This is a genomic window from Pseudoalteromonas sp. SG44-17 (genome assembly GCF_014164235.1).
Taxonomy (GTDB): Bacteria; Pseudomonadota; Gammaproteobacteria; order Enterobacterales; family Alteromonadaceae; genus Pseudoalteromonas; species Pseudoalteromonas rhizosphaerae.
Genome location: NZ_JACJEV010000007.1, coordinates 1 through 57671, shown reverse-complemented (window position 1 = coordinate 57671; position 57671 = coordinate 1). Strand labels below are relative to the sequence as shown.

Genomic DNA, 57671 nt, shown 5'->3' with positions numbered 1-57671 from the left:
TCATTATGATCAACGAACGCTTCATTTAAGTCATAGCCTGAATAGTATTCATTGCTATCGAATAGGCCATTACCATTAATATCAATAAAAGACTCTTGCCCTTTAGCTGTAACTAAAACTGTAGCACGTGCCCCAAGCGGTACACCTAATTCATTCGTGTTAGCATTCAAAATCCCATCAATACAAGGCGCAGGGTTATTCTTATATAAATCGCAGTTACGTGTTTCTTCAACCAATCCTGCAAAATTTGCATTTGCATTTAACTGAGTAAGTGTGACGGCATTACTTTGTACAAATGTAGGATTAGTAATGCCAACTATATCCTCCAAATATTTTGCTTTAACACGTAGCAACTTTTTAGGGTTGTAATCAGATAATTTATTTCCCCATTTATTTTCAGTAAATGGTCTAGGGTTCTGGCTTCGCCATTGCACTGTACATGCACCATCAACAGAGAGACACTCTAGTTGTGGATTGCCCTCTTCACCATCTAAAGTACCAATAGCGCCCCCCTCTGTTGTTAAATACACTGAGGTACCATCTGGAACCGGGTTATTAAAATGGTCTGCAATGAGCACTGTTATATCAAACGTTTCATTATCGTATTGCAAAGTCTCTGTAGCATAGTTAGTAATCGAAGCGGTAAAACTATTATTATCAGGAAGCCCTGTACTAATAGAGAGTAAATCAGACACGGTGATAATTTGCTGATCCAATGACACCAACGACAAGTTACCTGTTGGACAGCTTACTCCTTGGTCACGGTCTGCCTCTGCTTTTTGGCATTGCGTATATACATCTTGCCAGCAAGTTACATTATCATTTTGATCGGCTGGTATTTGCTCATCAGGAATAAAACATGCTTGCACTCGCACTGCCATCGGCACAAAACCTGAATTCACTTGAACTCGGGCCAAGCCAGCAGCATCAGTGTCAACACTATGATGCGATAAACTGATCCCACCATTAGTAGAAGTAAGACGGAAATCTAAGCGTTTACTCGTAACATCTTGGCCAATTTTGTCGATTAATTTAAATGTTAGTTCACTATTTTCTTTACGACCAACACCACCAGTACCCTTTAACGCAATTACATTTTGAGTCGCTGAAATAAATTCAATCGACGCCACATCAGCTTCAGAAACAGGAATATTAACTGACGCTATTTCGGGCGTGCCCCCTGTTAATACTGTTGCAATAACAGTATCACCTTGTGCACTTTTACAGCCATTTGTTCTATATGTTGACGTAGCAATACCACCAATACTGATCACTTTTTCATCAACAATTGATTTACCACTCTCAACACAACTTGATGTAAACTGAACATCAAAAGGCGTTACGATTAAATCATCATTAGTATCTCTAATTTCAACAGTTATAACGGTTGTTGCACCTGCAGCTAGAGGCTGATATTGACCCTCAATTGGATTACCTAAGCTATCTAATAAATTAGGCAAGCCATTATCTATTGATACTTTTAATTCTGCCGTACTAATTGAAAATGCTTTATTTAAGTTTGTATCTTTTGCTGTAGCAGTTAGAGTACCGGCTCCACTACTTGCTCCTGGTTGTAGTTTTAATAGCGCAAATCCAAAGTTATCAGTTAAGGCTTTTCCTGAATCAGGAAGTAATTGACCTAAATCTGTAGATAACTCAGCAATAATCCCTGAAATACCATCACCACTACTGGTGTCTACAACCTTAATGAGTACGTCAATAAGTGAATCGGATGAAAATGTATTGGTCACTGTACAACCACTAGAAGGGTCTAGCGGATTTAATGCGACAGTATTGCGATTTGTATCCCAATTAGCATTACACCCTTGGAGAAGTTTAATATCTAATTCTGCTTGAGCACTTTCAACCGGAGCATCGTCACCATTTGAAACAAAGCCAGCTGTTTTTGTTATTATCTCGTTACTTTCAGATTCATAGCTTGCAACAACTTGACCAGCTCCTTTGAAGTTGCCACTGCTTAGTGTTACTACGGCTACACCATTCTGATCAGTTAATGCAGTACCTAACTCTGGGGTGATTTTACCCGTGAATTTAGATGTAAAACTAATTAATTGAGAAGCAAGTGGCACACCATCATCTCTTAATGTAGCAGAAACAACACCTTTATTATCTTTACTAACCGGATTTAGCTCTGTAAATACTGCTCCATTTTGATCTAAGATATTTAGCTCTAGAGTTATAGTACCCGAGACCCCTGTATCACTACCCTGGCCACCCGTAGTCTGAAAATCAAAAGTTCCAGAATAAGACTCCCCACCGACATTATAAGTGGCAGTCACTTTACCTGCTCCCGCATCTTTACCTGCAGTAAGTTCGATTGTCGCAATACCATCATTTTGAGTTAATGCTGAGCCTGTTGTGGGCTGTAATAGGCCAATCCCATCTGTCAGCGTGAACAAAATACGCTTGCCAGCGACTATTTCGCCATTTTGCTTTAAAGTTGCTCTTAAGTCTAAAGGCGCTTGACTTGTTACACTATTTGAAATTGCTCCGGTATCTTGGCTATAGCCTTGAAGAGTAACTGTATAAGTGTCTTGGGCTGTACTGTCTTGATCACCTGTCGACGTAAAAGTAAAAGGCTCTGTGGTGTTAAACGTTTCACCATTAATTGTGACCGACGCATTAACGGTACCGGCTCCAGCTGTATTACCCACGGAAAGGTATATTTTAGCGCTACCATCAGTTCCAGTCTTGACAGTGCCTGATTCAGGATCAAGCTCACCATATCCGCCATCAGTAGTAAAAGTGACAATTACATTAGGTGCTGCTACACCATCTTTCAATAACTTAGCCACGAGCACTAAACGTTGTTCAGAAGAAACGTCGTTAGCAGCTTCACCAGTGGTTTCTGACAAACCATTAATACTTAGTGTATATGAAGGAGAATCAGTGCCCCCTCCATCAAGGCCTCCACCGTCCTTTTCAAGTGTTCCACCGCCACCACACGCAGTGATAAAAAAACTTAACAGTATGACACTGAGCCATCGCATTAAAGGCATTGCCCTCTCCCTAGCTTTGTTATTAATTATTTAAATAATACATTTACTCAATATTAACCTATAACACGCTTGGAAATCACAACTTTTATTTGTTTTTTGTTGTTTTTTTGATCCATATTTTTTTTTCATATTTATCGATTTTTTCTGTATAAAAATCTGCATGCTGGTAGGCTATGGCAAATTTATAAAAAATAGATTGTTACTATGTCAAAAATCCGTTCAATGAGTTTAACCACCCGTATCATGATAGGTATGTTTCTGGGGGTTGCTGTAGGCTTCATATTCCAAGCAATATTAGCTGGCGAAGACGATTATCTAATCCCACTTGGATTATTCTCTTTGCCAATTAAAGGCTTTTTTGTTGATGGTTTATTTCATATTGGTGGACAAATTTTTATCGCCAGTTTGAAAATGTTAGTTGTACCACTGGTATTTGTTTCACTTGTTTGTGGTACATGTAGCTTAAGTGATCCGAAAAAATTAGGCCGTTTAGGCGGTAAATCAATCGCTCTTTATCTTATTACTACCGCAATTGCAATTACGGTTGCGATTACCTTGGCATTATTAGTTAATCCAGGGGAAGGGATTAACTTACCTTCTGAAGCGACGTATAGCGCAAAAGAAGCACCAACTCTTGCACAAGTAATCATTGGCATGTTCCCAACCAATCCAATTGATGCCATGGCCAGTGGAAACATGTTACAAGTTATTGTATTTGCATTACTATTTGGTATTGCCATGGCACTTGGCGGCAGTGCAGGTAAACGAGTAGCGGTTGTTTTTGAAGATTTAAATACCGTGATTTTAAAATTAGTTACCTTATTAATGAACGTAGCTCCTTATGGGGTATTCTGTTTAATGGCAAAGCTCTTCACTACTATCGAGTTGAACTTGATAGTCAGCTTAGCTAAATATTTTGGTGTTGTTGTGGCTGCATTATTTTTCCATGCATTTATTAATTACAGTTTATTACTGAAATTTTTAACTGGATTAAACCCTGTTATCTTTTTGAAAAAAATGAAGCATGCCTGTTTATTTGCATTTAGCACTTCAAGTTCAAGTGCAACAATGCCTATTACACTTGAAACAGCCACTAAAAAATTAGGGGCAAAAAATTCAGTTGCGTCATTTACAATTCCACTCGGTGCCACTATTAACATGGACGGTACAGCAATCATGCAAGGTGTGGCTACGGTATTTATTGCACAAGTCTTCAGTGTTGATCTAACAATTTCAGATTACTTAATGGTAGTTTTAACCGCCACTTTAGCGTCTGTAGGCACCGCTGGTGTTCCTGGCGTAGGATTAATCATGCTTGCCATGGTCCTGAATCAAGTTGGTTTACCTGTTGAGGGCATTGCCATAATTATTGGCGTTGATAGGTTACTTGATATGACCCGCACAGCGGTCAATGTAACGGGCGATTGCATGGTGACATGTGTAGTGGCTAAATCTGAAGGTGAACTAGATGAGGCCGTATTTAACGACCCTAATGCAGCAAAAGACTTAGAGGATTATCACAAATCAACTGACTAAAGTTGTGCGTGTAATAATGAAAAAAACCCGCGAATTTGCGGGTTTTTTTATCATTTAATAACGGAAACCTTTATGGGTTTAACCCTTTTAAACGAGACAATAATGATATACCGGTTTTGTTAACAGTGTTACTCAACCCGATAGCAAGCTTGTCGCTTAAGCTCTTTTTAACTTTATATTTAATTTTATATATTTGTCGCTCATCTTGATACTTAAGCAATGTGTCATCACTGGTTTCTATGGTATCGACTAGACCTTTTTCAAGCGCTTGAGTCGCAAACCAGTGCTCACCTGTTGCCACTAAGTTAATATCTAAACTTGGCCGTTGACTGCTAACAAACTGTTTGAATAAGTCATGAGTTTGCTCTATTTCTTCTTTAAACTTCTCCCGTGCTTTATCTGTATTTTCACCAAATAAAGTTAGGGTACGTTTAAACTCACCCGCAGTGATTTGTTCAAAATCAACATCGTTTTTCTTCAGAATTTTATTAAAATTTGGAATTTGTGCTATCACACCAATAGAGCCAACGATAGCAAACGGTGCGGCAACAATTTCATCAGCGACACAGGCCATCATGTAACCACCACTGGCAGCAACTTTATCAATCGCAACCGTAAGGTGAATACCTCTATTTTTAATGCGTTGTAGCTGGGAAGCAGCAAGTCCATAGCCATGAACCACCCCGCCACCACTTTCTAGCCTAACCAACACTTTGTCTTGCTTAGGATCGGCAATTGCAACAATTGCGGTAATTTCTTCACGTAAGCTATCGACTTCATGAGCATCCATACTACCATTAAAATCAAGTACATATAATCGTGGTTTCGACTGTTCATCAGTGGTTTTTTTAGCATCATTCTTTTGTGCTTTATGGTGTGCTTTTAATGCTTTTTTAGATAAGGTGCTTTCAATAAAATCATTTTTCAAATCATCTAACTGCTCAGAAATATCATCAATCTCAATCTCACCTTTTTTACTTTTAGGCTTTATCGCTGCAGCGACACTAATTAATATTACCGCAGCGGCGGCAATCACAAATGTCGCCGTTTTAGCTAGAAACAGCCCGTACTCATATAGAAATTCCAATCGTATTCTCCAAACAAAAATTTGACCTAATTTACCATTCAAACAAAAAAAAGCCACTTTTCAGTGGCTTTTCATTTATTTTAATACTCTAAAAAGTTAATCAGTGACAATCTCGGTATTTTGAATAGATAACGCACGACCTCGAGTTACTAAGTAAGTTGCAATCTGTAATTGCATTTCACTTGTCGCGGCAGCGCTTCCTTCAGCCGTCGCGCCTGCGGCTGCATTCGGTGCAGGTGTAAGTACTGAGCTGTGATGCCCTTTGGTAAATTTAACTAAATAACTCATACCATCGTCAGTAGGCGCTTGCGACTGGGTTACTGTCGTTAAACCCATTAAGTTAGCAAGTGGCAGTGAGCCTGCAATTGGATTGTTTACAGTCATTGGTGGAATCACTTGGTCTGGTTTATTTCCATTAACTTCTCCATCTCCAACTACCACATTCATATAAACAGGTGTGCCAAGCGCTTTTATAGCAGATGCATAGTTTGTAGGATCCCCGCTATCAAGTGCCGTCTGTGCTGCAAATGAGAACTGACTCATTACACCTTGAATGTTAGCTAGCTTAGTCATTTCACCAGCTGCATTTAACGAAGTGTAATATTCTCCATACCCACATGAAATACTCTCGCTCGTAGAAACTGCTTCACCACAATTTGATACAGCAGAGCTCTCTCTATAAGCTTGGAACTCAGCAGATTCAGATGTCCCAGCTGATAGCAATACTGAGCCTTGAACAAATGGGCCAAAACTCGCCGATTCTAGTAAGAAGCTGGCTATCCCACCACCACCGCTAGCAAGTGCGACGCTATTGACTTTGAACAGACCATCAACTTGGCTATCTAAAGGTGTATTTGCTTGAGTAACAAAAGCGGGAGCAACTACTGAGCCTAATGAATGTCCAATAAACACTACATCAGAAGTGTTAAGTGATGTATCGTTTGTAAAGTTTAGACCAAGACGTAAAGCAAGTAAATCAGCTGCAGACTGTCTTAAATTGTCACGTGCTACTAGTAATGATTGCAAATTCATATACGCCAGGACAGAGCCTGTTGATGCATTAAAATCATCATTACCATCGTCATCCACGTCAATACCACGTTCACCATGCACTGGATGGTCTATTGAGGCCGTTGCAAAGCCTTGAATCGCTAAACTAGCCGTTAATGCCAGCATATCTTCTTTTTTAGAAGTAATACCATGTTGCATTATCACCACCGGCCAACCACCTGCTGGCATTTCAAGTGCCGACATACCAAGACTTTGTGTTCTGATAAAATTTATTACAGGCAAAATAGGTTTTGTTATCTGAACAGTTACTTCTTGCTGGCTTTGCACTTTTGGGATCGGATTGTATTTTGTTAAGTGGCGAGTAATATCAATTTTCGGGTAATCATGTAATCTCCCCTCACTTAAACCTTGGCAAAGCGGCTCATATGGACCAACATCAAACATTGTAGGATCAATTTCATCTTCTTTTCCTGCTTCGCGCAGCGCTTGATCAGCTGCTTGCTGATTAAGAACGGCAACTGGGCTTGAACACATGCCTTGCCAATATGTGTCAGCCAAATTTGAAATTTCTTTTCCTTCAGGCTGAGATAAATACATAGGTAGTGTCACACTACCTTTTTGATATTGAACACCTGCAAATGCTGGCGAAAGTCCAGTAACACCTTGTGAAGCAAAGACTTGCTCAACCGTTAGCAGTGGTTGCTCTGGGATTTGAACCATTGGTGTTGGCAAGGCTGGGTTTTGCAGGCTTGCTGCTAGTAACTTTTTAATAGTACCAAGTACCGGACCAACAGACTGAATCGTCATCGCCCCACTAAAAATAATATCATCTTTACTAATAGTGCCACCTGACGTGACCACATTTTCATAACTGTTTACCACGCCTTGAAGCGCTAATTGGCTCTCGGTGATCAGTGGTGTCTCTTCACTAACCAAACCATAAGTTGATGAAGGCTCGATAGAACGCCCTAATGAGTCTTTAAGCTCAGTCGTCAGCACATTAATATACGAGCTGCCAGCTTTAAACGGTTTTAATGGAATAATAGCAACCGCATTGCCACTTGCTTTAGTGATGAAATCAACGCCAAAGGTTAATTCACCTAATAGTTTACATCCGGCTCCAGCGGGTACCGCTGCGCAATCTGCATCTGTTAAACTAGCGCCCATAACAACTTCAAAAATACGCACAGATCCCGGCGCACCAGCCGAACTTTCATCAAGGCTAACATTCGCAGGAAAGGTAAGATCTATTTTATAAGGAACTTGGCTAGACCAGCCATCAAGTGCACCTAGTGCCAGGGACGGGTTAGCATAGGCGCTTCTTGGCACTGATACACCATTAGCACTCAACTCACCGGGGATATTAATAGTGCCATCTTTTGTACCACTCATTAATAAATCATTTGGTACTGAAATAACCCCATTTGCGGGATCAAACTTAACTGTAGCTGATGGAATAACTGGTGGTGTATCATTTTTAACATCTTCTAACGTTTCACCGCCGCCACAACCAGCTAGAGCAGCTGTAATTGCAAGTGAGAGTAGCATTTTTTTCATATTGTTTGCTCCGCACGTAATCTTTTTTTTATGTGTGTTGATAAATAAGTGTAGCTAATTTTGTTACTAATTCTTTTAAGTTTTCGCGTAATATTTAGTTAAAATAATGTAATTAGGTTATTAATAAGACATTAGACCAGTTAAAGTTAACGTAAAGTTTCAAATTTCGCCACCTTATTTTGCAATAAATTCGATAACTTGGTGTTTTGCTATGTTAAAATCAATCAAATTGATTTTTTGGACCTTTATTATGCAAACCTATAAAGCGGCTGATAATGCCCTACAAGACAAAGTGATCTTAGTAACTGGTGCAGGTGACGGCATTGGCCGAGTGGCTGCAATAACTTATGCCAAACATGGCGCAACGGTTATATTATTGGGTAAAACCACCAGCAAACTGGAAGCCGTGTACGATGAAATCATTGCCGTTGGCGGGCCAAAGCCTGCGATTGTACCGATGGATTTAAAAGGTGCAAGTAAACAAAACTTTCGTGATTTAGGCGCTACCATTGAACAGCAATTTGGTAAACTAGATGGCTTGCTCAATAATGCAGGAATAATTGGCTCACTGGGTCCACTTGAGCATTTTTGTTCATCAACGTTTGATAACATCATGAAAGTGAATGTTACCGCTCAAGCGATGATTACAAAATATATGTTTCCAGTTTTACGTAAATCTCCAAGTGCTTCAATTATTTTCACCTCTTCTGGGGTTGGTCGCCAAGGTCGTGAGTTTTGGGGCGCGTATGCCATTTCAAAATTTGCAGTTGAAGGAATGATGCAAACATGGGCATGTGAAGTTGGTAAAACGAATATCCGGATAAATTGTATTAATCCCGGCGCCACCCACACAGCTATGCGTGCCAGTGTCTATCCAGGCGAAGATCGCGATAAACTAGCCTGCCCTGAAGACTTAATGCCAACTTATTTATACTTAATGAGTGATGATTCAAAAGACGTCAATGGTCAATCATTAGACGCGCAAACAAAGAAATAATACCAGTCGTGTTAAGTTACTGACCATTTATAGCGACAGATAAATACAGTGATAACAAGGCAGGAATTTTGACATGTAGTTGTTCTACATAAAAAATCCCTAACGCAGTTAGCACTTTATTTAGCCCGCTAGAATGGTTAAATATTTAAGTCGATTGGTATAAACCAAGTACTAAACATAAAAAAGCCGCTAATTAGCGGCTTTTTTAATGCAAGGCAGATATTAACGGCGTTTAGTTTGTTTAACGCGATTATTATGTTTTTTGACTGCTTTACGAATTTGATTAATTTTAGCGCGCTTATCTTTGCGTTTTTCAGGCATAACAGATAATTTTGTTTGCGTTTCACGGCCAAGCTTAACTGTTTTACGTAAGTAATTTACAGTCTCTAAATCTAGCTCAGCCCAACCACCTTGTGGTAGACGTTTATCGAGCTCTAATTTACCATAACGAATACGAATAAGGCGAGAAACCTCAACGTCTTGAGACTGCCATAAACGACGAACTTCACGGTTACGCCCTTCAGTCAGCGTTACATTATACCAGCGGTTAATACCTTCGCCGCCCAGTGGTTTAATAGTAAGAAATTTTGCCATACCATCTTCAAGCTCAACCCCTTTGGTTAAATTTTTGATAGTCTCTGCTGTTACTTCACCAAATACACGTGCTGAATATTCACGCTCTACTTCGTAACTTGGGTGCATTAAGCGGTTAGCAAGCTCACCATCATTGGTGAACAACATTAAACCTGCTGTATTTATATCTAAACGACCAACAGCAATCCAACGTTCACCATCAACGCGCGGCAGGCGGTCAAATACCGTTCTACGTCCTTCAGGATCTTTACGTGTACATAACTCACCTTCAGGTTTGTTATACATAACAACGCGACAGATACGTTCAGCTTTTTCTTCAATTTTTACCGTATGGCCATCAACACGGATCTGGTCGGTTTCTTCAACACGATCACCCTGCTTTGCTACTTTACCATTAACACTGACACGATTTGCATCAATGTATTTTTCCATCTCACGTCGCGAACCTACGCCAGCTCTTGCTAAGACTTTTTGTAACTTTTCACCTTGTATACTCATTCGGATAGTTCTCTCACAGAAGGATCACTCAATAACTGGTCAATTTTACTTTGCTGCTGTTTTGGCAGTGGCGGTAAGTTATCTAAACCTGTTAACGAAAAATAATCTAAAAATTGTTTGGTTGTGGCATATAAAGCGGGCCTACCTGGCACCTCTTTATGACCAACAACATGTATCCACTCACGCTCGAGCAGACTTTTAATAATAGTTGAGCCTACGGTCACTCCACGTACTTGCTCTATCTCGCCCCGAGTTATCGGCTGACGATAAGCAATAAGCGAAAGAGTTTCTAATAGTGCACGGGAATATTTAGGCGCCCGTTCTTGCCAAAGGTTATTTAACCAAGGGGCTAAGCTGGCACACGCCTGAAATCTAAATCCACTACCGACTTCAACTAAGCGAATACCACGGGTTTGATAATGAATTTGGATCTGTTCAATCGCGAGGTTAATACGTGTCATAGACACACTTAACTCAGTTAATACGGTGTCTTTTAAATGCCGTTTACTGACTGGTTTTCCCGCAACAAAAATCGCCGCTTCAATGATCTCAACAAGCTGCTCATCACTGATTCGTTTCGTAGCCATTTTCGTAGCAGATTTTGTCACCATAGGCACCAAGACGTTGCGGTATATTCAGCGCGCTATTATGCCAGATCAATACAAAGGTTGGAAAAGTTATTCTATAAAAATGTAAAATAGCAGCGATTAAAGCGCTGCTATTGTAGATAAACGAGCTAGTGCGTTACATTTTTAATCAAATTGTCGCACCTTGATATCGTTTCACAAACTCAGTAACCACTTCACCATTACAAATCAATGAGTTTAAGTTTGCTATTTTTTCTTTCACTGGAGCCAAACCTTGCTTCAAGGCAGTAATACATAGCTGTGTTTCTGCCTGTGAGTTTTTAGCAAACACTTCAATTACTTTTTCTTGGCGAACTTTATCATCCACTTTTTTTGCAATATCACGAATATCATCACCATTACACAAAATACTTTTTGAATAACGTGATAAATACACCCCGTGCTGGGCTGCAACTTTGCGGGCTGCAGTAAATCCTTCGTTAGCACTGATTGAGCATAATTTAGATTCAATTTTATGATCAGCATTATAATAATGTGCTGCACTGGCAGTCTCAGAGAAAGCAGTCGCTGCGACGAATAATGCTAATAATTGTAGTTTCATGATTTACCTTTAAGTGGAGTTATATTGTGAGCAATTTTTGCGCATTATATAGACCGAAGTTTACAAATCAACCGAATTATCTATTTAATTTTTTATTTAAAAAAGCGTTAACAATGTTTAATCAAAATTCATATTTTGTTCAACAATTGAGCGGCTTATTATTATAAATTAGCGCATGTACCATACGCTAATTGATGGTAGAATTTGCCATAATCTGCAAAAAGATAACTCTAATTAAAGGTCAAGCCATGAAAGTAATTTCATTTAACATTAACGGGCTGAGAGCTCGTCTGCACCAATTACAAGCAATCATAGATAAACATCAACCTGATATTATCGGCTTACAAGAAATAAAAGTACATGATGAAGCTTTCCCACTCGAAGATGTTCAAAATATGGGTTACCACGTTTATTTTCATGGTCAAAAAGCACATTATGGCGTAGCTATGTTATGCAAAACTGAACCTAAGTCTGTGGTTAAAGGATTCGCAACCGATACTGATGAATCACAAAAGCGCATGATCAGCGTCACTGTTAGCCAAGAAAATGGCCGTGATCTAACCGTAATGAATGGCTATTTTCCACAAGGCGATAACATTACTCATGAAACAAAATTTCCGTATAAGCGACAGTTCTACCGTGATCTAATGACTCACTTACAAAGCCACCACAGTAACGACGAGGATGTCATTGTCATGGGCGACATCAATATTTCTCCTACTGATCTTGATATTGGTATTGGTGAGGTTAATCGCAAGCGTTGGTTAAAAACTGGCAAATGTTCATTCCAGCCTGAAGAACGTCAATGGCTTGCAACCTTGCTAGATTGGGGCTTTACAGACACCTTCCGTGAACTTCATCCAGAAACAAGCGAACAGTACTCTTGGTTTGATTATCGCTCTCGAGGCTTTGATGATAATCGTGGTCTACGCATTGACGTTGTCCTAGCGACTCCAGCTTTGACTGCTCGTTGTATTGAAGCGGGAATTGACTATGAATTACGTGGTATTGAAAAGCCATCAGATCATGCGCCAATATGGTCAACCTTTAGTTAACGCTAATGGATAAGCTAACGACAATCCCGATAATAAGCATTGAACTTCAGGCAATTGCCTGGCTTGTTATCGGCTGTATTTTTTGGTCGAGTGTCAATAAGTCACACTACCAACATTTAATAACCACGCCAGCCCGTCAAACAGGCCTATTTGTCTGTGCGTTAGCATTTGCCTTATTGTGGCGAATTAAAGCCGGCATATTACCCGGTCTTGAACTGCATATTTTAGGTGTAACTGCCATAACGCTTATTTTAGGCTGGCGCTTTGCATTATTGAGCGCCACCCTAGCCAGCCTGCTGTTAACGGCTTTTAATCAAATAAGCATTGCGCAATTACCTATCCACTTATTGTTAACCGCTTACTTACCCATTTTAGTCAGTTATGGGGTATTTATACTGTGTTATAACCTATTACCACGGCATTTTTTCATTTACATTTTTGTATGTACTTTTATTTGCGCCGCTTTCATCGCCTGCTTTAAGATTATCACCATTAGCTTATTTTATTATTTAACCGGCAATTACAATTGGTTTGAGTTAAGTGAAAACTATCTCTATTTATGTGTCATTATTTGCTTTCCTGAAGCGATGTTAAACGGCATGGCTATTACCCTATTGATCACCTATCGCCCACATTGGGTAAAAACATTTTATGATAAGGATTACCTAGATCCATGAGTCTCGATTACCAATGCCCGCTCTGCCAACAATCGCTTGAGTTACATGCCAAAGTACTAAAGTGTATTAACAACCATAGCTTTGACACTGCAAAAGAAGGCTATGTGAATTTATTACCTGTGCAACAAAAGAACTCTAAGCAACCTGGCGATAATCTTGACATGGTACAAGCAAGGCGTGCTTTTTTAACCACTGGGCACTACCAGTTTTTACAGCATGCCGTTGCACAGCGAGTTGCTCAGCAAGCACCACAACAGGTAATTGATTTAGGGTGCGGGGAAGGTTTTTATACTCATGCGATTGCCAATGCATGTACTGCACACGTTTATGGCGTCGATATATCAAAATCAGCGGTTAAATATGCTGCAAAGCGATACAGTAATTGTAATTTTAGCGTTGCATCAATCAGCCAAGCTCCATTTAATGATGGCTCAGCAGATGTATTAGTGAGTATTTTTGCCCCATTATTTGATGCTGAATTGGCTCGATTAGCAAAACCAGACGCTACATTGGTAGTTGCAAGCCCTGGCCCTTGGCATTTAAAAGAACTCAAGCACTATATTTACCGAGACGTCAATGCGCATACACCGATTGCTGCGCCTGTAGGGTTTGAGCTTATAGAGCAAACATTATTAGAACAACAGATAAGCTTGCCATTTAAAGATGTGAAGAACTTGATCACTATGACTCCCTTTGCTTGGAAGTTTCGTCCTGAACATTGGCAACAACTAGAACAACAAGGTGAGCAAGTCGTCACCCTGTCATTTTATGTTAGTCAATTTAAACGTGTTACAGATTCTCTCGGGTAAACGCGCGGTCCATTTTATCAAACATATCATTGAGTAAATGGGCCAACTCTGCATAACGTGGTTTATCTTTAGGGACATGCCCTTGGTAGCCATTGGCTACCATTTTCGTATGAAGCTCTTTATACCAATGCTCCATCGCAGGCTCAAGTACAGTATCTGCACGCTTACCTAACCACAGCAATCCCTGTAGCGGTAGAGATAAAAAAAACAACGCGATAGCGACTGCTTGAGGTAAAAAACTGCTGCCTAAATAATTAATTTGCATAAATAAAGTGAGCATTGCCAAAATCGGCATTACTGTAATTGCCAGCTCGGTGGCTTTGATCACTCTAAACTCCGTGAACAGAGGCGCTAATTCTTTACGCATAGGCCATTTTTTTGCATATTCACGACCAGTTTGGACTTGTGACATCACACTTTTTTGCATCATGACTCCTAGGTGTCGCTGGTATATTTATTAATGTTACCGCAATGAGTGTATCATATTCACGGTAACATTCCTGTGTAAAATCCCTTCCACCTTTTTCGTCCAAAACGTGTTTTTGATCATGGTTTAAACTTACCTTAAAACAATTAATGAGTTAAAATAAGCGCACGTTAAGTCAACTAGACTTTAGTATAGTCATTACAGATATCCATAGCAATTTATCGACCAATGACTCTTTTACTTTAATCACTATGCTCGAGTACTTGGTTATATAACAACTAAGCTTAATGCGCAATTGTCAAAAAATGGGATCCTGTTATGTCTTCGCAATCATCACCTCATCATGTTCTTGTACTGAACTGTGGAAGTTCGAGTTTAAAATTCGCTATTTTAGATGCCACCACATCTGAAGAAATCATTTCAGGTCTTGCTGAACGCCTAGGCTCATCGTCGCCATCTGTGAAATACAAATACCTTGGCAAAAAACAACTGATAGAACTTGCGCCTAATCAAGCTCACAGTGCAGCAATCGATACCTTAGTTAGCCTTATCAACGAATACCATTTAGCTGAAAACCTTATTGCAGTAGGTCATCGCGTGGTTCACGGCGGCGAGCACTTTACTAAATCGGTACTGATTGACGACGATGTAATTAAAGGAATCACCCAAGCCGCTACTCTTGCGCCATTACATGGGCACGCTAATTTATTAGGCATTGCTGCAGCGCAAGCATCATTCAAGGGACTACCGCAAATTGCTGTGTTTGATACCGCGTTTCATCAAACCATGGGCAATGTTGCCTATTTATATGCCCTTCCTTATAAACTTTATACTGATTATGGTGTTAGACGTTACGGCTTTCATGGTACCAGTCATTATTATGTTGCAGGTCAAACAGCAGCCCTTTTAAACCAGCCTATTGAGCAAAGTAATTTTATCAGCGCTCACTTAGGTAATGGCTGCTCTGTGTGTGCAATTAAAAATGGCAAAAGTGTTGATACCAGCATGGGCTTAACTCCACTAGAAGGCTTAATGATGGGCACCCGCAGCGGAGATATTGATCCGGGTTTATTTAACTTTTTAACCACCCAACTTAACTACGATGCACAACAAATTGATGACTTATTAAACCAACAAAGCGGCTTACTGGGTATCAGTGAACTTTCTAATGACTGTCGTACAATAGAAGAAGCTGCTGTTGCAGGAAATGAAAAAGCCATTTTAGCACTGGAGATGTTTTGTTATCGTTTAGCAAAACAAATAGCCGCATTTATGGTGCCATTGCAACGCCTTGATGCGTTAATTTTTACCGGTGGTATTGGTGAAAACTCCGATATTATTCGTGATAAAGTAATAACACAACTGAGCTATCTTGGCCTTGATTGCGATAGTACAGCTAACCTTGCAGCCCGATTTGGCACACCAGGGGTTATCAGCAGTAATAATGCAAAAACAAAAGCAGTAGTAATGCCAACAAATGAAGAGTGGGTCATTGCTCTTGATGCCGCCTCAATTGCACTGGAGTTATAATTATGGCACGTCGAATTATGCTAGTACCTATCTCTACTGGGGTTGGTTTAACATCGGTCTCAGTCGGGTTAGTGCGTGCGTTAGAACAAAAAGCGGTCAAAGTTAATTTTTTCAAGCCCATAGCCCAGCCTCGCTCAGGTGAAACGGGCCCTGAAAAATCAACACAAATTGTCACCCAAGGCTCACCTATTACACCACCTACTCCTTTTGCACTAAATTATGCAGAGCAAATGATCGGGGATGGTAAAGGTGATGATTTACTTGAAGAAATTGTTGAGCGCTTTGAAAATGCCATAGGCAACGATGTAGTCGCAATTATCGAAGGTATGGTCCCTACTCGCCGCCAACCTTATGCAGGTAGAGTAAACCGCGAAATAGCACAAACTCTCGGCGCTGACATTGTGTTTGTGCTCACTCCTGGTAATGACAGTAACGATCAAATTGAAGACCGCCTAGAAATTGCAGCCGGGTATTATGGCAGTGTTGACCATGCCCGCGTATTAGGCTGTATTTTTAATAAAGTAAATGCACCACTGGATGATGAAGGCAGAGCACGCGCCGATCTCGTGGAAGCACATAAACCCGACGAGCTTGACAATGAGCTCAATCGCTTAGCATCTTTACCTATTTTTAGAAAACATCCGTTTATGTTACTTGGCTCGATCCCATGGGATTTTGAGCTGGTTGCGCCGCGCGTTAAAGATTTATGTGCGTATTTAAAAGCTGACGTGATCAACGAAGGTGATATGGCTCATCGTCGTCTACGCCGCGTAACATTTTGTGCCAGAACAGTGTCAAATATCTTAAATCATTTTACCCCAGGCGCACTGCTGGTGACCCCAGGCGATCGTTCAGATGTGTTAGTTGCGGCCTGTTTATCAGCCATGAATGGCACTAAATTAGGAGCTATCTTATTAACTGGTGGTTTTAAACCTGAGCCACGGATCATGACCTTGTGCGAACAAGCGATGGCCACCGGCCTGCCAATCCTCAGTACAGATGCTGACACCTGGCGTACTTCATTGCTACTGCATAACTTTAATATGGAAGTACCGTGCGATGACGTACAACGAATTGATAAAGTAAAGCATCATAATGCCAGCCATATTGATTCTGACTGGTTAGATACGCTTGCTAAAAGTGTCGGCAAAACTCGTAAAATGTCGCCTCCAGCATTTCGTTATTTACTCACGGATAAAGCCCGCCAAGCGGCAAAAACTATTGTGTTGCCTGAAGGCAATGAGCCTCGCACAATAAAAGCCGCCGCTATTTGCGGTCAACGTGGTATTGCGAAGACCATTCTATTGGGCGATCGAGAAGAAATTGAACGTATCGCTATACAACAAGGTGTTGAGCTAAACGAAAATGTAACCATTATCGAACCTCATGATGTGATCAACGACTATGTTGCGCCTATGGTTGAAATTCGTAAAAGCAAAGGCCTGACTGAAGTGGTTGCCCTTGAACAGCTCCAAGACAACGTTGTGCTTGGCACTATGATGTTAGAGCGTGGTCAAGTTGATGGTCTGGTTTCGGGTGCAGTAAATACAACTGCCAACACCATTCGTCCGCCGCTGCAATTAATAAAAACCGCACCAGGGTCATCATTAGTCTCGTCGGTGTTTTTTATGTTGCTGCCTGATCAAGTACTGGTATACGGAGATTGTGCTATTAATCCTGATCCAACCGCTGAGCAATTAGCCGATATTGCCATTCAATCCGCAGACTCAGCCGCCGCATTTGGCATTGAGCCACGAGTAGCGATGATAAGCTACAGCACCGGCACATCAGGCACTGGGGCTGATGTAGAAAAAGTCCGTCTAGCAACAAAGTTAGCGCAACAAAAGCGCCCTGATCTGATCATCGATGGTCCATTACAATATGATGCAGCGATTATGGAAAATGTCGCACTTAAAAAAGCACCAAATAGTCCAGTGGCTGGTAAAGCGACGGTGTTTATATTTCCAGACTTAAATACCGGGAATACCACTTATAAAGCGGTGCAACGAAGTGCTGATTTGATAAGTATCGGCCCAATGTTGCAAGGTATGCGCAAACCCGTCAATGACTTAAGCCGCGGTGCTTTGGTTGATGATATTGTCTATACCATTGCGCTTACTGCCATTCAAGCGGCACAAGCCGAAAATATTTAATACCATGGGTAAAGTGATTGCGTGGTGATCACTTTACCCTGAGCATTTCTTTAGCTAATAATAATTATAAATAACTTAGCGTTGTTATACCTCCCTATTCCCAACCTTATCCACAGAAATTGTGGACAACATTGCTCTTTTATTTAAGTAAGATAATCTATACTATTGATCAGTATACACAGATGGGAAGTCTCACAATTAAAAAAGGGGTAGCAATGTCTAAGCAAACGTTACAACTGCATAGTACGGCCTTTACCATTCATAGCCTTGATGTTGATAGCGAGATCCCCGCTGCTTTATTCAAACAATCAATGTTTATTATCGCCAAAACCAACGATGAGTTATCTATTGTTTGCCCTAGCCAGTTCGCCATTGAAAGCCTTGATGCTGAGCACGATTGGCGCGCGTTAGAAGTGATCGGTCCACTTGGTTTTTCATTAACCGGAATAATGGCAAATATTTCTGGAGTTTTAGCCAGAGCAAATATCTCTATTTTTGCTATTTCAACCTACGACACCGATTACGTTTTAGTAAAACAACAGCGTATTAAAGATGCCATCAGCGCGTTAAAAAAAGATGGCTATCAGTTTCTCAATGAGCCCAAATTAACATAATGAAATACACGGATATTAGTTATTTACCACAACGTCAGTTAGCGGCTAACAGTATTGCAATTTGTAGCCCTTTTAGTGGTAAAGTTGCCCCATTAAGTGAGCACCCAGAACCCTTCTTTAGCTACGGCACACTTGGCCCAGGGATTATGGTTGCCCTGAGCAATCATAAAATATTAGCGCCCTTTGATGGTACATTAATGCAAGTAAAAAATGCCGGTACTGAATTTATTTTACAAGCCAACAATGGCTTAAAAGTGCTTCTAAATTTATATTTAGACCAACAGCAACACATTAAACACACTCATATAGCCCAACTCAACGGCAGTAAAATAACCAAAGGGCAACGGCTCGCTTATTTTGATCTTAGAGATCTCAATAGCCCCTTACTTGCCAGCCTTATTTTACTTAACGGGCATCAACTTAAACCAATACATTATTCTTTATCTCAGGTTACAGCTGGGGTAGATACTCTTTTAACACTAACTAAGAAGTAATTAATATGACGACTCTTTACGGCATTAGTAACTGCGACACTATAAAAAAAGCCAAAAAATATTTAACCGATAACAACATTGACTTTAATTTTCATGATTACCGTAAAGACGGCATAAGCCTTGATATGATCACTGAGTTTGCAACGCACATCGACTGGCAAGATCTGGTCAATAAACGTGGCACAACCTATCGCCAATTATCAGATGAGCAAAAACAGAACCTTGATAAAGACACTGCCTTGGCAATTTTGGTAGCACAACCGGCAATGATCAAGCGCCCAGTGCTTATTCGCAACAACAGCTATCATTTAGGTTTTAAACCAGCGCAATACGATGAGATTTTTGCATCATGAATCATCCCGTCATCGAACTTGCGCAAGCCTTAATACAGCGTCGCTCAGTCACCCCTGAAGATGCAGATTGCCAAACTATAATGAATGAGCGATTGGCACAGCTTGGTTTTAATATTGAATCACTGTTTTTTACTGACACCCAAAATACATGGGCGCGAAAAGGCGACAGCTCACCGCACTTTTGCTTTGCAGGTCACACTGATGTAGTACCAACAGGACCAGAAAAGAACTGGCAGCACCCGCCTTTCTCTGGCTTTCTAGCCGATGGCATGTTGCATGGCCGTGGTGCGGCTGATATGAAAGGCTCTTTAGCTGCCATGGTGGTAGCAACCGAGCGATTTGTAACTAAACACCCCGATCATAAAGGCTCAATTTCTTTTTTAATTACCTCTGATGAAGAAGGCCCTTTTATCAACGGCACCACGCGAGTAATCGATACGCTGGAAGCCCGAGGTGAAAAAATAGATATGTGTTTGGTTGGCGAGCCTTCATCGCGTGATGTACTGGGTGATGTCGTTAAAAATGGCCGCAGAGGCTCACTGACTGGCTTTTTAACTGTTAAAGGCATACAAGGTCATGTGGCTTATCCGCAACTTGCTCTAAACCCTATTCATATTGCAGCGCCAATGCTTGCCCAGTTGAGTCAAACGGTATGGGACAACGGCAATGAATTTTTCCCTGCTACTAGTTTTCAGATTTCAAATATTAATGGCGGTACGGGAGCTGGCAATGTGATCCCAGGCGAGCTTGAAGTGCAATTTAATTTTCGCTTTAGTACCGAAGTAACTCATCAGCAACTCCAGCAACGAGTTAACGACATTCTGGCTGAATATGATTTTGCATACGAGCTGAGTTGGATTGTTAACGGTCAGCCATTTATCACCGAAGGCGGCCCGCTTATTGATGCCACGGTTGCAGCTATCAAATCAATAACTGGCTTAGATACCGCACTTGAAACCACTGGCGGTACTTCAGATGGACGTTTTATAGCACAAACCGGCGCTAAGGTTATTGAACTTGGCCCACGTAACGACACCATTCATAAAGTGAATGAGTGCGTTAATTGTGATGATCTCATTGCACTTGCTGATATTTACGAGCAAATTCTAGAGCAACTTTTAACATGATCCCTGCTAAGCTCACATCGCAGCAGTTGGCTGAGTGTGCCTGTGGTAAAGACGAGCTACTGCTTGTTGATTATCAAGATCATAAACTGCATAAAGACATTATTGATGACTTTATGCAGTTGCAAAATGCAGCTCGCGATGCAGGCTTTGCACTGACTATTGCATCAAGCTTTCGTAACTTTGAACGTCAAGCATTGATTTGGAATGCTAAATTTAATGGTCATCGACCGGTGCTCAATAAGCAGCAACAGCCCGTTGATTTAGCCTCCATGACAGACATTGAAAAATGCCATGCCATTATGCTTTATTCAGCCCTACCGGGAAGCAGTCGCCATCACTTTGGTACTGATCTTGATATTTTTGACCAAGCCAGTGTTTCTGATGACTATCAGCTGCAGTTAGAGCCGCACGAATACCAAGACAATGGCCCTTTTGCAGCGCTGACCAAGTGGCTTGATAGTCATTTAGAAAAGTATGGCTTTTATCGCCCTTATCAACATGATTTAGGCGGCGTTGCGCCTGAACCTTGGCATATTAGCCACATAGTGCAATCTGACATTTTACTACAACATCAGAGTTTAACCGTATTAGCTGATACTATAAATAACAGTCAGCTTGCCGGCAAAGCTGCTATTTTGGCGAATTTGCCGCAACTGTATCAGCGTTACGTGCTGAATGTCAGCTCTGCGGTTGTTTAGCCAGTAAAAAAACCAGCACAGCGCCAAGAATAACGGCGCTGGCAATAACAAACTGAATGCTTAGTTCTTCCGCTAAAAATAACATCCCTGCCAGTGCAGCTATCACTGGCACACACAGCTGAACCACTGCGGCTTGACTGCTTTTTAATAAGGGTACGGCAACATACCAAACACTATAGCCAATACCCGACGCAAGAGCACCAGATGCACATGCAAGCGCGATCCCCTGCCAACTGATCCCCGTTAAATAACCAAAACCCACGATCAACAATATCGGTAATGCAAATAAACTACGCACAAAATTAAACGTTGTGGTTTTCAGTGGGGATAGACACACTTTTCCGCGAATACTGTATATCCCCCACGCAATACCGCTAATCGTCATTAATAATGCTGGGCTCATTGACGGCATCGTTGCCGATGGCAGCATTAAATACACAAAACCAATGACAGCGATAATAAATGCACACCACTGTACAGTCGTGAGTCGCTCCTTGTTGAAAATCCCCCAGCCAATCATAGTCAATTGAACAGCAGAAAATAAAATCAACGCGCCAGTTCCAGTGTCCAATTCTACATAGGCAATTGAAAAACATAACGCATAAACCAGTAAGCTAACACTGCTGCGCCAACTACCACGTTCATGCTCTGCATTATTAAGATTGTTATCTTCCCTAGCTACAGACTCTGTTGGTGTTGCTTGTATAAGGAAAATAAATCCTAAACACAATGCGCCACTGAATAGCCGCAAAGCTGTAAAATTCCATGGATCAATGTAATTTTGTGCTAATGCCATACGACATAAAAGAGAATTAGCTGCAAATGCCACTAGGGCGAGTACCGTAAACAGTGTTGCTTTCAAAGTGATCCTTAGTTTTAATCTTGCTAAGCATTAAACCCTATGAGGTGAGTTATTCTATCGTTTAGTAGTCGGCAACCACTCGATCCATTAATTAATCAACATAATAAGAAAATCAGCTACCTGTTTGCCTGAAGTATCTATTTATACAGGATTGCCATAATAGCGCAAAGCTTACCTATTGTTTTGATCATTCGAATGTATCGTGCAACAACTCAGTGACCAATGATCGCGTAACTATTTCTTATAAACACGGTGATTGCTACGCTTTTTTACATTGTTTAACATCTTCTCTGGATTAGATTATGCTAATCTGTATTAACGCTTATAAAAGGAGTGCCATGTGCAACGCAGTGTTATTTTTGGCTTTTGTGTCATGCTAAGTGGATGCAGCACCATTGGGTTTAGTGATCTGTTTTCAGATTACGCTACCCAAATGACGCCTGTACGCCAAGCTATTAAGACCAATAATATCGACCAAGCCCAACAGCTTTTGCCGACTAATGGGCAGTCACATAGTAACTACTTGCTCAATCAATTAGAGCAGGCCCGTTTAAGCAATTTAAATAATCAAAATGAGGCTGCAAAACCACAGTACGAAGCGGTATATCAGCAAATGGAAATAAAACGCCAAGCAGCAAAAATACAAGTAAGCTCAGGGCTTGAACAAAGTAACGCCCTTTTTACCAATGATTCAGTCATTAGCTATACGCCAGCGGCTTATGAAATGAGTATGCTGCACAGTTACCAAGCACTTAATTATATATATCAACATAATATTGAAGGCGCATTAGTCGAAGTTCGCCGTGCAAATAAAGTACAAACAGATGCGTTAACGGCTAATCAAGACGACATAGATGCTAGCGTAAAAGCAGCACAAAAACATTACCCAAGTATGGATGAGGTGATCAAAAACGTAAAAAATGGCTATCAAAATGCGTTTACATTTTATCTGTCAGGTTTGCTCTATCAAAGTAATAAGCAATACGATGATGCCTATATTGATTATAAAAAGGCACTAGAGATCAATCCTGAAAATACCTATTTGCAGCAGGTTGTGCTGCAATTAGCAAAACAGCAAGGGTTTGATCAAGATTTTTCCGAGTATAAAAAACGCTTTGCTGAATTACCAAAACAAGTCGCCAACAGCGGTGACGTTGTGGTCTTGATCGAACAAGGTTTAGTGCCAGAAAAAGATGAATTTGTGTTGCGTCTGCCTATTTATACATCCGGTGGTGATGCCCGTTTTTATAGCTTAGCGATGCCCGTTTATAAAGATAGAGCTTATATACCAGCGGTTAGTGATATTAGTATCGGAACACAGATTTTACCTTTGAGTCCATTGGTAAGAATAGAAGCGTTAGCGGCTAAAACACTTGAAGAGCAAACACCGGCAAGAGTATCGAGGCAAATACTGCGGTTAGTCGCTAAAGAAAAAGTACGGGCAGAGCTGGCTAGAAGTGGCGGCGATGTGGGTAATATACTCGCTAATCTATACAACCTAGCCTCTGAGCAAGCAGATACCCGCAGTTGGTTAACTTTACCTAATCAAATAAGTGTTGCGCGCACCCAGTTAACAGCAGGAGACCATGTTTTAAAACTTGCCAATCAGAAAGACATAAACTTTACGGTTAGTAAGCAAGGGTTAACCTTGATTTATCTAACCTCTATTAACAACTATTTTAATTCCCATGTAGTGCAACTTTAGGAGCTATCATGAAATATTTAGTGCCATTATTAACGGTCTGTCTACTTGCTGCCTGTACCAGTAGACCGACTACATCAGGTATAAGTGTTGAACAAGCTTCAGCGCAATACCAACAACAGCTAAAAGTCGATAATCCTGCACTAGGTAAAAAGCTGGCCATTAGTGATGTAAAGACTCGCCAAACGAATCAATTAACTGATGTTGTTGTCACACTTTCGAGTCAGTATAAAAAATCACAATATTTACAGTATCAATTTACCTGGTATGACGGCGATGGTTTTGTGATCAAAGGCAATCATTCTCCTTGGCAATCATTGACTTTATTCGGTTTTGCTAACGTGCAACTGCCTGGCCTTGCACCTACATCTGATGCGGTTACATTTTCATTAGCGGTACGCGAAGTATCGACACAAGCACAAGAATTTAAAGATTAAAGGACACCATTATGAATACAGTAAACACAACTAAAAAACCAACGCTTAAAACACTCTCGGGTTTTGCGTTGTTAGGTTTGAGTGCGCTTGCCCTCAGTGGCTGTGCCAATAAAGCCGTAGTCAGCTACGGAGACGCACAAGCTGTAGAAACAACTGATATTAACTTCGGTTCAACTGACTTACAAAAAGTCGCCAGCCAAATGACGGATTCACTGTTGGCATCACCTGTGGTCGGCACATTAACAGCTAATACTCGACCAATCGTATTTGTTGAACGTATAAAAAACAAAACCAGTGAACACATTGATACTGAATCAATTACCGATTCAATTTCAACACAATTATTGCGCAGTGGTAAATTTCGTTTTGTTGATATGGGTCGCGTAGAAGCCGCTCGAGAACAATTGAACTTTCAAAATGATGATGCCCTAGTAGACCCAACTAAAGCGATTGCATTTGGCCAACAAGTTGGCGCGCAGTATATGCTTTATGGCAACCTGTCGAGCATCGTAAAATCGAATGCTGATAAAGCCGACGTATACTATAAATTCACAATGCGCTTAATGGATTTAAAAAGTGGCTTAGTAGAATGGGCGGACGAAACAGAAATTCGTAAAACCCGCGAAAAATCAACCTTTGGCTGGTAATTCAGCTGAGGAGGTAAATGATGAATAAACTCATACTTGGGCTGTGTACAGCCCTGCTCATCAGTAATCCAAGCTTTGCCGCATACGAACGCAATAAAGCCGTTCCTGTCCAGCAAGTACTATTTGGCAGTGTTCAATCTGTACGTAATATTACCGAGCAAGAACTTGTTCAAGACAAAAATAGTGGCTGGAAAACCTTTGGCGGTGCATTACTTGGTGGCGTTATTGGTAACCAATTTGGCGGCGGCAGTGGTCGCACCGCAGCGACTATTCTAGGCTCAGTCATCGGTGGCAGTGTGGCGAACAACAGGCAACAAAGCAGCCATTATAATCAATACCACTTAGTCGAGTTAATGATCAAAGTTGAAAACGGTGAACAATTTATGGTGGTACAAGACAAAGACAATCAAATGATATTTAGAACTGGCGACAGCGTGCGCTTAGTATATTTATCAGATAATACTGTCCGCGTTGATAAAGCCTATTAAGCTATTACATTAAACTAAAAAGCGAGCAGTATTAATGCTCGCTTTTTAGTATTTATAACTTTATTACTACGTTAGCTTTGTCTGTAATCGCTGAAAAAGCGTTGCATCTTACTCATAGCAGTCGTTAAATCATCTTTGTTAGGTAAAAATACCAATCTGAAATGATCTGGATTTGGCCAGTTAAATGCTCTTCCGTGAACCAGTAAGATCTTTTCTGCTTTGAGTAAATCTAAAATCATTTTTTCATCATTTTTGATATTAAAACGCTCAGTATCTACTTTGGCAAATGCGTACAATGCTCCTTTTGGTTTTGCACACGAAATACCTTCTATCGCATTTAAACCACGCCATGCAATATCACGTTGTTCGTATAAACGCCCACCGGGATTTATTAAATCATCAATCGACTGTACGCCACCTAATGCTTGCTGGATCGCATATTGTGCCGGCACATTGGCACATAAACGCATAGAGGCTAAGATATCTAAACCTTTACGTAAATCATCCATCAATGCAGTACGGCCACTTAATACCATCCACCCCATACGCAAACCCGCTGCGCGATAGGTTTTTGCTAAGCCATTAAAAGTAATTATCGGCACATCATCACACAGTGCACCAATGGAGCTGTGCGTGATCCCATCGTATAAAATCTTCTCGTAGATTTCATCACTCAATAACAGTAATTTATGTTCACGTGCAATATCAATTAACTGCTGTAAAAGTGCGTCGTCGTATACTGCACCCGTCGGATTATTAGGGTTGATCAGCACTAATGCTTTAGTTTTTGACGTGATTTTACTTCGAATATCAGCAATATCAGGGAACCAATCTTGCTCTTCATCACATAGGTAATGGACTGGATTACCACCCGCAAGTTTGACTGAAGCGGTCCACAATGGATAATCAGGTGCTGGGATCAACACCTCATCATCATTATTCAGCAAGGCTTGGGTCGTCATTTGAATTAATTCACTGACCCCATTACCAATATAAATATTATCGACGTCTAGGTTATATAAACCACGTTGTTGGTAGTGCTGATAAATAGCCACACGGGCTGAGTAGAGGCCTTTGGAGTCACAGTAGCCTTGGGCTGAATACAAGTTACGAATAATATCGCGGTGCATATCTTCAGGCATATCAAACCCAAATGCCGCAGGATTACCAATATTCAATTTTAAAACTTTTTGGCCTTCATCTTCCATTTTGCGAGCCTGAACTAACACCGGCCCACGAATGTCATAACAAACGCCTTGTAATTTATGACTCTTTTTAATTTCTGACATTTTTACCTCTACTAGTGGAACAGCTAGATTAACCTAGTAAAGGGGCTAAATACCAGTGGATTTAATACTTCAAAACTGAAATAAATTCACGTCTGGGTATAGCTAACTAACGGCTTTGTAACCAATCAGTTAACTTAGCTGCTGAACCGGCAACTTGGTTGTCAAGCTGCTGAGCTGCCGCAAGCGCCTGAGAAACATCATTATTATTTAAGCTTTGTTCAATTTCTCTGGCCACCTGAGATAGACTGCTGGCACCAAACTGCGCGGCATTTGATTTTAAACTATGAGCATGGCGACTTGCGACTTGGATATCACTATGTATTGTAGCCAATACTTCAGAGCCTAATCGTTCAAATTCAGCACAACAAAAAGTCAGCGTATCGCTAAATTGCTCGCCTAATAACGATTCCATACTTTCCAATGCGCTTTCATCAATGACTATTGTATTCATTATTCATCCTTTTGTATTTAGCAACACTAAACCAGTAACTTATACTATTTTTATACTTTATCGTTCTATAGAAAAAAAACCAACTAATTGTCTCATTAAGCGTATAATTAGCGGGTTTTTCAACTTATTGCTATTAAACAAGATTATTTTATGTCCCGTTCATTGTGTGTTAATTGTAAACTTAGTCTACAAACGTGCCTTTGTGAAGATTTGTCGGTACTGGAAAATAAACTCAAAGTTATAATTTTGCAGCATCCTAGCGAAGTAAAAATCACTAAAAACACCGCCCGTTTACTCACACTGTGCCTAACGCAATACGACATCATGGTAGGAGAAACGCAGGCTGATTTTGCACAACTAAGCACACTACCCGTTGCCACAACAGCCTTACTCTACCCAGATGATAATGCCATCCTACTGGATGATGAAAGTACCGCAGCACAACAATTTAAAAGCCGGTTAAGTCATCTAATTGTAATCGATGGCACCTGGAAAAAAGCATTTAAGATCATGCAACTTACCCCAGCCCTTGCGGCTTTTAAAAAGGTCAGCTTTACGACGATCCCACAAAACCGATATCGTATTCGCAAAGCTCCCCGTGCAGATAGCCTCTCCACATTAGAAGCGGTTGCACATAGTTTAGCCTTGATTGAGCATATTAACCCTGAACCTCTGTATCACGCACTGGAAGCACTCAACAGCAAACAAACCCAGTTTATGCCTGAGCATGTTAAAGCACGTTATCAAGCCAAATGAGTGCCAATAATCGCTTAAAGCGCGGGTTTTACCGCCAGGGACCGGATTATCGATTTGATGACCAAGTTGACTTTAGTGATATCCGCGATACATTTGGTTTTCGTACTATGGTGGTGGGTAAATGGGTCACCAAAGAAGAGCGCTTTATTAGTGCTAATTTAATTTACGACGCACTAGCCGATTTAGCGCAAATACTGCAAGTGCCGCCAAAGACCATTGGCCTGAGGGGGAAACTCAATTTTGCTTTTGGCCATGGCGGTCAACAACACGTCCAAGCACATTATAATAGCCGTACTCGAACTCTTGCGCTGGCAAAAAATGCAGGTGGTGGCGCGCTGGCGCATGAATGGTTTCATGCGTTTGATCATCACATAACTAAGCACATATTTCCCCAGCATTCGCCACAGCATTTTGCCTCTAAACTTTGGCTGGAGCACACGATTGAGCAAAGTCACCCACTAAACTTAGCATTAAATAAGTTTTACCAAGGAGTATTTCTAGAACCAACCGGTCAACACGCTAATCAATATGTTTTAGACTGTATAGAATTTGATAAACAACAGCAGCAGTTTTATATGAGTATGCCTGAAGAGCTAGCTGCGCGTAGTTTTGAAGCATGTATTGCTTGTAATGAGCAGATCGTTAATCACTTTTTAGTCTCTGGGCTCAATAACTCAGCACTTATTTATCCTAAACACGATAGCTTGAAAATTTGTAATCACGCACTTAATAATTATTTTTCCCAATTAGGTCAACGACTTTTTCAAGATCATTAACAAATACAGTGGTGGTTTCAAGATTTTCTTCAAGCCACTGCATGTAATCGTCAAACGGTAATGGTCGTGAAAAAAAGTATCCCTGACCAACTTCACAGCCATAGCTTTGTAATTTAGCCATACTTTGGCTATCTTCTATCCCTTCGGCCACTACGTATGAACCCAGTGATTTGGCAATATCACAGGTAGCACGACAAATTGTTTGATCATTTTTAGAGTATTCAATATTCATTACAAATTGCTTATCTATTTTTATTTCATCAAAGCCCATTTTGCTCAAATACGCGAGTGATGAATACCCCGTGCCAAAGTCATCAATTGCTATTTTAACGCCAATTAAACGGTAATCATTCAGGGCATTTTTTATATCAACCCCCTCAAAGAGTGTTGCCGATTCCGTTAGTTCTAACATTACATTAGCCGGGTTGAGTTGATGCTCATTCAACAACGTTATAAATAACACTGGTAAATCTTTACGCAGCAAATCTTTAGCCGAAATATTGATAGATACAATATGCTCAGGCAATAATCCAATCATTTTCTTTTGATATTGCAGTGCTTGCGTAATAACCCATTCGGTTAAATCTGAAATTATCCCTGATGATTCAGCAATAGGGATAAATAAATCAGGGGGAACATTACCCAATTGTGGATGCTCCCAACGTAATAAAGCTTCCGCGCCGTGCACTTTACCGGTGTTTAGATATATCTGCGGTTGAAAAAACAAACTAAGCTGATCGCATTCAATGGCTTCTTTTAAAGCTGATGCAATCGCAATGCGCCGTTGCGATAACGTCACATTCTCTATATTAAACATATGCCAGCGTTCACCATGAAGGGGTTTAACCGCCAGTGCTTGCAGCCCTCGCTGGACTAGTTGTAATGATGTACTGGCATGTAGAGGATAATTTGCTACACCGATTTCAACTTTATCAATTAAGTGAATACGTTTATGAGTGAGACCCTCAGCAAAGACACTATTAATCACACATACAAACTGTTCTATTTGGCTTAACTCTAGCTTGCCGATTATCACGACCCCATAAGTACTGTCATCTAACCTGGCAATACAACGACTATGCTGATGGTTAGCTTCAACACACAATACATTCATTGAGGCTAATTGCTGCGCTAATTTGCCCATGGTTAATTTTATCTGCTCATTTACATGTTCATAGCCAAAATTTGCTCGAGCATTAATCAGTACAGCAGGCCTAAATAACAATAAAGAATGTTCGATTGCTAATTTCACCTCGCTATCAAGGCGCTTAATTAGTAACTGTTTATTGGGTAGTTTTGTATCGTCGTCATGAGTAAGACTGTAACTATATTGCTTAACACACTTACGCTCATGAATAAGTAACGCCATCACAGCAGCAATCACATTTACCACCAGTAACACATCGTTAAATTGCTGTATCTGTGCACCTGCCACCAGCGTTGCTTGCCAACATAAAGTTTGTAAAACCACTGCAAACCAGATCAGTACAAACTTAAATTGCATCGCTTTTTTGGTATTACTAAGCCAATAAAAAAATAAATAACTCAGCACCACCAACATAGAACCCAAACACACGGTCACTACAGCAAACTGCACTGATTGCTTCATAAAGCAGCTAAATAGTGCTGCAACACAAAATAAGCTTATATAAAATGTTAACTTATCTTGTCGAGCGTTTAAAAGATTTTGCGACTGTAAATAATGAATAAAGTAAAAGTTGATCACCCCTAAGGCTACAACTTGAAATGAAAACTGTAACTTTGTGTACCATAAAGACGCAAATTCAATATTAAAGTAATTCAACACCCCTTTTGCTATTAAAAACTCACTTAATACACACACTAGGTAAGCAAGTAAATAAAGCGATTTTGCTTGATGAGATAAACCATATACAGTGCCAACAACGGCAAGACACAGCAGTAATAGCCCGGTAATTAAAAAGAAATTTCGCAGTTTAGTGTTGGTCAACTTAGCAAAATGCGTACCTGTAGAAAGCCCAACACTGAGCCATTCATCTTCACTGTGACGAACATAGACTACAGCCCAGCGAGTATCTTCTTCTGTAGGCAAAATTGCATGTGGCAGTACCTTATTAACGTAACGGTATGCATCATTATTTACTTCAGCTAACGGGTTGAAATTCTCATCAAGAGTATAAAAATCAAGCTGTGCTAAATGGGAGTTATCTGCATAAATTACCTCAATCTTTGATTGCGACTGTTTATCCAAATCAATAATAAACCAATAGCCTTGCTCTGCCTTGATACGAACATGTGATAAATCTGTTTTTGAGTCTGTAGCGACAACTTGTTCTAGTAAAGGTTTGGTAGTTTGAAAAGGCGTATTTGCTGGCACTATCCAGCCACTGGAAATCACTTCATCAGCCAGCAAAGGCGTTGTAGCAGTGATGCTAAACAATATTAACAAAATCTTTATACAATATGTTCGCGCTAATATGCTTGCCTGATCCACTGTCACTCCATGTGCATTATATAAATAGTACATTATAAAACTATAATTAAAGTATGGAGGTATTAAGTGAAATTGCCAGTAAATAACCTAAACTTGGGAATAATATGTCAGTAAAATGCTTAAGCAGAGTGTATGGTAATTAAATCGAGTGATTATATTCTTAAGTAATAAAAGGCCTATCAAATGATAAGCCTTTATTTTAAAGCTATATTTTAATTAGTTACTATCATCACTAATACGACTTGCAACTGCGCTGGTTTGATCTTTATATTTAGCATCTTTACGCGTGTTGTACGGATTTTCAGCAGGGCCTGACATGGTCTCAAAGCTCATAGCGCCGATTTTCATCATTGGTCGTAATGCCAACGGCAATTTACCGGAGTTATAAAACTCTAACACGATATTACCAGACCAACCGGGATCAATCCGATGGGCCGTTACATGCACCATTAAACCTAGACGTGCCAAAGATGAACGGCCGTCAAGCCAGCCAACGATATCTGCCGGCAACGTGACTTTTTCATAGGTCATCGCAAGGGCTAATTCACCTGGGTGTAAAAAGAATGCATCGCCCTCTTTTAACACGATTTCATCGCTCATTATTGATTCCATTGCTTTATTAAGCTGATCTTTTGGACCACTTAAATCAACATAAGCTGCTGTATGATCTTGAAATACACGAAACTTATTACCTAAACGTAAATCTGCCGTTACCCCAGAAATCATTTCATCGGTCGGACTTGGCTCAATAATAATACGCTGTTGGGCAATATATTCTTTAATATGGGTATCTGATAATCTCATTAATTAATCATCCGTAATCACAATTTCGACTGAATTATGATGGGGTTGTTGATAGTAAAGCATACTGGCAATCAGCCGCGCAGCATCAGCATATGTTTCACTCACCGCAGCCTGGTTATCCATCGCAATTAATTTGCCTTGCTCTGAGTATTCGCGAATATCAATCGCCAAAGGAATTTGCGACAACACAGGCACACCATGACGCTGAGCTAATTTTATTGCGCCATCCTTGCCAAACACATGATTTGGTTTGCCGCAATGTGAGCATAAAAAATGACTCATATTTTCAATCAAGCCCAATACTGGCACATTCACTTTATTAAACATGGCAATGCCTTTTTGCGCATCAGCAAGTGCTAAATCTTGCGGAGTCGTCACAATCACCGTGCCACTGGCAGGTACTTTCTGACTCATAGTAAGTTGAATATCCCCAGTTCCTGGTGGCATATCTACAATCAGGTAATCAAGTTCACCCCATGCAGTTTCATTTAACAGTTGCGTTAATGCGCCCGACGCCATCGGTCCACGCCAAACTGTGGCATCATCACTAGGCACTAAAAAGCCAATTGATTGTGCTTTGATGCCATTAGCGTCAAATGGTAGCAATTGCTTGTCATTTTTAGCCGTGGGTGTTGCTCCTTCAAGGCCTAGCAACATTGGAATAGACGGGCCATAAATATCCGCATCTAAAATCCCCACTTTCGCGCCTTCAGCTTTGAGTGCGCCCGCTAAATTTACCGCGGTGGTTGATTTACCCACACCACCTTTGCCTGATGCAATCAACACAATATGTTTTATCGCTTTGAACTTACATGCTTCAGTCAGCTCAATGCTTGCGTTAATTGTCACTGCTTGATTAAGTTGTTGGCTTACAAACGCTGCTACCTTTGGCATTTCAGATAACGCAGCAAATGGCAGCGTTAAATGAAGCAATATTGATTTATCATTTTTTGATTCAATGCTTTTAATGAATTTTTCATCAATGCCGACAGCAAAAGCGGCACTGCGATACCCTGCTAAGGCAGTAATAATCGGTTGTTTTTGCACCGATTTAGAGGAGAATAGTTTCGACAATCCAAACATAACAATAAAATAGTGTTTCTTTGATGAAAATTGCCTCGGAATTATGTAACATTCAGGGCATTAACACCAGTCAATTAATGAAAATCGGCCAACCACGAAGGTGTTTCCTTTAGGTTTGCTGATAATATTATGATTTTCATCCGTTCCTTAACAGGAACCGTCAATTCGGAATGATTATGGCACAGCGAAAGATCCTCATTACCAGTGCATTACCTTATGCCAACGGCCCAACACATTTAGGCCATTTATTGGAATATATTCAGACTGATATCTGGTCACGTTTTCAAAAACTACAAGGCCACGAAGCTTATTATGTTTGCGCCGACGATGCCCATGGCACGCCAATTATGCTCAATGCACAAAAGCAAGGGATCACGCCGGAAGAAATGGTAAAAAATGTCAGCATTGAACGTCAACGTGACTTTGCAGACTTCAATATTAAATTTGATAACTACCACAGCACCCACAGCCAAGAAAACAAAGAGTTCAGCGAGCTTATTTATAATCGCTTAAACGATGCCGGTCATATCAAAAAGCATACTATTTCACAGTTATTTGATCCTGAAAAAGGCATTTTCTTACCCGATCGCTTTGTAACTGGTACGTGCCCAACCTGTAAGTCTGAAGACCAAAATGGCGACAGCTGTGACGCATGTGGCGCAACATATAGCCCAACAGAGCTTATCAATCCGCGCTCTGTGATGTCAGGTGCTGAGCCAGTACTTAAAGACTCTGAGCATTACTTTTTTGACCTGCCAGCATTTGAAGGCATGTTAAAAGAGTGGCTTCACTCCGGCACTATTCAGCAAGAAATGGCCAACAAACTAGACGAATGGTTTGCCGATGGCCTGCAACAATGGGATATCAGCCGCGATGCGCCCTACTTTGGCTTTGAAATCCCTGGTGCGCCTGGTAAATATTTTTATGTCTGGCTTGATGCGCCAATTGGTTACATGGCCAGCTTTAAAAACTTATGCGACAAACAAGGCATCGACTTTGATGCATTTTGGCAAGAAGGTTCTGACGCTGAGCTTTACCACTTTATCGGTAAAGATATTATCTACTTCCACAGCTTATTTTGGCCAGCAATGCTTGAAGGCGCAAAATTCAGAAAGCCAACCAATGTATTCGCGCATGGTTTTGTAACGGTTAATGGCGCTAAAATGTCTAAATCGAAAGGCACGTTTATTAAAGCGCGTACATATTTAGAAAACCTCGACCCTGAGTTTTTACGTTATTACTACGCTGCTAAACTTAACAGCGGCATCACCGATCTTGACTTAAACTTAGAAGACTTTGCACTACGTGTAAATTCAGACTTAGTTGGTAAAGTGGTTAACATTGCCAGCCGTTGCGCCGGTTTTATTACTAAAAAGTTTGACGGTAAATTAAGTGACACTGTCATGGAGCCGCAATTATTAGCTGAATTCCAAGCAGCTACCGATACCGTTGCTCAGCACTATGAAAACCGTGATTATAGCCGTGCTATTCGTGAAATAATGGCGCTTGCTGATAAAGCAAACCAATTTATTGATACCGCAGCACCATGGGTATTGATCAAAGACGAAACGAAACAAGAACAAGCTCACCAAGTGTGTTCGCTTGGGCTTAACTTATTCCGCGTGTTAATGACTTACTTAAAACCGGTATTACCGGGTATGGCGGCAAACGTAGAAGACTTCTTAAATGATGATCTATCTTGGCAAGGCGCGCAAACTGCGCTTGTTAGCCACCCTATCAATAAATTTAAACCGTTAATGCAACGTGTAGAAATGGATAAAGTAAATAAAATGGTCGAAGAATCAAAAGAAAGCTTACTCGCTGCAAAAGACAAAATCGATCCAAACAGCCCTTTGGCAAAAGAGCCTATTGCAGCTGAAATCGAATTTGACGATTTTGCCAAAGTAGATTTACGTGTAGCTAAAATAGCCAAAGCAGAGCACGTTGAAGGCGCTGATAAACTACTTAAACTAACGCTCGACTTAGGCGGCGAAACACGCCAAGTATTTGCAGGTATTAAATCAGCCTACGCCCCTGAAGACATTGAAGGCAAACTTACGGTTATGGTTGCCAACCTGAAGCCACGCAAGATGCGCTTTGGCATGTCAGAAGGCATGGTACTGGCAGCAGGCCCTGGTGGAAAAGAAATCTATATTTTGAACCCAGACGACGGCTCAGAGCCAGGTATGCGTGTAATGTAATTCGACTTTAACTAGTTAACACTAAAAAGCCGTTGTTTTAAACAACGGCTTTTTTAATTGCCAGAACAAATTGTTTTTCCAGCACATAAAATTGTGGGTGCTGAGGTTAGCGACCTGCGGCTACCCGGTTAACTTAACGTTTGGATGACCATACCCAAATCATATAATTGGTAAAAGAAAAAATTATAAGTGGTATACCGAAAAACATTAAACCAAAATAAGGCCCTGTTAGTGCTGATATTAAGTAGTAACCTACACCTTAAAAGGCTCACCTGAAATTAACTCAAATATACTTCTTAAAAAGCTCGATAAATACAGAGCTAGAAAGCCCATGCCCAAACCTAAAAGCTGTACTTGGTACTTTTGGTTTGTCTGTGAGTTATTGGAGCAAAGTAATAGCCAACTATAAACCCTGAAAGTGCGCAAAAGCTACCGACGAGATCTGTGCCCAGCCAAATAAATAGTGGCCAACTGGCAAAAGATAAGATGACTGCATATTTCAGCCTTTCAGAAACTCTCAATATGGGCACCATGTTTAGTTAAGTTAACACCCGCATAAATTGCGGAAAATGCTTGGCTATAATTAGCGAAGAATGAGCGCCAGCCAAGCGTTTGAAGTCATTTCTGATGCGTTTATTATACCTTCTTTATCGGTAATTCACTTATTTTATAGACTCGAAAAGGTCCCATACAAAAAGTGATTAAGCCATCATTTTTCTTCGGAGCTCGGTAATTCACAGTAATATAAGCCTCATTTATCGCATCAGTCTTAATTGTAAAGGTTGATACTTTATAATCAGCTAGCTCATGATTGCTTTCAAAAGCATATGGTTCAGAAATAATTGTAGGAACATACAAGGTTACCCTATCAATTTCACCTAGAGATATTACAGCTCTTACAGCCTCAGCAACACCATAATTAACAGGATAATAAACCGTTATTTCTGATAAATCAGCGAAGTTATCTTGAGTTATAAACGCCGCTACTTTCTTTATTTCGCTTTTTTTATCACAAGAAAAAGTTGATATTGAAGTAAATAAAAATAACAAAACTAAAAGTTTCACTGAGCTTCCTTGAAGGTATAACAATTTTATCTACGACATTTATCTTTTTACAAACAGAAAAATATCCATATATTACAATGCATTTATCTTAGCTATCAAACAAACACCTGTAAACAACTAGTTAACTTCACCTCATTTTTTATAAATGCAGCAATACACCAAAATGCTAGAGATCAGTAATATCTGACAAAATCATAAACACTATTTTTATATACAGTTTATTGTTAGGTGAGAGTCAACAACGCTAAATTTAATCGCTAAGCTATTTTAAGTTTTAGCGCTGTTATTTTTTGCACTACTATTCTTTATCAGTGCTATCCTTTACCAGACTATAACAGCGCTTACTATTACTGTAATTCTTTTAGAAGCCTGTTTTTACGTGGTAAATAATAGTCATCGTAATCCAGTGAAACTATCACCCGCTTTGCTCTTCCGAGCAATTCAGCTCTTGGTACTAAGCCTATTACTCGTGAATCAGCACTGTTATCACGGTTATCCCCCATTGCTAAATACATATCTGTAGGGATGATAAGTGGATCAAAATTTTGCATATAAGAGCGCTGCTTAGCGAGTTTTACAGTATGTTTTATGCCATGCAAATTCTCTATTTCCACTCGGTTTATGGCGGTTTCAGCTACAGTTTCGTAATCAAGCTTTTCACCGTTAATAACAAGTTGATTATTAACTAAAGCAACAGTGTCGCCCGGTACACCTATTACTCTTTTTATTAGGCGATTTTGTGCCGCAACAGAATCAAATACAATAATATCGCCGGCCTCTGGCTCGGCTAGTTTAACCAGCGAAATTTTAGTAAAAGGCACTCGTAGGTCATACGCCATTTTATCTGTCAATATACGGTCGCCCTCAACAATGGTTGGCTGCATTGAACCTGTGGGTACTTCGTACCAGTCAGCAACTGCACTTCTAAAAACACACATCAGCGAGATAAATACGATTAACGAGCGATTATTTTTCCATATTTTATAAAGGTATTTCACAGTTTTGTTCCATAAGTTAGTATGTTATTTAATAGACAAAGCAGATATTTATCAGTTCAATCAACTTTGTAACAAGGCGTGTATTACTTCTATTAATTAAGGCTAATAAACTAATACCAGTCGTTTTTCGTAGTGATTTTTTAGTTCTTTTGATGGATACTATTTGGAAACAAATAATAATAACTACGTACATATGGAAATTACACAAGACAGACCAGCGCAAGCTAGCAAAGCTAAGTTTTGCTTAGACTTACTGCCTGGTAAATTAATCGACATTCAGTTCACCAACCCATTAAGTGTCAGATTTAAACTCTCTTTAGTTGGCTATGAAGCTGGTAAGTATTTAATTTTAAAGTACCCTGTCCAAGCAAAAAAAAGCCAATATGCTGATGTGTTAAAAGAAGGCAATGGCGCAATTGTACGCTATATAGTCGAAGGTGAACGTGGGGAGTGCGTCGCTTTTTCGACCACTATATTAGCTATTTCTTTTCGACCAGAAAAGTTACTTTACCTTGCTTACCCTAAGAATATTGAGAGTCGGCAACTGCGTGAAGTCAGCCGTTTACAAACCCATATACCAGCAAAGATTAGCATTAATAAATCGCATAGTTATGGCAGTGAAAATCTATTGCAAGGTTTGATCATCGATATTTCACCGACTGGTTGTCGCTTTACTGTGCATGTTAATTCAGGGTTTTTAGCGCTTAAGAAACGCCCCGTGTTTGTGCATGTTCTATCGCCTATCGACAACAGTGCCGTGGTGATCAGTGCGCATGTGCGCAACAATCAAATGCAGGGAGATCGTTTAAGTGTGGACATCGAGTTTGCCGCACATGAACAACAAAAAATGCAAAACTTATTGGCCGCTTACACGATAGACATTGCTTAATAATTGCATGTTTAACAAATGAGAGTAACTAAATGTACTCTCATTGATAACTCGTTATTGGTTTTTAAACTGCTGCTTAGCTTTTTCAAGCTCACCTTCACCAATACCAAGTGAATCAGCGGCTTCTTTGATTAAATGAGGCTGGGTCATTACTAAGCCCATTAGTGCTTGTAACTTCTCTGGTGGAATACCGAGTTGCTGCACAAGTGCCATTGCCATCATTGGGTTTTGAGTAAATGCTTGAAAAAGTTCGTGTACTTTTTCATCGCTAACATTGTGCTCTTTTAATGTTGCTATAATTGGGTTCATGTTTTTGCCTTAAATCGCTTTATAGTTGCCCATAGTTATATGGGCAAATATTGGTTTTTAAACTACTGAACTAATAATACAACTTTTCCGGCATTTTCGTTTCGTTCAAGAATGGCGTGTGCCTCACCAGCGTCTTGCCAAGGCAACGTTTTATAAATATTAAAATCAAACTGTTGATTTGCTATTTCGTCATAAAATTTTGCTACAAACTCATCGCGTAGTTGGCGTTTAAACGCTTGACTGCGATTGCGCAGTGTTGAGCCATGAAACGAAATACGCTTTTGTAACAAGAGTGCAAAATCTACTTCTGCGAAGCGACCATCTAAAAATGCCAGCATAATTATTTGGCAATCCATGGCGGCGATTGCTGCATTTTTACTTAAATAGCGCCCAGATACCGGATCAACAATCACGTTCGCCGTTAAACCATGGTTTTGCATGTAAACAACAAAATCTTCGGTTTTGTAGTTAATTACATGATCAGCACCAAGCGCTTTGGCATGTTCGCACTTTTCATCGCTACCTGCGGTAATAACAACCGTTGCCCCAATACGTTTAGCCATTTGAATAGCAGCCCCACCTACGCCACTTGCGCCAGCATGGATCAGTGCTGTTTGCCCTGCTTGTAACTTACCAACTTGAAATAACGCACCAAACGCGGTTAAATATACTTCGCTGATCGCTGCACCTTGCGCCATAGTTAAATCACTTGGTAAAGCCATTAATTGTGCTGCATCGACCGCCACATATTCGCTATATGCACCGCCTGCACACAAAGTAAATACCGCTTTATTAAGCCAACTTTGATCAACCTCGGTGCCAAGCTCAATCACTGTGCCTGCGCATTCAAGCCCTAAAATGGGGCTGTCGCCCTGTGGCGCTGGATACTTACCTTGACGTTGCATACAATCAGCGCGGTTCACGCCGATAGCAGCAACTTTAATTAACACTTCATTAGTTTTTAATTGCGGTTTAGCGGTGTCGCTTAATGTTAAATGCTGATCTTGATGAGAAATAAATTGCATTGCAGCTCCTAAATTGATGAGTTAATCGATTTTGCGCCACACTTCGGCCTCGACTAACTTACCATTTTCTGTCAAAGAATGATGCCACAAATCTCCTTCAATTTTGTAATCAAAAGCCATGGTTTTGCCAAGCAACGATTCAATATTACCGTAAGCAAAAGTCTCTACAAATTGTTGGTTTTTTAAGGTGTACTGCCCGCCACCTGCATAATGAAACTGGCCATTTTTTTGGGTGATGTAATTAAAATGAGTGGCGGTTATTAGTTTAACTGAGGTCAGCTCTGGTGCTTTGGCAGTCACATAACCTTGTTCAACTGCATATTTCCCTTCCACAAACTCCCAACTGCCTAATAGCGGGTTAGCTATAACCAGCGGTGAGGTGATAAATAAACTTGCTAATAATAAAGATTTCATGGTTTTCCTTGGTTTTTATTTTATGTAAGCTTACCTTTTTACACACCAAAAATTAATCAGACTTATGGGTAATAACCCCCGGCTGAAATCGCCAACTTTGTTTGTATGGATACACATCAGCCAATTGCCCAGCATTGATATCAGCTTGGCACTGCAGCCAAAAATCAGGACTAAATAAGTCTTGATGTTGCTGGCAAAAATGACTAAATGCTTGCTGATCAGCACTAAAAAACACTTTAAACTGACTCGGGAATACATCATTTTCGGCAACATCAAAATAGCTTTCGCTGCTTAGTTCATCAAAACTATTTTCACTGCTCGGTAAGTCTCTAAAGTTACAATCAGTTAATGGGCAAATTTCATCATAATCATAAAATACCACGCGCCCCCAACGGGTCACACCAAAGTTTTTCATCAACATATCACCGGGGAAAATATTAGCCCCGGCTAACTCTTTAATCGCCTTGCCGTAATCAAGCATTACATTATTCAGTTGTTTATCGTCACATTGATTGATGTATAAATTAAGTGGTGTCATTTTGCGCTCAACGTATACATGCTTAAGCACTAATGCTTTATTTGCAATAGCCATGCTTGAGCCGATACTCGCTCGCATATGGGTAAGCAATTCATCGCTAAAACGATTTAAATCAAATGCTAAATAACGAAATTCATGGGTGTCGACTAAACGGCCGACTCTATCCGCTTGTTTTACAAAGTCGTATTTTGCCATCACCTGTGCTTTGGTTGATGTTTTAGGCGCGCTAAATTTATCTTTTATTACCTTATAAACATAATCTGAGCCAGCAGTGGTAAATACTAGCATTACCATGCCTGGCGTGCCGGGGGCAATAATGTACTTATCATCTATGGGACTATTGTTGGTGGTGTCGACCTTATAGCGATAAAACTCGGTTTTGGCATGTTTAATAAAGCCAATGGCATTGAATAATTCAAATCGTTGCTTATGTGGCATTAGTACTGATAAGTAATCTACATAGCGCGCGGGTTGGTCGGTATCAACCATAAAGTAGGTGCGAGCAAAGCCGAATAATAAACTCAGTTGATCTGCACCCATCATCACCGCATCAAGCTTTAAACCGCTTTGGGTATGTAAAATAGCGACAGCAAAGGGCATGTTATCGCCATTTTTAGCGATACAACGACCTATTAAGTAGCAGGCTTTATTTCTAAAAAACAGTGAATTAGCGTATTCAATATAGCCATCGTTTAAATTCATCAGCTCATACACTTGACGACATTGCTGCTGCGCACCTAACGCCAAAGTACGCTGCAAAATATCAACATCATGAGCTAAATCTGTAAATCCAACCCGAAAAGCTTGTCGATAAATAAGTTGCTCCACCGCCTGGCTAAAGCCATTTTGCAATGAAATACGACTTACTAAATTATCAAATGGCCGAGATTTAGCGCGGTATTTGGCTTTTAAAACAAATAAGTGCACGGTGCGAATTTTTTTATCATCCCAAATCGAGCCAAAAGTTGAATTAAAAAATGTATGCGCAATCGGTTGGTTTTCATGATCTTGCACCATTTGGCCATAAATATGCTTTGCCTGCTGCCACAGTCGCGGATCGTTGAGCTCTTTAAATGCAATGACTCGCACCGCTTCACTAACATTTTTAACTTGCCTTTCATATACTTGTAAACGCTCACGCATTGCCGATTGTACACTTTGCCATTGCCGTTGCTCAAAACGACTTTGTGCACCTAAGGTAATATTTAAAAACTCAGCAAACATCGCTTCAAAGCCTGCGAATACGGCACGCGCTAATTTGGTCGCAATGACTTGCTCAATTGCGTTGTTAGTTTGAGTCGATAACGTATTTGCTGTTTTTAGCTCTAGCATATTTCTATCACTTATGATGACTATGTCTATTTAGTGGTTTACACACCTTAGCAAGCACGCTTTAATTTAGATAATTAATACAGCGAATGAATAAGATTGATCAAATGAATATAAGAAATGTCGATCTCAACTTGCTTGTGTACTTAAATGTACTGATAGATGAGCGAAATGTCTCGAAAGCGGCAAATAAATTAGCATTAACCCAACCTGCAATGAGTAATGCACTAAAACGTTTACGTGATTTATTTGACGATCCGCTCCTAGTACGTGCCGCAGGCTCTATGACTCCTACTGCAAAAGCGCTGAGTTTAAAACCTGAAATAGAAGCGCTGTTAAAAATGGCTGAGGCAATAACCCAACCCAGTGATATGTTTGATCCAACCACTGGCGAACTCACCTTTAGAATTATGGCGAATGATTATTTAGAATCAACGCTAGTCGCGCCTTTTATTACCCAGCAACTCAATAAACATCCAGGACTTAATTTTGATGTGCTTAGCCCCAGCGATGTTAGCCTGCAAGATATGGAAAAGGGCAGCATTGACTTAGCCATCAATCGCTTCAACGGCCTACCACGGTCTTTTCATCAGGCCAGTGTCTGGCGCGATAACTATTGCTGTTTAATGCATCCAGCTAACCCATACTTAAAACAGCCTGATCTAGAGCAATACTTAGCGTCAGAGCATATTTGGGTAAATCGTGCAGGCTGGGGGGCTGAAGCTGCCGTCACGAATAAATCAGGTAGCCAAAAGCTGGGATGGGTAGACGAAGCTCTTTGGCAGCTTGAACAAACCCGTCATATTCGGGTGTTTACTCGTCATTACATGGTGGCAAGTTTGCTATGCCAATCGCCACAACTGATCGCCACACTACCAAGACGACAAGCAATGCTGCTAACTAAACATACCGAGTTAGTGATTAGTCCTGTGCCGTTTCAAATTGTCCCAATTGAAGTAAAAATGCTTTGGAGCCCATTACTGCATCATGCCAGCCCACACCAATGGTTACGCCGCGAGCTGCAAGCGTTCGCTAATACGATTGCTGATCGCTAGAAAGCTCTAATTAAAATGGAGATATCTAGTTATTATTGATTAAATCAATATCAGTTATTGAAAACAACAATTTCATAAATAGTGTGCTTAGGGCTACAGTGAAGTCATACCAAATGAGTTAACCACTAACACTGAGAGACAACATTATGATGCAAACTACAGCAAGCTTCACCCAACAAGACGGATTATTTATCGACGGCCATTTACATGCGTTCATCGAACAACAACTTTGTAAGCAAACCACCCTTGAGTGTAATGATGTTTACCAAGCATTGGCGACTCTGGTTGATGAATTTGGCTGTCAATGTCGTAAAAACAAACATTTTGACAATGACAGTTTAGATGTACAAACGTTATTGCATGCGTATCAAGTTGAGCATAATCACCCGCATTGTCATGTTGATGCACAAACAACAACTGCGGTATTAGATGAATATTGCTGTCAGGTGCCAGCTATTATTGTTGTTGCTTTAATGGATACATTAAGCGGTACACCAAGCGATGAACACAATGCAAAAGCAATTTATCAACGTGCTGCAACACTGACTAATCGCCCTTGCATGTATCGTGCAAAGCTCTACAACGCCAATGCAGCGTAGTTCATGAAACTTTTAAACGCTCGATTATCCTTTGTGTAAAATCACTGCAACTGAGGATGGTCGAGTTTTGCTGCTCTGCCTGTAAATCAAAGGTCACTTCACCGGCTATAAATGTCTGTTGCAAAGCCAGCTCTATACTGTTGGCCGCTTCGTGCCAATTCATAAACCGTAGCATCATCACCGCACTTAAAATACTACTGGTAGGATTTGCACTATTTTGTCCAGCAATACGCTCAAACGTACCATGAGTTGGTTCAAAAAAAGCCACTTCATTATTTAAATTTGCTGCGGGCATAATACCAATACCACCCACTTGTGCAGTCAACATATCTGCTAGATAATCGCCATTTTGGTTGGTTGTTACCACTACATCAAATTGCTCAGGATTCATTAACGCTTGCTGGAGCATGTTATCTGCAATCACTTCTTTAATAACTAACGGTGCCAAGCCCTCACGCGGTATTTCTAGCCAACGGCCATTACTGTGTGGTATTGCTGAGAACTCAGTTTGCGCCACGGCAAACCCCCAACGCTTAAACGCACCATCAGTAAATTTAAGTACATTGCCTTTATGCACTACCGTTACCGAGTCACTATTTTGTTCAAGCGCATACGCTATTGCATAGCGCACTAGCCGCTCTGACCCTTCTTTAGAAATATTTTTAATGCCAATACCACATTGTTGATCAAAGCGCAGACGGGTTACGCCCATTTCTTGGCATAAAAAATCCAGCATTTTTTCGGCTTCGACACTGCCAGCTTGCCATTCAATTCCAGAGTACACATCTTCAGAGCTATCGCGGATCACAACAATATTGGTATTTTCAGGTTTTTTTAACGGTGACGGTAATGCGCAATAGCCTTTAATCGGCCGCATATTTACAAACAAATCCATTTCATGACGAAGAGCAACATTGAGTGAACGAAAACCTCCGCCAATCGGCGTGGTTAAAGGCCCTTTAATCGCTATTTTAAATTGCCGAACCGCATGAATCGTCTCTTGCGGAAACCAATCCCCATCATATAGCTGCGCAGCTTTTTCACCGTTAAAGACTTCCATCCAGTGAATTTTTCGCACTCCTTGATAACATAACTGCACAGCATGGTTCACAATGTCGCGCATACAAGGGGAGATATCCTGCCCTACTCCATCACCATCAATATAAGCAATGATCGGCTGCGCCGGAATATTCCACACGCCTTTATTATCAATGCTAATTTGTTCACCCTGAGGTGGGATTTCAATGTGTTGATAACCCATAACCTGCCATATTTTTATTATAAAATATCATATAAACATTAAACCATGGTTGGCAGTGAGTGTCGTGGTTTTAGCATCTATACTTATCATTCAACAATAAAATAGTGAACGGATTTTATGCTTTACTCGGTCTTCTGTGAGCAATTAAAAACCATTAAGTACCAGATATGAAACTGTTTAATCGAATTTTATTCGTTACTTGTTTAGCGAGTACATCTGTTTTCGCAGCCCAGCTTGATCCTCAAGGATTAACCGAGCTGTCAAAAAGCAAGCAGCAGATAATACTGCAATGGCTGAATTTTAGTCTTGAGCAAACTCAGGCAACTTTAGGCCCACTGCCATACTCTAATTTACCCATTTATTTACACCCTCGGTATATTGCATTTGAACCCGTGCCTTGGGGAAGTGTGCGCCGTGGTGATCCAGATGGCATAGAGTTACATTTTTATCGCTTTGCCAGTTTTACACAATTACGCGATGACTGGACCCTCTACCATGAAATGGCACACCTTTACTTACCGTTACTACCCTATTCGGGCTTCTGGTTAAGTGAAGGATTTGCAACCTATATGCAAAATATAATAATGCGTGATAGTAAAGTGATCACTAGGGAGCAATTTATACAACGACTATCTGCAGGGCTTGAACGCGGACGTCAGCAAACGCGAACAAAGCAACAGCCATTAAGTGAACTTGCCGACGATATGTGGCAACAAGGTGCACAACAAAGAGTTTATTGGAGTGGTAGCGCATTTTTTATTGAAGCAGAGCTGGCTTTACAGCAACAAGGACAAAGCTTGACACAATTAATAAAACGCTATAGCGAGTGTTGTTATAGCTCAAAAACAACAGCAAAAGAACTGGTCACAACATTTGATCAGCTTTCACGCAGCGCCATTTTTTCAACCTTATATGCCCGTTATACACAGCGTACTGATTTTCCGGACATTACCCGTGAGCAGCTTATTTTACTGAGGTGAGTGACATAAAATATCATCAATTTCATCAAACACTTGATAAACTAAATGGCTATCTAACATCACGCTATCGGCTTTAAGGGCTTTGTCTAACTTGATTGCATGTTGGTACAATGTTTCGCACTCAAACATTCCAGCAGTTCCTTTTAGCATATGAACACTTTGTGCAAACCCTGTCATATCGCCATCTGTATATTGCTTGGTTATTGTTTCTCGCTGCTTTTTAAGCCCTTTTATGTACACCTGTTTAAGCACCTCAAATTCATGCTCTGGCAATTTTACATCTTCAAGCATTTCGATATCTAAATAACTAGCAATTTTATGACTAAATTCACTGCGGTCAATTGGTTTGCCTATATGATCAATAAACCCTTGTTTTAGATAGCGATCAACTTCATGCTTCATAGTATTTGCTGTAAGGGCAACAATGGGGGTCGTTAATCCTGTTGCCTGCATAATATGAATCGCTTGTTCGCCATCCATTACTGGCATTTGAATATCTAATAAAATCAAATCAAATTGATGATCTAGGGTCGCTTGCACTGCATCTTTGCCATTTTCTACCGCAGTAACCGTTAACCCCATTCGCTCTAAAATACGTTTGATCAATTCACGGTTTTCAGGATGATCTTCCGCTACCAGCACTTCACCCACGAGATTTCGCTGATCTTGACTTGGCAGCTCTTTTTCTTTGCTTATAGAGATCTCATCAAAACTATTGATCCAACGTACTCGTTCAGGCATATATAGCGCGATATTGAGGCTAAACTCACTGCCACTGCCAACATGGGAATGAACGGTGATATTACCATCTAACTTTTCGGCTAAACTTTTTGAAATATTTAAACCGAGTCCTGTACCGCCATATTTACGTGAGATCGATGAGTCAGCCTGATAAAACGGCGTGAACAAGTCTTGTTGCTCAGCCTCTGTCATCCCGATGCCGGTGTCTTTAACTTTAATGACAAGCTGCTCTTTAGTGCAACTCACCACTAATTGAATATGCCCTACCGTGGTAAATTTTAATGCATTAGCTGTTAAGTTTAACAATATTTGTCGTAATCGGGTTGGATCAGAAATAATCCAATCAGGCAGTGGGAATTGGTAATCAACTTTAAATTTAAGACCTTTATCACGAATTTGTTTGCCTAATAGCGATTCTATATGCGCAATGGTTGCAAATAAGTCAGTCTCGACTAAATCAATTTCAAGGCGATTGGCCTCTATTTTTGACATATCAAGTATGTCGTTTATGAGTCCTAAAACATGGCGGCTGTTTTGTAAAATAACCCGAATACCATGATTTCGTTCGTGAGGCTTAATATCGCCTAAAATAATACCATCTGCGTAGCCTATAATAGAGGTCATTGGCGTACGTATTTCATGACTCATATTTGCTAAAAAACGGCTCTTAGCTTCACTGGCATCAGTGAGTTCTGACGCCAATTGTTGTAACTCCTGCGTACGCAATTGCACTTTTTGCTCGAGGTTTTTAGTAAGCTCAACATTCTCATCATGTAAGATACTAAATTTATTTGCCACTGCAAACGCGAGTAACATCGCATCTAAGGCGGTGCCAATCAAACCTAATAAGTACAGATCGATTGCAATCGGCGTCAGTACACCTAAATTAGTTAAATTTCCCACCATATTAGGAATTGCCATCGCTAGGTAAGCAAAGACAAAGTATCGCGCGGGTTTAAAACCACTCATCCAACTGCGAACCCCTATGTACATGCCTAAGCATAAGGTGCACCCCGTTACTATGGTTGCCCAAATAAACCCAAAACCTGGCCACATAGCAGCGAAAGGCAAACCTGCGGTTGCCACCACAGCTAATATAATTGATGCTTTGGCTAATTGTGGAAAACTGTCTTTTAGCTTAAGCAAATTATTGAAAAATAAAATGTTAGTTAATGGTATTAAAACAAACCCTAGCCAATGAAAATGGGCATTATAAAAACCAAATAGTTGATCTGGAATATGGAAAAACTGGCTCCAGGCAAATACCCAGCATGCTGTAAATAAGGCGTAATAAAGGTGAGTTACATCCCGTGCGCCAAAATATATTAATAAGTTATACAAACCCAGCGCAATGCCTACCCCAAAGCACAACATCATCACCATATTTTCGATGGTGATCTGGGTAAAGAAGTCTGCATAGGGTTTTAATACCAGTTTAGGAGGAGTGTAAAAGTAGTCACTTTCATACTTGGTGATCAAAAAGTAACGCTTGCCTGGTGTAAGTGCTATTTTATTGCCGTAATGAAAAGCAAATTCGTTTTTTTCAATCCCCCCTGTTATGTAACGCGCGGCCTCAGATGTGGGATCGGCCATATCATATACACGTGTTTCAATACGCGATACTAAGGTGTTGTAAGGGAACAACACTAATTCAGCTAGCTGAGTCTGATTTTCAAGTTCGACAACTAACCAATAACTTCCGCCATAATATGTGGTACTTGTTTGTGGTTTTTTATTGTCAAGCCACGTCGCAATCTGAGTGCTGTTATCAGGAAACCCTTCATAACTTGCCGCTAATAAGGTACCAACTTGAAACAAATTTATATCTTGTTGTTGCTCTGTATAAACAAACACACCCGCTGACTGTGTTGCTCGCACTTCGCAGACATATATTGTTAGCAAGCCTAAAAAGACTACATAGCAAAAACCTTGTATTGCTTTTAACAGCATACAATACGCCTCAGTTTAATGACAAAAAGATTAGAACTGATAACTGATATCCAAACCATAGCGGCGACCTTCCCCTTTAAAATCTTCCAACATGCCAAGGAAAGAGCTCAAATCAAACTTCAAATTACTGTACTCACTGGCAAATAAATTTTTCCCCCACAGTACAAAACCTAGGTTATCTAATTGATAACGAATATTACCATTGACTAAACTATAACCATCTTGCATAGCATACGGATTTTGGTTTTGATCAAAATAATAGTCTGATTGATAATCCACTAGTAATTGTGTTGTTAAGGGATTACCAGCAAGCTCTAAACGATATTCTACGCCTGCACTAACATTCCACTTTGATGTAAATGGCAGCCGATTATGAGTCAAACTGTTACCCAAAGGATCAACAAATTCTTCAAATTCCGCATGGGGAATGTAACCCATCGCAAAACGCATTGAAAGTGCTTTAGTCGCTTGATAATCGAGTTCAGCTTCAAGGCCATAGATCACTGAATCACCAACGTTCTCTAATAATTGCACGGGTGGCTTTTGTGGTGAGTCTGATGGTTGGTTCATAAACACTTGCTGATCATTATAATCATAATAAAAAGCAGCCCAATTAAACCGCACACCTTGCTCAGGCCACCATGATTTAGTACCAATTTCATGCGCATTGAGACGCTCTTTGCCATAGTCAGCTAATTCGGCTTGCTCTGGGGAAGATAAAAACCCGCCATTATAACCACCACTTTTAATCCCATTTGCAAAACGGTAATAGCCATGGGTTGTATCGTTAATAAGGTAGTTCACAGCAAACTGGCCAGAAAAACCATTATCAGATTGCTCGCCTTGCACATGATAAAATGGCACTAAAACCCCTGCTAAATCACTCGGATCAACTACCATATTTAATTGTGCCACTGAGTCATAATCAAGTGACTCATAGGAATAACGTAGTCCAACACTTAGCAACCAATCTGAATTAAGTTGATAGTCTAACTGGCTGAAAGCGGCAATATTTTGCGTGTCAATTTGGTTATCATAGAAGAAGGTTGCGGTTAAGTCGGTGGCTAATATACCGCGATAATCTCTTAAAATATCGTTAATATTATCTTGTTTGATTGATTCATCTGCGTAATATAAACCACTGGTTAAAGTATGTTTGTTCCATTGCGTTTGCAAGCGTAACTCTTGGCTAAATAAGTGAGTATCTAAACCTAGATTTCCTTCGCATAATCGCGCTGGTGAGCCATCACAATTAAATGCATGATCGCGCTCTAATTGGTTATAACTACTAATCGAAATAATTTCGTTAAACTCATTTAATTGCCAATTAATATGTGCACTAAACCCTTTACCATCCGTTTTATGCGGAGAATCGTTATTAACTTTAACCATGTAAAAGTCATCACTGGCATCATTGAAGCCAAAGTTATCATAGCAATTTGTCGAACCAGCTTCGCTAGGACTACATAACTGACCTGTTAATGGATCCGCCACTACACCGATATTACCGACAGGCTGCACAATACCCTGCCAATCTTCGAGGTGCGCTTGTAACAATACCTGTACAGTATCAAACTCACTTAATAGTGATAGCCGTGCATTGGTTTGTTGCATTCCAGCGGTAGGTGATTGTGCAAAAGTATTGGTGGTTGAATAGTCATAGTCTTGATGATTTAAAGCGACACGAAACGCGCTGTTATCACTTAATTGATTGTTATACATAGCATCAATACTAAACGCGTTATTATTTGCTATACCCGCTGTTAAATACCCCGACTCGTTAAATTCAGGGCGTTTAGTGCGAATTAAAATTGCTCCGCCAGTTGAATTGCGGCCAAATAAAGTCCCCTGCGGACCACGCAAAATATCCACTTGCTCAATATCAAAGAAGTTAACGATCTGATTACTTGCAGATCCTACGGCAATGTCGTCTACATAAATAGCCACAGGCGAGGTGTTCGCCGTATTGTAGTCAACTAAACCAACCCCCCGGATATTTACCGCCGGTGGCGTACCTTCAGCCGCATTTTGGCTGATTTTTAAATTAGGCGCGAATACCGATAACTCTGTTGAATCTTTATAATGTTGATTTTTAAGGCTATCACCTTTGACCTGACTAATGGCAATACTAACATCTTCAATTGCCTGCGCGCGTTTTTGGGCGAACACCTCAATGACTTCGAGGCTTTGGCTAGAGCCACTCGAATCGTCATTTTTTGCCTGTGCAGCCACAGCAAAAACGAGGCTCGACGAGCACAGCAGCAATATATGATTTGAAAAAGGATAACGTTGGCTTTTCATTAGATGGTGAACCTTAATACCGACAATGTAAAGATATTGTAATTATTTACGATTATAGACTAATTTATTGATTAAAGTCGCCAAGTTATCCATTAATTAGCTAGTTTTACTGCGCTTCAAAGGCATTTTCACCACTGATCTGCTGCGGATACCCACACAGTGCTCGTGCTGTTTGCATTCCAGCCATAACCGCAGCTTCAACACAACCTGCATTAACACCTGTTTTGATCCAATCGCCGGTAATAAATAAATTACTAAATTGCGTGCCATCAGTTGCTAAACGATATTGACTGGAACCTGAAACCGACAGCACATAACGCTCACTTGGATCAACATTCACTCGCCAGTACTGTTGATCTAAGCGCGCTGATTCTGGCACGTCATGCTGTGTATATAAAATGGACCAATCAAAGTCATTATCGTTATAAGCTAACGGCCATAATGGCTGCATATTAGTTGTTAATAGTTGTGTTAAGTTAGTTTTTACTTGTGCTTTTGCCCGTGCAGGGAAACCATGATCACTCTGTGGTGGATACTCTTGACAAGGAAATGCACTACAAAAATAGGCAATATTCTGCGGACTATTGCTTGCAGGCCACTGCTCTTTATCAATTAAGTTTTGCATTGCAGCCCAAGTATCAAACGGCTCGCTAAAACCACTCAAAATAGGCCCTTCTTCACTTGGCGGCATATACTGCCAACCTAACTGTTGATCTGTTTTATTTAACCAAATCTGACTGGCTTGTGTAGCTACCGAAAGAACATTTTTAGCCTGAGCAGCAAAGTTGTCGTCTATTGCTAATAATTGTGGGCAAACATGCTCTAATGAAGCAACTGAGACCCCAAGGATCAGCCGGTCAAAATCATCTTTAAACTGCAGTGTTTTAGTTGGTAGTTGTGCGCCAAAATGTGCTTGGTAACAGCTGGGCCAATCACTCCAAAATGATTCTAAATTAATATTATTCTGCTTTAGTAACAGGGCCTGCTCGTGGTTTATCTGCTGATAAAGAGGCTCACTTGGCCAGCAAGCTAAGTTTTTCACATCAATTAATGGCTGATACTCTGATGAGTTATTTAAACTCACTTGCTGTTGTAATAACACAGAAGCAACACAGTTTTGGCCACTTTCATCAATCCCAGGTGTAAGTTGCTGTAGTTGATGGAAGAATTCAAAGTTAACGCCTCTTTGTTTTAATAGTTCATACAATGGCGCAAAAATAACATCGCCCATTCCCGCCTGCATTTTCCACATTACCCCACCGCGATAACACAATGCGATTCTAAGCATGGCAAGTGCAGCAACTCCAGCTTCTACATTTGGTTTTTTAAAATCACCTTGTGGGTAGGCAAACACTAAATCATAAAAACCACGCACGGGCGCAGAATCGACACTGTATTGTTTATTCGCACCATTTTTTAATAACCATTGACGAAAATCATACTTGTTAATGACCCCAAAACCATCGCGATAAACTTTATCTTTAATCAATCCAACCAGCATCGCTATCGCTAAATCGGCACAAATATAAATACGCCTCAACTCTGCATTGTCATCCAGTAACTCGGTTAACTCTTGGTTAATCCAGCGTTTTAGTTTTCTGACAATATACCAAATCACTAAACTATCTTTCTTCTCAGAAATTTGTGGCTGCAGTGTGTTGTTACTTTGCACAAAGCTATTTAATTTATCGACAAGTAAGCTAGGTGTTGAAGTGATTTCTTGATTGAGATTTTGTATATCGTTGGTAAAGGTTTGCCATGCCTCACTGCCATCAGAAACCAAGGTCTGAATTTGTTGATGAAAATGGCGTAGTAGGTATCTATCTCGTGGTTTTTTTGTCGTTAATTGTGTGCTCTTAGCTTGGACTCTGGCGGCCAGTTCAAATTGTGGTATCCATTTTTTTAGCCATGCAAGGGTCATTTTTACAAAGTCCCACACGGTAATATCTAAACTCCCATTCGCAGGATTGCCAGGTAAAACAGGAAACTCTATAGGCCACGTTTGCCACTGTTCATCAATGTGCTCCTCAAGGGCAATAAAACTATGCGGTTTAAGTGCTTGTTGCCAGGTACTCAGTGCACTCGTTGGCGGACGCTGTAGCTTGTCGTATACAGTTTCAATGGTTTTAAAACTATTAACATAGGCACCAAACCAGACATGTAAACCATGCTCTTCTATGCGCTGCCCCATAACAGCATTACGGCCACTGGCTCCTTTTCCTCCTAAACGCCAACCTTGTTGGTACACTGTAATATGTCTTTTTTGCTGCCAATTAGGTTGTTCAGTCAGGTATAAAGCAGCCGTCATTGCGGCAACACCACCGCCTATAATAACTATTTTTTCTTGCTCCATAATGGATCCTTACTTAGGGAGTATTTGTGTAGCTTGAAGTTGGTCAAAATCCATCTTGATATAAAACGGCAAATACACAGCTTGCGCTCCTAGCTGTAAACCAAACATTTGCGCTAAAGGAAAACTATCTAGTTGCTGTAAATGTAGCTGATAAGCACCACTGAGTAGCTTAAATTGATGGATTTTCTTTATTTCTGAAGGAGAGTGCATAACTGCTTGAAAAACAGCCTTATCGCCTTGCCCGTCAGGAAATTGCTTAAATAGTATTTGATCCATCTGTGGATTCACAAAACCCTGTAACAGCTGCTTTAATAGCGAAAAATCAATACCAAGATGATCCCCATCAAACAAATTGGCGACATGCTCGCCAAAGTCCTCTAATACAGATAATAAGCCATCGCTTTGCGTCTTGACGTTTTTGGTGACTGAAAATAAATGCTGTGATTGTAATTTTGACGTTGGCGAAAAATGCTTAAAACAATCCAGTGAAACTGAAAAGTCGGTTATATCACTTACCGAACTGGGCATCTGGTAATCACATAAATATTTATTGTAACCCCATGTTTCTCTGCCGTTTATTAATGCATAAACATTATTTACGCAAATAAACGCCGGATACCAATAAAGATGAGTAATATCTTCATCATTGCCTTGCTTTTCAACCTTTGCAACTGGTAACCAAATAATAATATCAGTCTCTTGCATCCAACCGTGCTCACTAAAAGGCGGCGTTAATGAGGCAATTTTTTCTATGTCGGTAAAGGTTAATAATGCATATTCGCCTATGCCTTTAAAATATAACTCATCCGTTGCAACAATATTAAGCGTTGTATCGATATACTGTTGAACTTTATCCTGATCTATTTTTGCAAAAAAACCATACATATTTGCATTAGTCATTCGACATGGTGGCTTTGCAACAGGGTTTGATAAAAAGTGACTATAAGGAGGTAGTTGTACGGTCATGATTTATAATTATTTTATTGGATAAAAAAATAAGTATAGCCAAGATTTTTTACAAGGTAGTAATTTCAGTTAATTATTTTCAGTGAGCAAGTATTGGCTATATTGTTGATAACCAAAGCTATCGAAGCCTTTTGACAAGGGATTCATAAACCCATGACCGTAGTCTGCACGCTGGCATTGCACTTTGATTTGCTGCTCTAAACAAGCGAGCACAGGAAGAATATCAAAGTGCACTTCTTGCTTCGCAAAAATAAACTCGCAAGCCACGCTGGCAGACAAATCTAAATAATGACGAACTTGATTTGGATAAAATGCCACTAATCTTTTTATCTGTGAATTTTTCACAGTTGCTTGGCTTCGCCACGCAGCGGCTCCACCAGCACTAAAACCGATTACCGTAGTTGGTTTAGTTACTCTACTAAGAATGGTATTAAGCTTGTTGAAATAGTTATCGTGACCACACTCAGTGATAAATAAATCATACTGTAATTGCTCATCAATCACTGGCTGCAATTGCCCATCGTACGGATCAACAATTATGCTTTTAGCGTTAAATTGCCGTGCAAAGTGACTCAAATGAGCGGTTTTACCAAAAATATCACTAACGATAATGTATTCCATAGCCAAATCTTATTATTTACAGTTAAATTACCGCACAACAGTTAAAATACCGCTAAACGCCTTTTTCAGATTAGCTAATTAAAATACAGCAGTTAAAATACAATGGCTAGAATAAAGTTAAAATAATGCTTGCGTAAATAAAATTACTGGGGTAAATTGTCCTCTTGGTCCTAAAAAAGCCTCGCGGTTAACCTCTTTACCCTGATCCAGTAATCCCCGCAAAACGTATATTATAGAGCTAAGTTATTGTACGGCGAGAACCCCAATTCAGACTACGGCATATTTTTAAATAGTCGCATAAATGTCATAAAGATCGTCAACACTGTAATGAAGCTAAACACAACATGGTCTATCTAATTGTGCTTTGAAAGCTAATAAAGAAATTAGCGCACATTAAAGATAACAAGAAAAAAGTGAGTTTTATTATGTCTTATAGTTACAACGGATCTATGATCCAAATCGCACATCCAGTGCAATCAATTTCAGTAAATAAACAACGTGTTATTTTTTCTGATACACAAGGTTTAAAAAATACCTTATTTACAAAAGCAAGTGACGCACGTCAATTTGTTAAATGGTTAAAAGCCAATTAATCGATACTGATTTGCTTCCTCGCAATTTAAATGACGCCAGCTAATGCTGGCGTTTTGCTTTTTTTAAGCTAACTATTTAACAGCTGCTACACTTAGTATATTAATAATTTATCTGTGGTTGAATTAATGCATTATGCCTTTCGTTATGCTTTTTTATCATTGTTAATTAGCACTCCTTTGCATGCTAAAACAATTGATTGGATAGTCACTGACTTTGCCCCTTATTATATTTTTAACGATCAATACGCAGGAACAGGCCGCGATGAAGGTGTTATCGCCTTATTAGAACAACAGCTTCCTAGCTATACATTCAACCGTACTATTTTTCCATCAAGTCGCACAATACAGGAGCTGTCTAACCCAAATCATACTTACTGCATGCTCTCGCTATACCAAAGCCCGCACCGCAAACAACACATCAGCTTTAGTGAACAGACTTCGACGGTTGGCTTATCGCCTTCTATTGCTATTCACCAAGAGCTTGTGCAACATCTCAAGCTTGAAACAAGTACACCTGTATCATTGAAAACCCTACTCAATCAATACCAACTTGCACTGGGGATTTCTATGAGCCGATCATACGGTAATGCTATTGATGCAGTAATTAATAATAGTGCCGACGCATCCATAATTATTCGACCTGGTCGCGATACCCTTGCCAGTTTGACTTACATGTTAAAGAAAAAGCGCATTGATATTTTATTGGGCTACCCAAGCGAGCATTACTATTTAGCAAAATCGATGGGGTTTGAAGATCAGTTAATGCAATTGCCTCTGACTGAAGCTCCCGATCTGAGTTATGGCTATATTGGCTGTACTAATACCGAGCAAGGTATCGCACAAGTTGAAGTGCTTAATGCAGCACTGAAAGAAATAAAACAACAACCAGCCTACCATGAAGTGTTATTACGTTGGTTACCAGATAATTTAAAACCGTTACTAGAGCAACGTTTACAAGCAAACAAAAACGCCCCAACTGAGTGAGGCGTTTATCAATATTAGCATATTTATTTAACCTGAATTCAGGTTAGGTTTTACTTACGCACACCTTCAATATATAAACCAATATCAACATGTGTAGATGCAGGACCTAGGTTGTAATCAATACCAAAATCAGCAAGCTTTAAACTGGTTTCACCTTCAAAGCCAACTCGGTAACCACCCCATGGATCTTTACCTTCACCAATTTTATCGATTTCAAAGGTAATCGTTTTTGTTACACCATGAAGGGTAAACTCACCTGTTACATCAGCTTCATCACCCTCTTCATCAAACTTAATTGACGTACTTTTGAAGGTCGCTGTTGGAAACTTATCAACATTTAAAAACTCTTTACCACGTAAATGCTTATCACGTTCAGCATGGTTCGAATCGATACTTTTAGTATCAATATTAACCATGATCTGTGATGCATCTGGGTTAGCTGCATCGTAGCTAAAGCCGCCGTCAAAAGTATTAAAACGACCGTGTAACCAGCTATAACCTAGATGCTTAATTTTAAAATTTACAAATGCATGGGCACCTTGAGTGTCAATAACATAATCTGCAGCGTGTGCAGTATTAGCACCAAACAATGTTGCTGCTACTGCAGCTGAAAGTAATATTTTTTTCATTTATTAATCATCCTTTTGTGGTTTTATCATTCTAACTAAGGTTTTATCTTTATCGATAAAGTGATGTTTTAACGCCCCAAGAGCATGTAAAACCACTAATCCTATGAGGCTACATGCCACATAGTAGTGAACTTTACCTGCAATATCTGCTTGATTAGCTACTGAAAAATCAATTGCGGGAATACTAAATAAGGTAAACACCTCAATTGCACGACCATCCGCAGTAGAAATCAAATAGCCTGAAATCACAATGACGCTAAGCAGTAGATATAAAAATATATGTACTGTATGCGCTACATTATTTAACGCTTTACTGCAGCCCGCTACTGGCTCAGGCTGCGTGCCCAATGCACGCCAAGCAAATCTAAAAATTAATAAAGCAACTAAGGTGATCCCTACGCTTTTATGTAAATCCAAAGAACCTTTATACCAACTATCGTAATAAGTAAGTTCAACCATGTACAAGCCAAGGCCAAATAAGCCAATCACCATTACCGCCATTAACCAATGTAATAAAATGGCAACCACACCGTACGAAGATTTTGTATTTTTAAGCATGTGTTATTAATTCCATTATCGAATGACATCAGAATAGCGCGTACCTAGATAGAAGAAAATAGCTAATAACAAACAAGTTATGTGCGTATATGCACAATTAAGATTAAAGTTAGCAAGTT

Annotated in this window: 52 protein-coding genes (1 of these 52 running past the window's edge); 25 read left to right on the top strand and 27 right to left on the bottom strand. The window is 40.1% G+C overall.

What is annotated here, in order from left to right:
* Positions 1–3020: the 5' portion of a hypothetical protein gene (locus tag H5182_RS07340; RefSeq protein WP_182759808.1), read on the bottom strand. The gene continues 850 nt to the left of window position 1, outside the view; 3020 of the gene's 3870 nt are visible here — the first part of the coding sequence; the start codon lies at positions 3018–3020; the stop codon falls past the left edge of the window.
* 204 nt (positions 3021–3224) lie between these two features.
* Here H5182_RS07340 and H5182_RS07335 point away from each other — a divergent pair, with 204 nt between their 5' ends.
* Positions 3225–4556: a dicarboxylate/amino acid:cation symporter gene (locus H5182_RS07335; RefSeq protein ID WP_145233756.1), complete on the top strand. Its 1332-nt coding sequence runs from the start codon at positions 3225–3227 to the stop codon at positions 4554–4556.
* A gap of 70 nt (positions 4557–4626) precedes the next feature.
* On the opposite strand, the gene sohB is transcribed toward H5182_RS07335, so the two are convergent.
* Both sohB and H5182_RS07325 read right to left on the bottom strand, forming a co-directional pair.
* Positions 4627–5643 carry a protease SohB gene (gene sohB / locus H5182_RS07330; RefSeq protein WP_182759807.1) on the bottom strand — a complete coding sequence of 339 codons (1017 nt, stop codon included), beginning with the start codon at positions 5641–5643 and terminating at the stop codon, positions 4627–4629.
* A gap of 96 nt (positions 5644–5739) precedes the next feature.
* Entirely contained in the window at positions 5740–8211 is a 2472-nt protein-coding gene (locus tag H5182_RS07325) for a VolA/Pla-1 family phospholipase (RefSeq protein WP_182730966.1), read from the bottom strand.
* A 250-nt stretch (positions 8212–8461) separates the two neighbouring features.
* On the opposite strand from H5182_RS07325, the gene H5182_RS07320 reads away from it, so the two are divergent.
* Positions 8462–9208: a YciK family oxidoreductase gene (locus tag H5182_RS07320; RefSeq protein ID WP_182734863.1), complete on the top strand. Its 747-nt coding sequence runs from the start codon at positions 8462–8464 to the stop codon at positions 9206–9208.
* Positions 9209–9430: 222 nt separating this feature from the next.
* On the opposite strand, the gene rluB is transcribed toward H5182_RS07320, so the two are convergent.
* The 3 genes from rluB to H5182_RS07305 all read right to left on the bottom strand — a co-directional run bounded on the left by rluB (position 9431) and on the right by H5182_RS07305 (position 11488).
* Positions 9431–10300, bottom strand: a complete 870-nt coding sequence (gene rluB / locus H5182_RS07315) for a 23S rRNA pseudouridine(2605) synthase RluB (RefSeq protein WP_182759806.1) — start codon at positions 10298–10300, stop codon at positions 9431–9433.
* Positions 10297–10887, bottom strand: coding sequence for an SMC-Scp complex subunit ScpB (scpB, locus tag H5182_RS07310; protein ID WP_149981032.1), 591 nt, complete (start codon positions 10885–10887; stop codon positions 10297–10299). The genes rluB and scpB overlap by 4 nt, the downstream gene beginning before the upstream one ends.
* 169 nt (positions 10888–11056) lie before the next feature.
* The gene (locus H5182_RS07305; protein ID WP_145233745.1) at positions 11057–11488 is read right to left on the bottom strand and encodes an exonuclease III; all 432 of its coding nucleotides are present in this window, start codon (positions 11486–11488) and stop codon (positions 11057–11059) included.
* 248 nt (positions 11489–11736) lie between these two features.
* Here H5182_RS07305 and xthA point away from each other — a divergent pair, with 248 nt between their 5' ends.
* Genes xthA through rlmA form a run of 3 tightly spaced genes read left to right on the top strand, consistent with a single transcriptional unit; the run spans position 11737 to position 14029 of the window.
* Positions 11737–12543 (top strand): exodeoxyribonuclease III, encoded by an 807-nt coding sequence (xthA, locus tag H5182_RS07300; protein ID WP_182759805.1) that lies wholly within the window; start codon positions 11737–11739, stop codon positions 12541–12543.
* A gap of 29 nt (positions 12544–12572) precedes the next feature.
* Complete coding sequence (locus H5182_RS07295) at positions 12573–13220, top strand: energy-coupling factor ABC transporter permease (RefSeq protein ID WP_182730992.1); 648 nt, start codon at positions 12573–12575, stop codon at positions 13218–13220.
* On the top strand, positions 13217–14029 hold the full coding sequence (gene rlmA / locus H5182_RS07290; protein ID WP_182759804.1) for a 23S rRNA (guanine(745)-N(1))-methyltransferase: 813 nt from the start codon (positions 13217–13219) through the stop codon (positions 14027–14029). Before H5182_RS07295 ends, rlmA begins: the two co-directional genes overlap by 4 nt.
* Here rlmA and yfbV read toward each other — a convergent pair.
* The gene (gene yfbV, locus H5182_RS07285) at positions 14010–14456 is read right to left on the bottom strand and encodes a terminus macrodomain insulation protein YfbV (protein ID WP_145234096.1); all 447 of its coding nucleotides are present in this window, start codon (positions 14454–14456) and stop codon (positions 14010–14012) included. The two genes, rlmA and yfbV, sit on opposite strands and share 20 nt — an antisense overlap.
* A gap of 318 nt (positions 14457–14774) precedes the next feature.
* Here yfbV and H5182_RS07280 point away from each other — a divergent pair, with 318 nt between their 5' ends.
* From H5182_RS07280 to H5182_RS07250, 7 genes are all read left to right on the top strand, one after another.
* On the top strand, positions 14775–15986 hold the full coding sequence (locus tag H5182_RS07280) for an acetate kinase (RefSeq protein WP_182759803.1): 1212 nt from the start codon (positions 14775–14777) through the stop codon (positions 15984–15986).
* A gap of 2 nt (positions 15987–15988) precedes the next feature.
* The gene (pta, locus tag H5182_RS07275; RefSeq protein WP_182759802.1) at positions 15989–18139 is read left to right on the top strand and encodes a phosphate acetyltransferase; all 2151 of its coding nucleotides are present in this window, start codon (positions 15989–15991) and stop codon (positions 18137–18139) included.
* 215 nt (positions 18140–18354) lie between these two features.
* Positions 18355–18753, top strand: a complete 399-nt coding sequence (locus H5182_RS07270; protein WP_145233734.1) for an ACT domain-containing protein — start codon at positions 18355–18357, stop codon at positions 18751–18753.
* Entirely contained in the window at positions 18753–19247 is a 495-nt protein-coding gene (locus H5182_RS07265) for a PTS glucose transporter subunit IIA (protein WP_145233732.1), read from the top strand. The genes H5182_RS07270 and H5182_RS07265 overlap by 1 nt, the downstream gene beginning before the upstream one ends.
* A 5-nt stretch (positions 19248–19252) precedes the next feature.
* Positions 19253–19600: an ArsC family reductase gene (locus H5182_RS07260; RefSeq protein ID WP_182717896.1), complete on the top strand. Its 348-nt coding sequence runs from the start codon at positions 19253–19255 to the stop codon at positions 19598–19600.
* Entirely contained in the window at positions 19597–20727 is a 1131-nt protein-coding gene (gene dapE / locus H5182_RS07255; RefSeq protein WP_182759801.1) for a succinyl-diaminopimelate desuccinylase, read from the top strand. Before H5182_RS07260 ends, dapE begins: the two co-directional genes overlap by 4 nt.
* Positions 20724–21425 (top strand): M15 family metallopeptidase, encoded by a 702-nt coding sequence (locus tag H5182_RS07250; protein ID WP_182757704.1) that lies wholly within the window; start codon positions 20724–20726, stop codon positions 21423–21425. The genes dapE and H5182_RS07250 overlap by 4 nt, the downstream gene beginning before the upstream one ends.
* On the opposite strand, the gene H5182_RS07245 is transcribed toward H5182_RS07250, so the two are convergent.
* Positions 21406–22287, bottom strand: coding sequence for a DMT family transporter (locus H5182_RS07245; protein ID WP_182757703.1), 882 nt, complete (start codon positions 22285–22287; stop codon positions 21406–21408). The genes H5182_RS07250 and H5182_RS07245 overlap by 20 nt on opposite strands.
* Before the next feature lie 340 nt (positions 22288–22627).
* On the opposite strand from H5182_RS07245, the gene H5182_RS07240 reads away from it, so the two are divergent.
* The 4 genes from H5182_RS07240 to H5182_RS07225 are packed head-to-tail and all read left to right on the top strand — an operon-like array spanning position 22628 to position 25561.
* On the top strand, positions 22628–23992 hold the full coding sequence (locus H5182_RS07240; RefSeq protein WP_182734809.1) for a tetratricopeptide repeat protein: 1365 nt from the start codon (positions 22628–22630) through the stop codon (positions 23990–23992).
* A gap of 8 nt (positions 23993–24000) precedes the next feature.
* The gene (locus tag H5182_RS07235; protein WP_145233718.1) at positions 24001–24426 is read left to right on the top strand and encodes a YcfL family protein; all 426 of its coding nucleotides are present in this window, start codon (positions 24001–24003) and stop codon (positions 24424–24426) included.
* An 11-nt stretch (positions 24427–24437) separates the two neighbouring features.
* Positions 24438–25073: a penicillin-binding protein activator LpoB gene (lpoB, locus tag H5182_RS07230; RefSeq protein WP_145233716.1), complete on the top strand. Its 636-nt coding sequence runs from the start codon at positions 24438–24440 to the stop codon at positions 25071–25073.
* Between the two features lie 20 nt (positions 25074–25093).
* Entirely contained in the window at positions 25094–25561 is a 468-nt protein-coding gene (locus H5182_RS07225) for a glycine zipper 2TM domain-containing protein (RefSeq protein ID WP_149981188.1), read from the top strand.
* A 71-nt stretch (positions 25562–25632) separates the two neighbouring features.
* On the opposite strand, the gene H5182_RS07220 is transcribed toward H5182_RS07225, so the two are convergent.
* Together H5182_RS07220 and H5182_RS07215 are read right to left on the bottom strand one after the other, a co-directional pair.
* Complete coding sequence (locus tag H5182_RS07220) at positions 25633–26850, bottom strand: pyridoxal phosphate-dependent aminotransferase (RefSeq protein ID WP_145233714.1); 1218 nt, start codon at positions 26848–26850, stop codon at positions 25633–25635.
* Positions 26851–26956: 106 nt separating this feature from the next.
* Positions 26957–27301, bottom strand: a complete 345-nt coding sequence (locus H5182_RS07215) for an Hpt domain-containing protein (RefSeq protein WP_145233710.1) — start codon at positions 27299–27301, stop codon at positions 26957–26959.
* A 150-nt stretch (positions 27302–27451) separates the two neighbouring features.
* Between H5182_RS07215 and H5182_RS07210 the strand changes: the two genes are divergently transcribed.
* Together H5182_RS07210 and H5182_RS07205 are read left to right on the top strand one after the other, a co-directional pair.
* On the top strand, positions 27452–28057 hold the full coding sequence (locus H5182_RS07210) for a tRNA-uridine aminocarboxypropyltransferase (protein WP_182759800.1): 606 nt from the start codon (positions 27452–27454) through the stop codon (positions 28055–28057).
* A complete protein-coding gene (locus H5182_RS07205; protein WP_182759799.1) occupies positions 28054–28833 on the top strand; it encodes a CLCA_X family protein in 780 nt (259 codons plus the stop codon). The genes H5182_RS07210 and H5182_RS07205 overlap by 4 nt, the downstream gene beginning before the upstream one ends.
* Here the strand turns inward: H5182_RS07205 and H5182_RS07200 are convergent.
* The 3 genes from H5182_RS07200 to apbC all read right to left on the bottom strand — a co-directional run bounded on the left by H5182_RS07200 (position 28784) and on the right by apbC (position 33193).
* Positions 28784–31252: a bifunctional diguanylate cyclase/phosphodiesterase gene (locus tag H5182_RS07200; protein ID WP_182759798.1), complete on the bottom strand. Its 2469-nt coding sequence runs from the start codon at positions 31250–31252 to the stop codon at positions 28784–28786. The two genes, H5182_RS07205 and H5182_RS07200, sit on opposite strands and share 50 nt — an antisense overlap.
* Positions 31253–31522: 270 nt before the next feature.
* Positions 31523–32110 (bottom strand): dCTP deaminase, encoded by a 588-nt coding sequence (gene dcd, locus H5182_RS07195; RefSeq protein WP_145233702.1) that lies wholly within the window; start codon positions 32108–32110, stop codon positions 31523–31525.
* Positions 32111–32113: 3 nt separating this feature from the next.
* On the bottom strand, positions 32114–33193 hold the full coding sequence (gene apbC / locus H5182_RS07190; RefSeq protein WP_182759797.1) for an iron-sulfur cluster carrier protein ApbC: 1080 nt from the start codon (positions 33191–33193) through the stop codon (positions 32114–32116).
* 176 nt (positions 33194–33369) lie between these two features.
* Here apbC and metG point away from each other — a divergent pair, with 176 nt between their 5' ends.
* The gene (metG, locus tag H5182_RS07185) at positions 33370–35394 is read left to right on the top strand and encodes a methionine--tRNA ligase (RefSeq protein ID WP_182759796.1); all 2025 of its coding nucleotides are present in this window, start codon (positions 33370–33372) and stop codon (positions 35392–35394) included.
* A 636-nt stretch (positions 35395–36030) separates the two neighbouring features.
* Here the strand turns inward: metG and H5182_RS07180 are convergent.
* Together H5182_RS07180 and lepB are read right to left on the bottom strand one after the other, a co-directional pair.
* Complete coding sequence (locus H5182_RS07180) at positions 36031–36459, bottom strand: hypothetical protein (protein WP_182757696.1); 429 nt, start codon at positions 36457–36459, stop codon at positions 36031–36033.
* Between the two features lie 347 nt (positions 36460–36806).
* A complete protein-coding gene (gene lepB, locus H5182_RS07175) occupies positions 36807–37457 on the bottom strand; it encodes a signal peptidase I (RefSeq protein ID WP_145233690.1) in 651 nt (216 codons plus the stop codon).
* A 163-nt stretch (positions 37458–37620) separates the two neighbouring features.
* Between lepB and H5182_RS07170 the strand changes: the two genes are divergently transcribed.
* Positions 37621–38346 carry a flagellar brake protein gene (locus tag H5182_RS07170; RefSeq protein ID WP_259398256.1) on the top strand — a complete coding sequence of 242 codons (726 nt, stop codon included), beginning with the start codon at positions 37621–37623 and terminating at the stop codon, positions 38344–38346.
* A gap of 54 nt (positions 38347–38400) precedes the next feature.
* On the opposite strand, the gene H5182_RS07165 is transcribed toward H5182_RS07170, so the two are convergent.
* The 4 genes from H5182_RS07165 to aceK all read right to left on the bottom strand — a co-directional run bounded on the left by H5182_RS07165 (position 38401) and on the right by aceK (position 41964).
* Entirely contained in the window at positions 38401–38655 is a 255-nt protein-coding gene (locus tag H5182_RS07165) for a DUF2999 family protein (protein ID WP_145233688.1), read from the bottom strand.
* Between the two features lie 62 nt (positions 38656–38717).
* Complete coding sequence (locus H5182_RS07160; protein WP_182759795.1) at positions 38718–39680, bottom strand: zinc-binding dehydrogenase; 963 nt, start codon at positions 39678–39680, stop codon at positions 38718–38720.
* A gap of 21 nt (positions 39681–39701) precedes the next feature.
* Positions 39702–40094 (bottom strand): hypothetical protein, encoded by a 393-nt coding sequence (locus H5182_RS07155; RefSeq protein ID WP_182734820.1) that lies wholly within the window; start codon positions 40092–40094, stop codon positions 39702–39704.
* A gap of 52 nt (positions 40095–40146) precedes the next feature.
* Positions 40147–41964, bottom strand: a complete 1818-nt coding sequence (aceK, locus tag H5182_RS07150; protein WP_145233682.1) for a bifunctional isocitrate dehydrogenase kinase/phosphatase — start codon at positions 41962–41964, stop codon at positions 40147–40149.
* A 104-nt stretch (positions 41965–42068) separates the two neighbouring features.
* Here aceK and H5182_RS07145 point away from each other — a divergent pair, with 104 nt between their 5' ends.
* Positions 42069–43016: a LysR family transcriptional regulator gene (locus H5182_RS07145; protein WP_145233680.1), complete on the top strand. Its 948-nt coding sequence runs from the start codon at positions 42069–42071 to the stop codon at positions 43014–43016.
* Between the two features lie 149 nt (positions 43017–43165).
* A complete protein-coding gene (locus H5182_RS07140) occupies positions 43166–43615 on the top strand; it encodes a hypothetical protein (protein WP_149981184.1) in 450 nt (149 codons plus the stop codon).
* Position 43616: 1 nt separating this feature from the next.
* Here H5182_RS07140 and icd read toward each other — a convergent pair whose 3' ends face one another.
* Complete coding sequence (icd, locus tag H5182_RS07135) at positions 43617–44876, bottom strand: NADP-dependent isocitrate dehydrogenase (protein ID WP_182759794.1); 1260 nt, start codon at positions 44874–44876, stop codon at positions 43617–43619.
* Between the two features lie 167 nt (positions 44877–45043).
* Here icd and H5182_RS07130 point away from each other — a divergent pair, with 167 nt between their 5' ends.
* The gene (locus H5182_RS07130; RefSeq protein ID WP_182759793.1) at positions 45044–45856 is read left to right on the top strand and encodes a hypothetical protein; all 813 of its coding nucleotides are present in this window, start codon (positions 45044–45046) and stop codon (positions 45854–45856) included.
* On the opposite strand, the gene H5182_RS07125 is transcribed toward H5182_RS07130, so the two are convergent.
* From H5182_RS07125 to H5182_RS07105, 5 genes are all read right to left on the bottom strand, one after another.
* The gene (locus tag H5182_RS07125; RefSeq protein WP_182734828.1) at positions 45845–48547 is read right to left on the bottom strand and encodes a 7TM diverse intracellular signaling domain-containing protein; all 2703 of its coding nucleotides are present in this window, start codon (positions 48545–48547) and stop codon (positions 45845–45847) included. The two genes, H5182_RS07130 and H5182_RS07125, sit on opposite strands and share 12 nt — an antisense overlap.
* Before the next feature lie 30 nt (positions 48548–48577).
* Entirely contained in the window at positions 48578–50848 is a 2271-nt protein-coding gene (locus H5182_RS07120) for a TonB-dependent receptor (protein ID WP_182759792.1), read from the bottom strand.
* A 106-nt stretch (positions 50849–50954) separates the two neighbouring features.
* Entirely contained in the window at positions 50955–53201 is a 2247-nt protein-coding gene (locus tag H5182_RS07115) for an NAD(P)-binding protein (protein WP_182759791.1), read from the bottom strand.
* A gap of 9 nt (positions 53202–53210) precedes the next feature.
* Positions 53211–54167, bottom strand: a complete 957-nt coding sequence (locus H5182_RS07110) for an acetoacetate decarboxylase family protein (RefSeq protein WP_182757687.1) — start codon at positions 54165–54167, stop codon at positions 53211–53213.
* Between the two features lie 69 nt (positions 54168–54236).
* Positions 54237–54788 (bottom strand): dienelactone hydrolase family protein, encoded by a 552-nt coding sequence (locus tag H5182_RS07105; protein ID WP_182734834.1) that lies wholly within the window; start codon positions 54786–54788, stop codon positions 54237–54239.
* Positions 54789–55237: 449 nt separating this feature from the next.
* On the opposite strand from H5182_RS07105, the gene H5182_RS07100 reads away from it, so the two are divergent.
* Positions 55238–55381, top strand: a complete 144-nt coding sequence (locus H5182_RS07100) for a hypothetical protein (RefSeq protein WP_182717921.1) — start codon at positions 55238–55240, stop codon at positions 55379–55381.
* Positions 55382–55507: 126 nt separating this feature from the next.
* A complete protein-coding gene (locus H5182_RS07095) occupies positions 55508–56365 on the top strand; it encodes a TIGR02285 family protein (RefSeq protein WP_145233663.1) in 858 nt (285 codons plus the stop codon).
* 50 nt (positions 56366–56415) lie between these two features.
* Here the strand turns inward: H5182_RS07095 and H5182_RS07090 are convergent, their stop codons facing one another.
* The gene (locus tag H5182_RS07090) at positions 56416–56994 is read right to left on the bottom strand and encodes a YceI family protein (RefSeq protein WP_145233661.1); all 579 of its coding nucleotides are present in this window, start codon (positions 56992–56994) and stop codon (positions 56416–56418) included.
* A gap of 3 nt (positions 56995–56997) precedes the next feature.
* Positions 56998–57552: a cytochrome b gene (locus H5182_RS07085; RefSeq protein ID WP_182759790.1), complete on the bottom strand. Its 555-nt coding sequence runs from the start codon at positions 57550–57552 to the stop codon at positions 56998–57000.
* Positions 57553–57671 lie beyond the last annotated feature (119 nt).

Bases quoted from the DNA above. Each gene is read 5' to 3' on its own strand.
- H5182_RS07335 (WP_145233756.1), top strand. From the start codon at position 3,225: ATGTCAAAAATCCGTTCAATGAGTTTAACCACCCGTATCATGATAGGT.
- H5182_RS07325 (WP_182730966.1), bottom strand. From the start codon at position 8,211: ATGAAAAAAATGCTACTCTCACTTGCAATTACAGCTGCTCTAGCTGGT.
- H5182_RS07320 (WP_182734863.1), top strand. From the start codon at position 8,462: ATGCAAACCTATAAAGCGGCTGATAATGCCCTACAAGACAAAGTGATC.
- rluB (WP_182759806.1), bottom strand. From the start codon at position 10,300: ATGAGTATACAAGGTGAAAAGTTACAAAAAGTCTTAGCAAGAGCTGGC.
- scpB (WP_149981032.1), bottom strand. From the start codon at position 10,887: ATGGCTACGAAACGAATCAGTGATGAGCAGCTTGTTGAGATCATTGAA.
- H5182_RS07305 (WP_145233745.1), bottom strand. From the start codon at position 11,488: ATGAAACTACAATTATTAGCATTATTCGTCGCAGCGACTGCTTTCTCT.
- xthA (WP_182759805.1), top strand. From the start codon at position 11,737: ATGAAAGTAATTTCATTTAACATTAACGGGCTGAGAGCTCGTCTGCAC.
- rlmA (WP_182759804.1), top strand. From the start codon at position 13,217: ATGAGTCTCGATTACCAATGCCCGCTCTGCCAACAATCGCTTGAGTTA.
- yfbV (WP_145234096.1), bottom strand. From the start codon at position 14,456: ATGCAAAAAAGTGTGATGTCACAAGTCCAAACTGGTCGTGAATATGCA.
- H5182_RS07280 (WP_182759803.1), top strand. From the start codon at position 14,775: ATGTCTTCGCAATCATCACCTCATCATGTTCTTGTACTGAACTGTGGA.
- pta (WP_182759802.1), top strand. From the start codon at position 15,989: ATGGCACGTCGAATTATGCTAGTACCTATCTCTACTGGGGTTGGTTTA.
- H5182_RS07270 (WP_145233734.1), top strand. From the start codon at position 18,355: ATGTCTAAGCAAACGTTACAACTGCATAGTACGGCCTTTACCATTCAT.
- H5182_RS07265 (WP_145233732.1), top strand. From the start codon at position 18,753: ATGAAATACACGGATATTAGTTATTTACCACAACGTCAGTTAGCGGCT.
- H5182_RS07260 (WP_182717896.1), top strand. From the start codon at position 19,253: ATGACGACTCTTTACGGCATTAGTAACTGCGACACTATAAAAAAAGCC.
- dapE (WP_182759801.1), top strand. From the start codon at position 19,597: ATGAATCATCCCGTCATCGAACTTGCGCAAGCCTTAATACAGCGTCGC.
- H5182_RS07250 (WP_182757704.1), top strand. From the start codon at position 20,724: ATGATCCCTGCTAAGCTCACATCGCAGCAGTTGGCTGAGTGTGCCTGT.
- H5182_RS07235 (WP_145233718.1), top strand. From the start codon at position 24,001: ATGAAATATTTAGTGCCATTATTAACGGTCTGTCTACTTGCTGCCTGT.
- lpoB (WP_145233716.1), top strand. From the start codon at position 24,438: ATGAATACAGTAAACACAACTAAAAAACCAACGCTTAAAACACTCTCG.
- H5182_RS07225 (WP_149981188.1), top strand. From the start codon at position 25,094: ATGAATAAACTCATACTTGGGCTGTGTACAGCCCTGCTCATCAGTAAT.
- H5182_RS07220 (WP_145233714.1), bottom strand. From the start codon at position 26,850: ATGTCAGAAATTAAAAAGAGTCATAAATTACAAGGCGTTTGTTATGAC.
- H5182_RS07215 (WP_145233710.1), bottom strand. From the start codon at position 27,301: ATGAATACAATAGTCATTGATGAAAGCGCATTGGAAAGTATGGAATCG.
- H5182_RS07210 (WP_182759800.1), top strand. From the start codon at position 27,452: ATGTCCCGTTCATTGTGTGTTAATTGTAAACTTAGTCTACAAACGTGC.
- H5182_RS07205 (WP_182759799.1), top strand. From the start codon at position 28,054: ATGAGTGCCAATAATCGCTTAAAGCGCGGGTTTTACCGCCAGGGACCG.
- dcd (WP_145233702.1), bottom strand. From the start codon at position 32,110: ATGAGATTATCAGATACCCATATTAAAGAATATATTGCCCAACAGCGT.
- apbC (WP_182759797.1), bottom strand. From the start codon at position 33,193: ATGTTTGGATTGTCGAAACTATTCTCCTCTAAATCGGTGCAAAAACAA.
- metG (WP_182759796.1), top strand. From the start codon at position 33,370: ATGGCACAGCGAAAGATCCTCATTACCAGTGCATTACCTTATGCCAAC.
- H5182_RS07165 (WP_145233688.1), bottom strand. From the start codon at position 38,655: ATGAACCCAATTATAGCAACATTAAAAGAGCACAATGTTAGCGATGAA.
- H5182_RS07160 (WP_182759795.1), bottom strand. From the start codon at position 39,680: ATGCAATTTATTTCTCATCAAGATCAGCATTTAACATTAAGCGACACC.
- H5182_RS07155 (WP_182734820.1), bottom strand. From the start codon at position 40,094: ATGAAATCTTTATTATTAGCAAGTTTATTTATCACCTCACCGCTGGTT.
- aceK (WP_145233682.1), bottom strand. From the start codon at position 41,964: ATGCTAGAGCTAAAAACAGCAAATACGTTATCGACTCAAACTAACAAC.
- H5182_RS07145 (WP_145233680.1), top strand. From the start codon at position 42,069: ATGAATATAAGAAATGTCGATCTCAACTTGCTTGTGTACTTAAATGTA.
- H5182_RS07140 (WP_149981184.1), top strand. From the start codon at position 43,166: ATGCAAACTACAGCAAGCTTCACCCAACAAGACGGATTATTTATCGAC.
- icd (WP_182759794.1), bottom strand. From the start codon at position 44,876: ATGGGTTATCAACACATTGAAATCCCACCTCAGGGTGAACAAATTAGC.
- H5182_RS07130 (WP_182759793.1), top strand. From the start codon at position 45,044: ATGAAACTGTTTAATCGAATTTTATTCGTTACTTGTTTAGCGAGTACA.
- H5182_RS07125 (WP_182734828.1), bottom strand. From the start codon at position 48,547: ATGCTGTTAAAAGCAATACAAGGTTTTTGCTATGTAGTCTTTTTAGGC.
- H5182_RS07120 (WP_182759792.1), bottom strand. From the start codon at position 50,848: ATGAAAAGCCAACGTTATCCTTTTTCAAATCATATATTGCTGCTGTGC.
- H5182_RS07115 (WP_182759791.1), bottom strand. From the start codon at position 53,201: ATGGAGCAAGAAAAAATAGTTATTATAGGCGGTGGTGTTGCCGCAATG.
- H5182_RS07110 (WP_182757687.1), bottom strand. From the start codon at position 54,167: ATGACCGTACAACTACCTCCTTATAGTCACTTTTTATCAAACCCTGTT.
- H5182_RS07105 (WP_182734834.1), bottom strand. From the start codon at position 54,788: ATGGAATACATTATCGTTAGTGATATTTTTGGTAAAACCGCTCATTTG.
- H5182_RS07100 (WP_182717921.1), top strand. From the start codon at position 55,238: ATGATCCAAATCGCACATCCAGTGCAATCAATTTCAGTAAATAAACAA.
- H5182_RS07095 (WP_145233663.1), top strand. From the start codon at position 55,508: ATGCATTATGCCTTTCGTTATGCTTTTTTATCATTGTTAATTAGCACT.
- H5182_RS07090 (WP_145233661.1), bottom strand. From the start codon at position 56,994: ATGAAAAAAATATTACTTTCAGCTGCAGTAGCAGCAACATTGTTTGGT.
- H5182_RS07085 (WP_182759790.1), bottom strand. From the start codon at position 57,552: ATGCTTAAAAATACAAAATCTTCGTACGGTGTGGTTGCCATTTTATTA.